Raw genomic sequence first — 43,965 nt, 5'->3', positions numbered from 1 at the left:
TATTCGAGCTTGTGAATGACGATGAGAAAGGCAAGCGAGCCTAGCGCTGCAAGGAAGGAGATGCTGAGGCTGACAACCACGATCACCGTGTTGGAGATCAGATTGCCGATGACCGGCAGAAGGCCGGCGACGAAAGTCAGCGCTATCATCGTCCTGATGAATGGCAGATCGATGCCCAAGGACGGCAGAACAGCGACGAGATAGATCGAAGTCAGAAACGTATTCAACGCAGAAATCCGGATTTGCGAGAACACGATGTTGCGAAAGGCCTTGCTCAGTAAGTTGACACGATCCGCCAGCGCGTCCGCCAATGGGCCGGGCTCGCCCGATGACGCCGCCGAGCTTACCGCGATCAAGCCGCCGATCACCATGCCGACGATAATGTGGACCACCAGGACGCCCAAATCCCGACCGACGAGTTGAAGCTGGCCGGCATGTTCGCGGAGCCATCGGGCAGCGAAGACTTCCAGTTCCTCGATGTTCGACGGAAAATAGTCCATCGCCCAGGTTGGGAGATGGACGCGCGCGGTATCGATGATCTCGGCCATCTTCTTGAGGAGCGTCACGACGTTCTCCGAACCGCCAGTCAGTTGCGACACGCCGCTAAAGATAGCAGCGGCGATCAGGAGCATGAAAATCAATGCCACCAAGGTCAGCGCAAGGCTTTTCGTCAGGCTGCTGGAGACCCCGATTCGATGGAGCATCGGTGCGGCGAAATGAACGAGGTTGAACACGAGAAGGCCCGAAAGCAGTGCCGGAAGCAGGCCGAGCTCAAGAACGGCGACGAGCGCGACAAGCGCGAGCAGGCACGACGCGAGATAGAACCCTGGGAAAGTCAGCACTTTTCACCTGCAGAGGCAGCCAAGTCCTCTTCGGCTTCAATTAAGTTGATACCCGGTAAATCGCAAGCGAACAAGCGCGCCCAATACGTGTGTGAAGCTGTCCGAGTGCGATCTGAAACGCGATATTTGAATATGAAATCACGGGCCCCAGCTTCTGGCGCAAGGCGGTCGGCATTACCCTGGATGAAAAAGGTCGGCTTTCTAGCCCCATCATCCCGAAAGCGCACGTTCCGCTGTCGGCGGACTGAAGCCACGCAGCATTTTCCACTTTGAGACGAAATAATTCTCAACTATGGTCAGCCAGGCTTAAGGCAGGGGGATTGCCGATGGTTTTATCACGCAGGGATGTCGTGATCGGTGGCCTGGCGCTGGCCGCGGTCGGTGCAACCGGCACTATTGTTCAAGCCGCGGCGGCAAAATCCTTTTTCGCCGGTACCGCCAGCGACAACAGTTTTGTCTATCGCAAGACCAACTTCGCCAAGATCGACAAGAGATGGCATCGCCAGATCGTCAAGTATTTCAGCAGCGAGCCGGTCGGCACCGTCGTGGTCGATACCCGCCACCATTTCCTCTACCTCATCATGGAAAACAAGACCGCCATCCGCTACGGCGTCGGCGTCGGCAAGGAGGGCTTCAAATGGTACGGCCGGGCGACGATCGACCGCCGCGCGCTGTGGCCGCAATGGGTCCCGCCCCCCGAAATGCGTAAGCGCAGGCCGGAGCTACCGCCCATGATCGCAGGCGGCGCGTCCAACAATCCGCTCGGGCCACGCGCGCTCTATCTGTACCGCGACGGCGCCGACATCGGCTACCGCCTGCATGGCACGCTGGAGCCATGGAGCATCGGCACCGACGCTTCCAGCGGCTGCATCCGCATGTTCCCGGAAGACATCATCGACCTCTACCAGCGGTGCCCAATCGGCACCGCGGTGGAGGTCCTGCCGCACATCGCCGACCAGGCGCCCGCTTCCACCACCGTCGAATGATGGCGCATCATGAACCGCATGATTGAAAACACGCGCCGGCTGCTCGCCGCCGGCCTGCTGGTGGTGGCCGCATCCTGCTCGACCAGCAACACGCTGACCCCGTCCACGCCCGACGTCACCAACGCCGAGATTGCCGGCTTCCAGAACGTGCAGCCGGGCAGCGAGGAGGATTTTATCCTCAATGTCGGCCGCCGCACCTATTTCACGAAAGGTTCGGCCGCACTCGATTCTGTCGCCAAGGCCACCCTCGACACCCAGATTGCCTGGTTGTCAAAGTATCCGCGCTGGCTGCTCAAGCTGCAGGGTTTCGCCGATGATCCCGGCGCAAGCGAAACAGCGCTGTCGCAGCAGCGCGCCGATGCAGTGATGAACTACCTCGCCGCCGGCGGCATAGACCGCAACCGCATGTGGGCCAAGGGCTACGGCAAGGACAGGCTCGTCCGCGACTGCCCCGACAACGCCTGCAGGTCGCAGAACCGCCGCGTTGTGTCCAATCTGCGCGATGAGAGGGACGAGTCGTAGGGGCCGCTGTTTTGCTTGTCACCAAATCAGAGTCTCACAACGCGACGGAATTTATCCGTCTTAGCACTCCTGCCTGTATCATCCGCCGCCGCCCGCTTTGGCTTCCGGCATAACTTGCAGCAACGGCTGCGGCGATACTGCGATCTCTCCCGTGAAGGGCCGGTCGTGGGCGAGAATCAAGAGAACGGATGCCGCCACCCCGGTCGCAAAACTTCCAAGAGCGATCGCCGATGCCATTCGGTTATCACTATGAACGACCGCGATCGCGAGAAGAGCACAGAAGGCCTGCAGGATCAGGCAGGCCCACTTCGTGGGGTTGACTTGTGCGGAGCTGACGAGAATCCGTTGGCGACGCGCCTCGAAGGCGTCTTCGAGCCACCTCGTAATCTCGCGCTGCGCGATCTCCTGGCCCGGATTGCTTGGCGCCAAAGCCAGCGTCGTCCGCAGCGCCTCGTTAAGCGCCGGCGGGATTATGGTGAGGGTCGCCGCGCCCTCGGCCATCAGCGACCACTCCTGGCTCGTCGTTTCCTCGATATAGCTGCGCACCAGCGTCCGTAGGCGCGCCTCGGGCTCCCCGGGAAAGCTGCTCGCCAGAACCACGACCGACCGCAACGCACTGGCCTCGCGATTGACTGCCGCATTGGCGCGATCGTCGCTCCACACCTGAGCCGCGGTGAACGCCACAAATAGGCCAAAGATGATACCAAGCGGCGGCAACATGCCAGGCGAAAGCGCCTTGAATGACCGCGCCGTGGAGCCGGCGGAAAGAACGGCGATGCCTTGGTGCAAGATGAACGCGACGATATAGGTGGCCCCGAACACGACGAGAGCCATCCAAGCGAGTGGAAGAGTATGCAACCAGCCACCCATGGTAGCGCCTGCCCTATCCTGAGAATTCGTCGTCAGGCGTTTGTAGGGCCGTCGTTCCACTCGTGGCAATGCCACTGTGTTCCATCGTGTCAACAAACTCCATGCTGCGGCACAGTGCTGTCTGGTCCAGGCGCGGATCCTCGATCAACGCCTGCACATCCCGTTCACAGCGAAACCGGTGAAGAAGACCGGAAGCGGCGGCGCCGTTGGCCTTGGCATTGTGCTTGACTATGCTGGCCGCGCCATCCGCCGGACGCGAACGGACCAGAGCAGTTCCGCGAAAAGTGTGAAACGGTTTTCCCAGGAAAAGCGCGTGGGGCTTTCCCAGCGCAATTGCCTCAAAATCAAAGAGATGGAGCGGTTTCAACGTGTCCGTAGAACGATTGACAGCTCTAGGCCTTTTGTCCGGGTTGGCATGGCTGGACACGGGCGGCTAAGGCTGGAAATGTGATTGCGTCTTCGCTGCCGGGGGCTGGCCGGAGGACGAGGAGGATGGCGCTGAATTTCGAATATATTGCCGGCCATCCGGCGCTGCATCGTCATGTCCAGGCGCAGTCGAAGGCGCTGCTGCACATCTATGAAACGAGCCCGCGCCTGGCCGCCGTATTCGCCACGCAACAGCGCTGGCTGCTGGCTCACACCGGCCTTGCCCTGCATTTCGCCCGAAACCCGCGCGATCCCCGCACGGAACTTACCCTCGCCCGCTTCATCGATGCCGTGCTCCGCTATTCCGTCGCCAGCCGCAACACGGCCGAGGCCTTCATCAAGGAGATGCTGCACTATCACATCATCGAATACCTGCCGCACACCGGTGATGGACGCGCCCACCCGTTTCAAGTGACGCCAGCGACGCTGAAGGAATTCGACGGCTGGGTGTTTGCGCATCTGCGCACACTCGACGGCCTCGACGGGGGAAATCGCCTCGCTTCGTTTCTCGAGCAGCCCGGCATGATTGCCAGGCTGCAGCCACTGGTGGCGGAAGGCCTGCTCTCATCCAGCCCGGTGCGCGAGCCCAAGCAGACCTTCTCGCTGTTCATCTGGCTCAACAATGGTGGCATCGTCATGGATTGGCTGATGTCCGGCATCGATCCTGACAATGCCGGTCTCGACCAGATCCCGACCAGCGTGGTTTCGGTCGGCGAATTCGCTAGTTGGTTGAAACTCTCGCGCACCCATCTGGCGCGCAAATTGCGCGACGCCGAAAAGCTCGGCAGCGTCGGCTGGATGGGCCGGCGCGGGCATTCGGTGATGTGGGTCTCGAACAGCTTCTACCAGGAATACATGACCGTCCAGGCCGCCAAGCTTGCGGTCATCGATGCCGCTTTCGAGGCCTGTCGCCCGATGCAAAAGGCTGGCTGAACCCGCACGCTCACAACTCTCCGGACAGGTAGTCATACCAATTGCCAAGACCTGGCAGCCGAACAGCTTCTACCAGGAAAATATGGGCGCGCAGGCCGTCAAGCTCCAGGCTGAACAATAGCGATCCATCCCGACTGAATCGGGATGGATCAACTGGTCAGGGAAAGCCGGCGCAGCGCCTCAATCGATGTCGAAGGACACGCCCTGAGCCAGCGGCAGCGCCTTGGAATAGTTCACCGTGTTGGTGGCGCGGCGCATATAGGCTTTCCAGGCGTCCGAACCGCTCTCGCGGCCGCCGCCGGTTTCCTTCTCGCCGCCGAAGGCGCCGCCGATTTCGGCCCCCGATGTGCCGATATTGACGTTGGCAATGCCGCAATCCGAACCGTCGACCCCGAGGAAGCGCTCGGATTCCTGCAGGTCACGGGTGAAGATCGACGACGACAGCCCGGCACCGACCGCATTGTGCTCGTCGAGCACGGCGTCGAAATCGGAATATTTCATCACATAGAGGATCGGCGCGAAGGTCTCTTCCGTCACCGGCGAAACCTGCTTCGGCATTTCGACCAGCGCCGGATGCACGTAGTAGGCGTCGGGGTGGCCGTTCTCGACCCGTGTGCCGCCGGTCACCTTGCCGCCATGGGCGGTGGCTTCGTTGAGCGCCTTCTGCATGGCGTCGAACGCCGCCTTGTCGATCAGCGGTCCGACCAGCGAGGACGTCTCCAGCGGGTTGCCGACCGAGACGCTCTGATAGGCCTTCTTCAGCCGCGGCAGCAGCGCATCATAGACGCTGTCATGCACGAACAGACGCCGCAGCGTCGTGCAGCGCTGGCCGGCGGTGCCCATGGCGCCGAAGGCAATGGCGCGCAGCGCCATGTCGAGATCGGCGGTTGGGCAGACGATGCCGGCATTGTTGCCGCCGAGTTCCAGCACGGCGCGGGCAAAGCGCTTGGCCAGCCGCGGGCCGACATCCCGGCCCATGCGCGTCGAGCCGGTGGCCGAAACCAGAGGAACCTTGGGATGATCGACCAGGATCTCGCCGACGGCGCGATCACCGATCAGAACCGACGCCAGGCCCTGCGGCGCGTCAGCGCCGAAGCGCTTGACCGCGCGCGCAAAAATCGCCTCGCAGGCGAGCGCCGTCAGCGGCGTCTTTTCCGACGGCTTCCACACCACGGCATCGCCGCAGACCAGCGCAAGTGCCGCATTCCACGACCACACCGCGACCGGGAAGTTGAAGGCCGAAATGACGCCGACGACGCCGAGCGGATGCCACGTCTCCATCATGCGATGTCCGGGACGTTCGGTGGCGATGGTCAGGCCGTAAAGCTGGCGGGAAAGCCCGACCGCGAAATCGCAGATGTCGATCATTTCCTGGACTTCGCCGAGACCTTCCGAGGGGATCTTGCCGACCTCGATCGACACCAGCCGGCCAAGCTCGGCCTTGTGCGCGCGCAATTCCTCGCCGAGCAACCGCACCAGTTCCCCGCGCCGGGGACCCGGCACCATCCGCCAGGCCTGGAACGCCGTGTGCGCGGCATCGATGGTCTTGGCGGCCTCGGCCGGCGAAATCGTCTTCAGCGCCGCGATCTGCTCGCCCGTCACCGGGCTGCGCACGATGAGGTCGCCGCCGCTAAGCGCGTCCTTGGCCACGCCCAGTTTCGCCAGAAGTTCAGCCGTTTCCGTCGCTATCGTCATTTTTATCCCTTTCAGATCCGCTCGCCATAATATGGCGCCGGTCGAGCCTTCTCGCCACGTCGCCCGCGTGCCGTGGGCACGTCAGGCACTGTCATGGCGTGGCATTACTCGTTTCAGGGGAAAATCGCCACCCCGGCATGGTCCAAGCCGGGATTGCACGATTGAGCCAGCAGTCTTCAGTGCGCTGTCTTCGCCGGCGCCTTCACGGCGCCGTCTCTCATTAACCGGTCGATGTGCATGCGGATGTGGGCGGCTTCGGCCGCCGTATTGGCCAAGGCAATCGCACGGTCAAAGGCAACACGCGCCTCCTCGCCACGGTCAAGCTGCATCAGCAACCCGCCCTTGAGGCCAAAGAAGTGGAAATAACGGGACAGCCTTTCGCCGAGCGGCTCGATCATGGCAAGGGCAGCTTCCGGGCCGCGCACCTTGGCGACCGCAACCGCGCGGTTCAGCGTCACCACCGGTGACGGCTGCATCCTTTCCAGCAGGCTGTAGAGCAGGTCGATCTCGGTCCAGTCGGTATCCTCGGGCGTTGCCGCCCGCGCATGCAGTGCCGCAATCGCCGCCTGCACCTGATAGGGGCCGGGCTTCTGGTGGCGCAGCGCCTTGTCGACCAGCGCCAGGCCTTCGTCGATCATCTTCCGGCTCCACAGCGAGCGGTCCTGGTCGTCGAGCAGCACGATCTCGCCATTTTCGTCGAAACGCGCCGGTGCACGCGCATGCTGCAGCAACAGCAGTGCCGTCAGCCCCATGATCTCAGGCTCGGTCTGGAACAGCCTGAGCAACAGCCGCGCCAGGCGGATCGCCTCCTCGCAGAGTGGCGCGCGCGCCGGCGCCTCGCCGCTGTTTGTCGAATAGCCCTCGTTGAAGATCAGATAGACCATGGCCGCAACGGCTGCGAGCCGCTCCGACCGCTCGACAGCGCCCGGCGTTTCGAACGGCACGCCGGCGTCGGCAATGCGCGCCTTGGCGCGGGTGATGCGCTGCTCCATGGCGCTTTCGCCGACCAGGAAGGCACGCGCGATCTGCTTGACGGTGAGCCCGGAGACGATGCGCAGCGCCACCGCAATCTGCTGCGTCGCCGGCAGGTCCGGATGGCAGCAGATGAACAGAAGCCGCAATATATCGTCGCGGTAATGCGCGCCGTCCAGCCGCTCGGCGATATCGCTCTCGGCATCCTCAAGGTCCGAGATCTGGTCCTCTTCCGGCATCGGCGCCTGCTTGGCGCGCTTGCGCACCGCATCGATGCCGCTGTTGCGGCCGACAAAGATCAGCCAGGCAGCCGGATCGCGCGGCGGCCCGTTGTGCGGCCAGTTCTTGAGTGCCCTGAGACACGCGTCCTGGAAAGCCTCCTCCGCCGTATCGAGATCGCGGAAATAGCGCAGCAGCGCACCCATAGCCTGCGGGCGGGCGGCTGAGATCGCGGAGCTGATCCAGGAAAGGTCGGTCATTTCAAAACTCTGGTTGGGTCGAAGACGGAAACCGGTCGGATCTCATAGGATCCACCACTCGGATTGACTTCGGAAAGCTCGCGCGCGAAGTCGACGGCCTCATCGAGATCGGCGCATTCCAACGTGTAGAAACCGAGGAACTGTTCCTTGGTCTCGGCAAACGGCCCGTCGATGACCACCGATTCGCCCTTGACCTGGCGCAGCGTTGTTGCGGCGGTGGTGGGCAGAAGCCGTGCCACCGGGCCAAGCCGGCCGGCGTCAGCATATTTCTGCTGCACATTGAGCAGTTTCGCCATCACCTCGTCATCCTGTGCCTTGCTCCAGGAGGAGACGACATCTTCGGAAGCATAGCAGAGGATAGCGTAGAGCATGGGACGTCCTTTTCTGTATCAAAGGACGAAACAGTAGGGCCTCTGCCGACATGGCGTCGACAAAAAAGTTAGGGCAATTTTTCAGCCTTCGTCTGCCTTCAGCCATCTCAGCACCAGCGCCTCCTCGTCATCGAGACCATCTATGGATCGCTTGCGTTTGTTGGCTTCAGTCATTTCGCTGAGCAGCCGCCCCTGCGCCCAGGATTCGAAGACCTGCGGATGGATGTAGCATTTGCGGCAGACGGTGCGCGTGTTGCCCAACCGCTCGGCGACCTTGTCGATGACGGTGTTCATCACCCGCTTCACCCCAGCCTGGCTTTCGGGAAGCTCCGTCTGCGCAAACAGCGACGCGGCGTGGATGGTGCCGCCCCAGGTGCGGAAATGCTTGGAGCTGAAGTCTTCTCCGACAGCATCGCGTATGTAGCGGTTGACGTCGTCGGAGCGCACCGGATGCCGGGCGTCGTCCTCATCCAGATACTGGAACAGCTTTTGTCCCGGAATATCCTGCGCGCCGCGCACGACGCGAGCGATGCGGCGGTCGACAAGCTTCAATTTCCATTCCTTGCCGGACTTGCCCTTGAAGGCAAAGCGCAGGCTCGATCCCTTGATGTCGACATGGCGGTCGCGCAGCGTGGTCAGTCCGAAGCTCTTGTTGTCGCGGGCGTAGGCGGCATTGCCGACGCGGATCATCGTGTTGTCGAGTAGCCAGACGATTGCCGCCACCACGCGCTCGGCCGGCAGGCCGTGGCGGCGCAGATCGGCATCGATGCGGCGGCGCAGCTCCGGCAGGCTTTCGGCAAAAGCGACAAGGCTCGAGTATTTGGCGCCGTCACGTTCCGCGGCCCACAGCGGATGGTAGCGATACTGCTTGCGCCCGCGCTGGTCGCGGCCGGTCGCCTGGATATGGCCGGCGGGATCGGGCGAGATCCACACATCCGTCCACGCCGGCGGGATGGCCAGCGCCTTGATACGGGCGATGGCCGAAGCGCTGACCGCCTGCCCCTTCGGGCCTTTGTACGAAAATCCCTCGCCCGCCTTCAGGCGGCGGATACCCGGCTCGCTGTCGCTGACATAGGTAAGCGCGGCCTGATCGGCAGAGGCCTGCGCACCATTCCTCGGCGTGTCATCGTCGCCCTGTCCGGCAACAGGTCGGCCCGGTGGCGCCTCGGATTTGTCCAGCATGCCCGCTCCACGAGATTTTTCTCGTAGATAAGCGCCGGACAAGCCACTGGTTCCGCCGTCAGACCTTTTCCAGCGCAACCGGAATGACGTCGACGGCCTGGTCGCCGACCTGTCCGCCGGTGGTTTTCAGCACGCCGACGATCGGCGCCACGTCGGAATAGTCGCGGCCGTAGCCGACGGTGATATGGTCGTTGCTCGCCCGCATGCCATTTGTCGGGTCGAACTCCTGCCAGCCTGCATCGCGCCCGCACCACACCTTGACCCAGGCATGCATGGCATCGGCGCCTTCGAGCCGCGGCTTGCCCTTCGGCGGAATGGTGCGCAGGAAGCCGCTGACATAGCCGGCGGGAATGCCCAACCCGCGCAAACCGGCGATCATTATATGCGAAAAATCCTGGCAGACGCCACGCCTCAAACGGAAGGCGTCGCTGGCCCTGGTATGAACCGTGGTCGCCTCACCATCATAGGTGAAGTCGCGGTGGATGCGGTTGCACAGATCGATGGCCGTGCCGACCGTCGAGCCGTCGGCGCTGCCTTTTGCATAGGCGGTGATCGCCGCATCGATGCCGGCATGGTCGCTGGCCGTGAGAAAGTGATGCGGTGCGTCGGGCGCCAGTGACCGCACCGCGCCGAGTTCTTCCCTAAGACGCTGCAAGTCGGGCGACACGTCGAGCCCAGGCTCCGGCCGCGACACCGACACGCGCGCGCTCATCCTGATGTCGAGCCCGTCATGGACATCGCGAAAGGCGATCGCGGTGACATTGTTACCGAAGAAGTCGGCAAAATCCGTCCGCTCGGACGGGGTCGGCACAAACGACAGCGAGGCGGCGACCACACGCTGCACGCCAGCAATGGTCTGCGGCAAAACACGCACCTGATGCCGGCTGCCACCGGCCGCGGCGTCATAATCGTAGCTGAGATGAAGCCTGATATCGTACAGCATGTTAGCCGAAATACGCTTTGGCGAGGCTGTTGTAGAGGTTGCCGACCTCGGTGGCGAGATCGTCCAGCACCTCCGCCGACATCTCCGATGGCTCCATAACGGCAATTGCCGTGTTGAGCTGCAGGATTTCCTTGGCTGCCACCGACATATGCCCCTCCGGGCCAACCGACGGCAAAAGGCCGATCTCCGCCTTCAGCCGCTCGAGCTGAAACAGGATCGAGCGCGGGTTGAGCGGATCGAGCGCCAAAAGGTCAACCACCGTTCGGCGCCCGGCCCGCACTGGATACTGCCGCCGGTGGGTCATGACGCTGTCGCCGATCTCCAGCATCATGTCGAGCGAGCCGTCCGGCGCGCCGGAGCGGGTGAGACGAGCAAGCGTTCGGGCGATCTGGATGCCGCGCTCGATGCGCCGGCCGATTTCGAGGAAACGCCAGCCAGTGAAACGGTACATGTTCTCGTGCAGCAGGCCGGAAAAGCCGGCGAGCTTGCGCAGCATCACCGTCATCGCCCGTGTCGCATCATCGCCCGGCGCCACCGTCGTTGCGAATTGGTGGATTGTCTTCGACAGGTCCTTGAGCGCGAGCCAGCCGTCGGGCGAAAAGCGGTCTCTGATCTGCCCGGCGCTGTAGACGGCGCTGTCGAGCGTGCCGATCAATCCGGGCGGAATGGCCGCTTCGAGATCAATGCCGAACGGTTCGAGATAGTCCCTGACATCGGCGAGCAGCGGCATGTCCGGATCGGACGTCTCGGCCAGCCGCACATGATAGGCGCGCAGAATGCGCACCGTATCTTCCGAGCGCTCGATATAACGGCCGAGCCAGGTCAGGTTTTCCGCCGAGCGGCTGGGCAGGCTGCCCGGCATGGTGCGGGCAAAACTATCATGCTCCTGCGGCAGCAGCGTTTCGCGTTCCACCGGCCGGTCGCTGACCACCCAGACGTCGGCCGCCTGGCCGCCACGCTGCATGGCGATGGCGGTCGGGTCGAGCGACAGGCCAACGCGGGCGAAGCCGCCGGGCATCACCGTCCAGCCTTCGGGTGTGCGCGCCAGATAGACGCGCAGGCTTGCCGGCCGCGGCTCCAGCCAGCCGCCGACATAGACCGGCGTCGTCGACAGCGTCACCGCTTCCTGGCCGACGAAGCCGCCGCCGTCGCTCTCGATGCGCGCAATCAGTGCGGTGCGTTCTTCCGGCGTCAGCGCCGAACCGAGCCTGGTCTGGTCGTCGTCTTCGAAGGCAAGCCGTGTCGACAGTGCCGGACCGACCACCATGCGGTCGAGATTAGCAAGCACATGCCGGCGTTCGCTGTCCTGCCCGCACCACCAGGTGGCGACGCTGGGCAACAAAAGCTCTTCGCCGCGCAATGCGCGCGAAATCTTGGGCAGGAAGGCGAGCAGCGCCCGCGTTTCCATCAGGCCCGAACCCAGCGCATTGACCGTCGAAACAGCGCCGCGGCGGATCGCCTCGACCAATCCCGGCGTGCCGATCTGCGAGTCTGGCCTGAGTTCCAGCGGATCGGCGAAGGCGGCATCGAGCCGCCGCCACAGCACGCTGATCGGCATCAGACCGGAAACCGTGCGCACCATCAGCTTGCCGCCGGAGACGGTCAGGTCCTCGCCCTCAAGCAGCATGATGCCGAGATAGCGGGCGATATAGGCATGCTCGTAATAGGTCTCGTTGAGCGGCCCCGGCGTCAGGATGGCGACGCGGCCGTCATTCTCCTTGGCCATGCCGATCAGCGCATCGCGAAAGCGGCGAAAGAAGCCGGCGAGACGGTGGACGTGCATTTCGCCATAGATGTCGGACAGCGCGCGTGTCGTGGCGACGCGGTTTTCCAGCGCAAAACCGGCGCCCGACGGCGCCTGCGTGCGGTCGCCCAGAACCCACCAGCTTCCATCCGGTCCGCGGCCGAGCTCGAAGGCGCAAAAATGCAGGAAATGGCCGCTGGCCGGCCTTGTGCCGGCGACCGGCCGCAAATATTCCGGGCTCGCCGCAATCAATCCCGCCGGCAGGATGCCCTTCTCGATCAGCCGGTTCGGCCCGTAAATATCGGCGACTATCTCCTCGAACAAATCGGCGCGCTGCACGAGGCCGGCGCTGATCTCGGCCCATTCCTTGTCCTCGATCAGCAGCGGGATGTGCGCCAGCGGCCATTCGCGCTCATTGGCGCCGGCCTTGTCGTAGACGCGGTAATAGACGCCGGCATCGCGTAGATACTGGTCGGCGCGGGCGAAGCGCTGGCCGAGCTTTTCGGGGCCTAGTTCCTCCAGCGCCTCGATGAAAGGGGCCCAGGCCGGACGCGGATTGCCTGAGGCATCGACCATCTCGTCGACGACGCCGTCAATCGGCTGGTAGTGCTCCAGCAGACTGTGCCTCAGCGGCTTGCCGCGTATCTTTTTCTGATTCCCCTTTGCCATTGCTGATCAGAGTCTGGGTGGCCGCCTGAGGTCAAGGATCATCGGGAAGTCTTCAGAGGGTTCTTCGTTGCGCAGCACATAGGCCGACGGCGTGTGGCCGCGCGGCTCGAAGCGGGCGAGCCGCCGCGCCTCGGCCTCATTGCCGTTGACCGGGAAGGTGTCGTAGCTGCGACCGCCGGGATGCGCGACATGGTAGACGCAGCCGCCAACCGCCCGTCCCGACCAGCGATCATAGATGTCGAAGACCAGCGGCGTGTTGACCGGCAGCGCCGGATGCAGGCCGGACGCCGGCTGCCACGCCTTGAAGCGCACGCCGGCCACCGCGACCTCGCGGTTGTCAGTCACCTTCATCGGCACGACGCGGCCGTTGCAGACGATCGCATGACGTTCCGGATTGAGACCTTCGGTCCTGACCTGCAGCCGTTCGACCGAGGAATCGACGAAGCGCACGGTGCCGCCTATGGCGCCCTGCTCGCCCATGACATGCCACGGTTCCAGCGCTTGCCTGAGCTCCAGCTTGATGCCGGCATGCTGGACCTCGCCGCAGAACGGAAAGCGGAATTCGAGTTGGGCGTCGAACCATTCGGGACGGAACTCGAAACCGTTGAGCTTGAGGTCGTCAAGCACGTCGAGGAAATCCGCCCAGACATAATGCGGCAGCATGAAACGGTCATGCAGCGAGGTACCCCAGCGCACGAAGCGGCCGTCGAGCGGGTTTTTCCAGGCGCGGGCGATGATGGCGCGCACTAGAAGCTGCTGCGCCAGGCTCATGCGCGCATTGGGCGGCATCTCGAAGCCGCGGAACTCGACCAGGCCGAGACGGCCGGTCGGGCCATCCGGCGAGAACAGCTTGTCGATGCAGATTTCGGAGCGGTGCGTGTTGCCGGTGACGTCGGTCAACAGGTTGCGGAACAGCCGGTCGACCAGCCATGGCAGCGGTGCATTGCCCTGGTCCGGATGCGGCACCTGCGCCATGGCGATTTCGAGTTCGTAGAGCGAGTCGTGGCGCGCTTCGTCGAAGCGCGGCGCCTGGCTGGTGGGGCCGATGAACAGGCCGGAAAACAGATAGGACAGCGACGGACGTCGCTGCCATTGCAGCACAAGGCTCTTCAAGAGATCGGGCCGGCGCAGGAACGGGCTGTCATTGGGCGTCGCGCCGCCGACGACGACATGATTGCCGCCACCAGTGCCGGTGTGGCGGCCGTCGATCATGAACTTGTCGGCGCCAAGCCGCGTCTGCCGCGCCTCTTCGTAGATCGCCGTCGTCGTTGCCACGCAGTCCTGCCAGTTGGCGGCCGGGTGGATGTTGACCTCGATGACACCGGGATCGGGCGCCACGCGGATGACGTTGAGGCGCGGATCGTGCGGCGGCCCGTAGCCTTCGATATGCACGGGAAGGCCGATCGCCTTGGCCGCATTTTCTGCGGCTGCGACCAGTTCGAGATAGTCTTCCAGCGCCTCGACCGGCGGCATGAACACGCACAGCCGCCCGTCGCGCGGCTCGACCGACAGTGCCGTCCGCACCGCGCCGCCGATCTCGGTGATCTCCTGCTCGACCCGATCCTGCTGACCGGTCGTCGCGGTGAAAGAAATCGCCTGCTGGCGCCGCGCCATTTCGTCGGCGCCTTCCAGTTCGGCCGGAACAGCGGATGGCAAGATCGCTTCCCGCGCCGGCAGCGGTCCACGCGGCAGTGACGGATCGACCGGCACGATGTAGGGGAACTGCGCCGGCGGCACATAAGGCAGCGTGCCCAGCGGCAAGCGGTAGCCGACCGGCGAATCGCCAGGCACCAGGAACAGCCGGCCGCGCCTGGTCTTCCATTTCTCCGAGCGCCAGCGCTGGCCGGATGCCTGGCTGTTCCAGCGCTGCACCGGCAGCACATAGCCCGACGGTTTGGTCAGCCCGCGCTCGAAGACTTTCGTCATGCGGCTGCGCTCTTCCGGATCTTCCAGCTTGGAGTTGGACGGGTCGACATTGTCGGGCAGCTTGCCTTCCTTGAGCAGCCATTCGGCCGGGTCCTCATAGGCTTCGCTGACCATCGCCTTGTCGATGCCAAGTTCACCGGCGATTGCCGTCAGCAGGCTTTCGGCCTGCTGCGGTCCGACCTTCGCATCGCTCTTTTCGCGCGCGATCAGCGACGGGTCGCTCCACACCGGCTGGCCGTCGGTGCGCCAGTAAAGCGAGAAGGTCCAGCGTGGCAGGCTCTCGCCAGGGTACCATTTGCCCTGGCCATAATGCAGGAAGCCGCCCGGCGCGAAACGTTCGCGCAGTTTGCGGATCAGCGCATCGGCTTTTTCGCGCTTGGTCGGACCGACGGCGGCGGTGTTCCACTCGGCCGACTCGAAATCGTCGATGGAGACGAAGGTCGGCTCGCCGCCCATGGTCAGCCGCACGTCGCCCGCCTGGAGCGCCGCATCGACCTTATTGCCCAGCGCATCCAGCGCCTGCCAGCTTTCATCGGAGAATGGCTTGGTGATGCGCGGATGTTCGGCGATGCGGTCGACCCGCATGTCGAAGCCGAACTCGACATTGGCAAAGCTCGCCATGCCGGAGATCGGCGCGGCATTGCGGAAATGCGGCGTTGCCGCCAGCGGCACGTGGCTTTCGCCGGTGAGCAGGCCCGAGGTCGGGTCGAAGCCGATCCAGCCGGCGCCCGGAATATAGACCTCGCACCAGGCGTGCAGATCGGTGAAGTCGACCGCGGTTCCGGCCGGGCCATCGAGCGCCACGAGATCGGGCTTGAGCTGGATCAGATAGCCGGAAACGAAGCGCGCGGCGATGCCGAGGTTGCGCAGGATTTGCACCAGCAGCCAGCTCGAATCCCGGCACGAGCCTTTTTTCGCGGCCAGCGTCTCCTCCGGCGAGAAGACACCGGTTTCCATTCGCACGATATAAGCGATCTCGCGCTGCAGCCGCGCATTGAGGTCGACAACGAAATTGACGGTGTTGGTTGGGCTGCGGTCAATGGTTTTCAGAAAGGCGGACAGCAGCGGCCCCGCCGGTTCCGGCGTGCGGTAGATGGCGAGATCGTCCCTGATCTCTTCTGGATAGTCGAACGGGAAGGTCTCGGCCGCCGGCTCGACGAAGAAATCGAACGGATTGTAGACCGTCATGTCGGCAACCAGATCGACCTCGATCTTCAGCTCCGTCACCGGTTCGGGAAAGACGAACCGGGCAAGGAAATTGCCGTAAGGGTCCTGCTGCAGATTGACGAAGTGATTTGCCGGCCCGACCTTCAGCGAATGGCTGAGCACCTTGGTGCGGGAATGCGGCGCCGGCTGCAGCCTGATGACCTGGGGCCCAAGAACCACAGGCCGGTCGTATTTATAGTGGGTCAGGTGGTAGACGGCTGCCAGAATTGCCATGGGGCCCCGGAGATCGGCGTTTCAAACAAGTTCGCCGAACCCTGACACATCTGCTGGGCATTCTCCAAGCACAGATGTTGCGGTGCACCTAATTTAAGCAGCCGAAGCCCGGCTCAGAAGAACGCCTGGATGCCCGTCTGCGCCCGGCCGAGGATCAACGCGTGCACGTCGTGCGTGCCTTCATAGGTGTTGACCGTCTCCAGATTCTGCGCGTGGCGCATGACGTGGTAGCCGATCTGGATGCCGTTGCCGCCATGCATGTCGCGGGCCTGGCGGGCAATGTCGAGCGCCTTGCCGCAATTGTTGCGCTTGACGATCGAGATCATCTCCGGCGCCATCTTGCCCTCGTCCATCAGCCGCCCGACGCGCAGCGAGCCTTGCAGGCCCAAGGCGATCTCCGTCTGCATGTCGGCGAGTTTCTTCTGGAACAATTGCGTGCCGGCCAGCGGCTTGCCGAACTGCTTGCGGTCGAGGCCATACTGGCGCGCACGGCGCCAGCAATCCTCGGCGGCGCCCATGGCGCCCCAGGAAATGCCGTAGCGGGCGCGGTTGAGGCAGCCGAACGGGCCGCCGAGGCCCCTGGCGTTGGGCAGCAGCGCATCTTCGCCCACTTCCACGCCTTCCATCACCACCTCACCGGTGATCGACGCCCGCAGCGACAGCTTGCCGCCGATCTTCGGCGCCGAAAGCCCCTTCATACCCTTTTCCAGCACGAAGCCACGGATTTCGTCCTTGCCGTTCTCGCCCTTGAGCTTCGCCCAGACGACGAACACGTCGGCGATCGGCGCGTTGGAGATCCACATTTTCGAACCGGAAAGTTTGTAGCCGTTCGCCGTCTTCTCGGCCCGCGTCTTCATGCCGCCGGGATCGGAACCGGCATCCGGCTCGGTCAGGCCGAAGCAACCGATCCATTCGCCCGAGGCGAGCTTCGGCAGGTACTTCTTGCGCTGCGCCTCCGAGCCATAGGCGTGGATCGGATACATCACCAGCGACGACTGCACGCTCATCATCGAGCGATAACCGGAATCGACACGCTCGACCTCGCGCGCCACCAGCCCGTAGGTCACGTAATTGGCGCCGAGCCCGCCATATTCCTCGGGGATGGTGATGCCGAGCAGGCCAGCCTCGCCCATCTCGCGAAAAATGCCGGCATCGGTCTTTTCCTCGAGATAGGCCTCCTCGATGCGCGGCGCGAGCTTGTCGGCCGCAAAGGCCGCAGCGCCGTCGCGCACCATGCGCTCATCCTCGGAAAGCTGGTTCTCGATCAGGAAAGGGTCTTCCCAGACGAACGCGTTCTTGTCGGCGGCCATGGCTCTCGCTCTCTCCCAGCAAAATATTGATTGCCGGGCTTATCCGCCTCCACTCCGAAAAAATCAAACGAAATTGCATCACGTATCAATGAGCTGTAGTAATGGATCATGAATGTCCAGCGCCGCCTTTTGCCAAGCACCAGCGCCCTTGCCGCCTTCGAGGCGGTGGCCCGCCTCGGCTCCTTCACCGCTGCTGCCCAGGAGCTTGACCTGACCCAGGGCGCCGTCAGCCGGCAGATAGCACTTCTGGAGGAACAGTTCGGCCGCAAGCTGTTCGAGCGTGACAGCCGCAATGTCCGACTATCGGCGACTGGAGAAATCTACGCCGAGGCGGTGCGTTCGGCGCTCGGCCAGTTGCGCCACGCAGCGCTCGGATTGATGAGCAATCGGCATAGTGGCATGCTGAACCTAGCCATCTTGCCGACCTTCGGCACACGGTGGCTGATGCCGCTGATCCCGGATTTCGTCACGAAGAACCCCGACATCACCATCAATTTCGTCACCCGCATCGGCCGTTTCGATTTCGCCCGCGAGCGCCTAGATGCCGCCATCCACCACGGTCAGCCGGACTGGCCGGACGCGGACTCCACATTGCTGATGCGCGAAACCGTCATGCCCGTGGTCTCGCCCGACTTCCTGGCCAGCCGCCATATCGCCACGGCGGCCGACATCAGCCGCCTGCCGCTGCTGCACATGGCCACGCGTCCCGGCGCGTGGAGCGAATGGTTCGAAGAGCAAGGTCTCAGCGCGCCGACGGGGCCTGGCATGCAGTTCGAGCAGTTCGGCACCGTCGCCCAGGCCTGCATGGCCGGCCTTGGAGTCGCGCTGTTACCCCAGGTCCTGATTGCGGGCGAGTTGCAGCGCGGCCAGCTCGTGCCCACACCTGGAAGCCCAATGCAAAGCCGCAGCGCCTACTATCTCGTCGTGCCGCACGACAAGCGTGGCCACCCACCGGTCGCCAGCTTTCGCGACTGGCTGCTGGGCCAGGTTGAGAAGGAGCCGGTTGTTCTGGCGTGGTAGCTACTTCCGCTTCAAGGCATCGGCCAGCGCTGCGCCGAACGCACCCTGGGCCGGCCGCTCCGGCGGGCGCTGCGGCGCCGGCTTGCCGCCGCCATTGTCGCGCAGCCCTTTCGAGGCACCACCCTCGCCGCCATCCTTGCGCATGGACAGCGCGATGCGCTTGCGCTTGATGTCGACATCGACGACCCGCACCTTCACCACGTCGCCGGCCTTCACCACCTCATGCGCGTCCTTGATGAAGCGATCTGCGAGTTGCGAGACATGCACCAGCCCGTCCTGGTGAACGCCGATATCGACGAAGGCGCCGAAGGCGGCGACGTTGGTGACGGTGCCTTCGAGCAGCATGCCGGGCTTCAGATCCTTGATGTCGTCGACGCCGTCGGCAAAGGTCGCCGTCTTGAAGCCGGGGCGCGGGTCGCGGCCGGGCTTTTCCAGTTCGGCAATGATATCGCGCACCGTCGGCAGACCAAAACGCTCATCGACGAAGACGCGTGGATCGAGCGCCTTCAGCGCTGCACTGTCGCCCATCAGGGAACGCACATCGCGGCCGCAGGCGGCGACGATCTTCTTGGCCACGCCGTAGGCTTCCGGATGCACGGACGAAGCGTCGAGCGGCTCGCTGCCATTGGCAATGCGCAGGAAGCCGGCGGATTGTTCGAACGCGCGCGGCCCGAGCCGCGCCACCTTGAGCAGGTCCTTGCGGCTGGCAAACGGTCCGGTCGCATCGCGATGCGCGACGATGGCGTCGGCAAGCGACGCGCCAAGGCCTGAAACGCGCGCCAGAAGCGGCGCCGAGGCGGTGTTGAGATCGACGCCGACGGCATTGACCGCGTCCTCCACCACCGCTTCCAGCGACCGGCCGAGCCGGTACTGGTCGACATCGTGCTGGTATTGCCCGACGCCGATCGACTTCGGTTCGATCTTGACCAATTCGGCCAGCGGATCCTGCAAACGCCGCGCGATCGACACGGCCCCTCTCAATGACACGTCGAGCCCAGGAAATTCCGCAGCAGCAGTGGCCGAAGCCGAATAGACCGAAGCGCCGGCCTCGCTGACGATGACCTTGAGCGGCTTTGGGCCTGCACCGGCCGGCATATCGGACAGCATGTCGGCGACCAGCTTTTCGGTCTCTCGGCTGCCGGTGCCGTTGCCGATCGAGATCAACTCGACCTTGTGCTGGCGGATGAGCGCGGCGAGTTCGACTTGTGTGCCCCGCACGTCGTTCCTTGGCGGGAATGGATAGACCGTCGTCGTCGCCACCAGCTTGCCGGTGCCGTCGACCACCGCGACCTTGACGCCGGTGCGGATGCCGGGATCGAGCCCCATGGTCGGCCGCGATCCGGCGGGTGCTGCCAGCAGCAGGTCTTTCAGATTGCGGGCAAAGACGTGGATCGCCTCCTCCTCCGCCCGCTCGCGCAGATCGCGCATCAGGTCGAGGGTCAGGTGCAGCGACAGTTTAATGCGCCAGGTCCAGCCAGCGACCTCCATCAGCCAGCGGTCGCCCGGCAGACTGGAGCCGATGGCATAGGCATTGGCGATCATCCGCTCGACCGGCTTCACCGGCGAGGCATCGTCGGCGTCGACCTCGATGTCGAGCGACAGCACCTCTTCGTTGCGGCCGCGCAGCATTGCTAGCGCGCGATGGCTCGGCACATTCGCCCAGCGCTCGACATGGTCGAAATAGTCGGAGAATTTGGCGCCCGCCTCCTGCTTGCCTTCGACGACACGGGCACGCATGAAGGCGCGCTCCTTCATGTAGCTGCGCAATTTGCCGACCAGATCGGCGTTCTCTGCAAACTGTTCCGACAGGATGTCGCGCGCGCCCTCCAGCGCTGCCTTGGTGTCAGCCACTTCCTCGGTGACATAGGCTAGCGCAGCCTCGGCGGGCACCAGCGAGCGGTTGCCAAGGATCGTTTCAGCCAACGGCCCCAACCCACGCTCCCGGGCGATCTCGGCCTTGGTGCGGCGCTTGGGCTTGTAGGGCAGATAGATGTCTTCCAGCTCCGCCTTGGTGGTGGCGGCGACGATCTTGCCTTCAAGCTCCTCGGTCAGCTTGCCCTGATCGCGGATGGAACCGAGGATCGTGTCGCGGCGTGCATCGAGCTCGCGCAGATAGGCCAGCCGCTCGGCAAGGTCGCGCAATTGCGTGTCGTCGAGGCCGCCGGTGACTTCCTTGCGGTAGCGCGCCACGAACGGCACCGTCGCCCCCTCGTCAAGCAGCCCGATGGCTGCCGCCGCCTGTTCCGGCCGCGCGCCGATCTCGGTCGCGATGATTGCTGCGATGCGCTTGCTGTCCGATGCCATGTGGTTCCTGCTATCGTCGAAAAGAGCGGCGACCATAGGCGCTGACATCCGCCACGCCAACCACGCCGCTCTCAACCACCAAAGAGGTCCACAGGAAAGCGTCGTGCTTTCGTCGGATCAGACCATACGGCTCAGTGCCTCGAAGAAGGCAACGATCTCGCGTTCGAGCGCATGGTCCTCCGGCACCGGCTGCGACCCCATCTTTGCAATCACCACTTCCGTCTTCGGATTGACGTAGAGCCATTGGCCATGGATACCGATGCCACAGAAGGCGCCGTTTTCGTGTCCCGTCTGATACCATTTGTTGCGATAGCGGCCCTTCGGGAACAGATGCACCATGGTGCCGCGCTGCCAGGCTTCCGCACTGCCGCCGGTAACGACCGTATCGCGCACCCAGGCCTCCGGCACGATGCGGCGGCCATTGGCCGTTCCGCCCTGCCGCATCATCTCACCGATGCGCGCGAGATCGCGCGGCGTCACCGAAATGCCGCCGGCGGTGCGTGCCGTGCCTTCCATGTCGACGCCAATCGAGGCCTCGCCGACGGCGCCGAGCGGCAGCCACAATTTCTCGCGCATCAGGTCCGGGAAGCGCTGTCCCGAAGCGCGCTCCAGCAGGATGCCGAGCAGATCGGAATTGGGCGAGCGGTAGCGGAAGGTCTCGCCATGCGGCTCAGCAAGCCGCTGCAGCGTCAGGATGAATTCGCGCAGGCTTTCCGTGCCGCCGCCCGGGTTCCACAGCGTCGCGCGGCGGTAGCGAGCAAAGGCGCTGTCGGGATCGAGATAGGCCTCTTCGAAATCGAGGCTGACGCTCATGTCGAGCACATGCCGGCAGCTCGCATCGGCATAGGCCGAGCCGGTGGCCTCTGGGATGTACTGCGTCACAGGCGCTTCCGGCTCGAACACGCCCTCGGCTTGCAGTATGCCGGCGATGATGGCGGTGACCGACTTGCTGATCGAGAAGATGATGTGGCGAGCGCCGAACTCCATCTGCGGCGCGAACCAATCGCCGATGATCTTGCCGCCCTTCATCACCGTGAGCGCATCGCTGCTCGAGCGCGCCAGGAATTCAGCCACCGTCTCCGCCGCGCCGGCGACGGAGACCTTTTCGCCAAACAGGCCGCTCATGTCCCGCACCGGCGCCTCGACGCTTCCAGGCGTCGCCGCCACGGGAGCGGTCGGCACCAGTTCGCCGAGATTCTGGAACGACCAGCGGTTGAAAGGATTTTCCCGCCAGTTGGAAAGCAGCACCTCGTTGCGGGCAAAGCCGTAGCGGATCTCGAACGCGGTCTTGCCGGTCATGAACGTTTCCTCAAAGGGATGGCGTGCTTGGGATCAGCCAAGCGCCTTGGCGATGGCGTGCACGGCCTTCAGCGTCGCCACCGAATAGGCGACATTGCTGAAATCCGGATAGGTCGAGAGCTTGACCACGACCATGCTGGTGTCCCAGTCGATATGGATCATTTGCCCGAACACGCCCCGGCACATCAGCGCGCGCGAGCGCGGATTCTCGATCCAGAACTGGTTGCGGTAGCTGCCTTCCGGCAGGCTCGGATTGAAGTCCGGCCCATGTCTGCCATTGCGCGTCGCCTCGATCCAGTCGGCCGGCACGATGCCGCGGCCATTGTCGAGGATCAGCTGGCCGAAGCGGGCGTAGTCGCGCAGCGTCGCGTTGAAACCGCCATCGGCCACCGCATAGCCGGCGCTGTCGACGGTGAAGCAGGCGCTCTCGTCGGCGCCAAGCTTTTGCCAGAGTTCCTCCGAGACCAGCTGCGCCAACCGCTTGCCGGTCACCCGTTCCATGATGAAGGCGAGCACATCGGTTTCGATCGAGCGGTACTCGAACGCGGCGCCGTGCGGCCGCACCTTGTCCTTCAGCCGCAGGATCAGTTCGAACAGATGCGACGGCCATTGGAAGTTCGGATCGCTGCCCGGCGGCACCGGCTTCCAGCCGGTGGCGACATCGACCTGGCCGATGTCGGAATAACGGTCGGTATATTCCTCGGAAAAGCGCACGCCTGTGGTCATATCGAGCACATGCTGCACACTGGCGCCGGCCCAGCCGGTCTCGCCGAGTTCCGGCAGATAGGCGGTCACCGGTTTGGCAGGATCGATCAGGCCGCGCCCGACCAGTATGCCGAATACCGTACCGGTTACCGACTTCGCCATCGACTGCGACAGGTGCAGCGTGCGCTCGTCCATGCCGTTGAAGTAGCGCTCATAGGCAATCTTGCCGTTCTTCAGCACCAGGAAGCCGTCCGCATAGGTCTCGTCGAGCAGGCCGGCAAGCGTTGTCGGGCGACCCTCGCTGTCCTCCACCGGCAGCGCGTCGAGGTCGGTCTCGGCGCGTTCGAGACGATGGCGATGGCCATTGCCGCGCCAGACCTCGATGGTCGGCAGGAATTCGCGAATGTGCTGGAAGGCCCAACGGTTCCAGGGCGGCCGATCCCAATCGAGCTTCGGCAGCACCATTTGCGGCGGCGAGCCCTGCATGATCGCTGGGCGCGGATCGCTGTTGCGATAGGAGTCCATGAAAGTCATTCCGGAAAAGAAAGACCCGGCGGGAAGAACCGCCGGGTCTCTCAAGAAGCGGTTACTTCTGCAGTTCGGTCCAGATCTTGGTGTAGATGTCCTGGGTCTCAGGCGCGCACATCTTCTGGAATTCGCCCTTTGCCTTCGCAGCCTCCGGAATGACGACTTCCGGCGCATCCTTCATATCGGCCGGCATGTACTTGTCCGAGCCGGTGATGGCGTTGGCATAACGATGGAAGGCCGAGAGGCCGGCCGCGTTTTCCGGATCCATGATGAAGTTCTGGAACAGCTTGGCGTTCTCGACGTTCTTGGCTTCCTTCAGAACGACAACGTTGTCGCTCCACAGGCCGTAGCCTTCCTTCGGATAATTGTAGTGGATGGCCGGATTGGCCAGCCGCTGGCGCAGCGCCGAGCCGTTCCAGTCGCTGGTTGCCTTGAAGTCGCCGGCGCCCATCTTCTCGATGGTGTTGTATTCCATCGCGATCCAGTTCGGCTTGGCCGCGACAAGCGTATCGCGCACCTTCTTCAGCACCGCCTTGTCATCGGTGCATTGCTGGCCGCCGACATATTTGATCGCCGCGAAGATAACGTCATTCATCTCGGGAACGACATTGGTCTTGCCCTTCAACTCGTCCGGCGTGTTGAAGATGATGCCCCAGCTGTCGGCCGGTCCCTTGTAGGCATCGGTGTTGACGACGACGCCGACAGTGCCCAGCGCCCACGGCACCGAATATTTGCGGCCGGGATCGAAGTCGGGATTGGCCCATTCGGGCGCCACATTCTTGAAGTTCTCCATTTTGCCCGGATCGGTCTCCTGCACGAGTCCTTCCTTGATCCAGATCGGCACGTAGGTCTGCGACGGCACGGCAATGTCGAAGCCGGTGCCGCCCTGGCGCACTTTGGCGAGAGCCGTGTCGTTGGAATCGTAGTCGGTGATGGTGACCTTGACGTTGTATTTGGCTTCGAACTTCTTGATCACGTCGGGGCTGGTGTAGTTGCCCCAATTGTAGATGTTCAGCTCGCCATCGGCGCGGGCCAGGCCCGTCGTTGCGAGCAGCGCCAACCCCATGGCGGCTGTCATTGTCTTCCAGTTCATGGTTTTAACTCCCATTATTGTCGGTTCAGTCTCGTTTCCTGCTGACGAAGAAAAACAACGTGACGATCGCGACCGAAAGCAGCAGGAAGGCGGTCGATATCGCGTTGATCTCAGGCGTGATGCCGCGGCGGATCTGGCCGAGCATGTAGGTCGGCAGCGTGTCCTGGCCGCCCGATTTGACGAACTCGGTGATGACGACGTCATCGAGCGAGATGACGAACGCCAGCATCAATCCGGCCAGGATGCCGGGCCACAAAAGCGGCAGCGTGATGCGGCGGAAGGTCTTCCATGGCGTCGCGTAGAGATCGGCTGCGGCGCGCTCCAGCGTCAGGTCCATGTTCTCCAGCCGCGCCCGGATCGGCAGGTAGGCGAACGGAATGCAGAACGCCGTATGCGCGGCGATCAGATAGCCGAGGCCGGAATAGCCGGTGAAGATTTTTATGCGCGAGAAGAAGATCAGCAGCGCCACGCCGGTGACGATCTCGGGCACCATCAGCGGCTGGTTGATCGCCGCATATTTGAAGGTGAGGCCCGGATAGGGCGCCGTGCGCGTGGTGGCGAGCGCGGCCATGGTGGCAAAGATCGTCGACAGCACCGCCGCGACGGCGCCGATCTGGAACGAGCGCAGCGTCGCGTCGATGACTTGCACGTTCTGCCACGCCGACTGGAACCAGCGCATCGACAAGCCGCCCCATTCGGACGTCGAGTTCGCGGCATTGAAGGCGTAGGCGACCAGCACGATGATCGGCAGATAGAGCACGACGAAACAGGTCGCGGCGATCGCCGTGAAGCCCGGCTGGTGCTTGATCGAAAAGTTGCTAACCATGCCGCACCCCCGACTTGCCGGCGTTGCGCACATAGGCAAGCAGCGCCACCATGACGATGATCATCACCGTGATCGACAGCGCCGAGCCGAGCGGCCAGTTGCGGCCCTGCCCGAACTGCAATTCGATCAGGTTGGACAGCATCATGTTCTTGCCGCCGCCAAGCACGCTGGGCGTCACATAGGCGCCGAGGGCCGGGATGAAGACCAGGATGGAGCCGGCGATGACGCCGGGTTTGACCAGCGGAAAGATGATCTTGCGCAGCACCTTGAAGCGTGTCGCGTAGAGATCGTAGCCCGCCTCGACCAGCCGGAAATCGAGCTTCTCCATGCTGGCATAGATCGGCAGCACCATCAGCGGCAGGTAGACATAGGCCATGCCGATCAGGATCGCGGTGTCGGTGTAGAGTATCTGCACCGGCGCCGAGACGATGCCGAGCTTGATGAGGATGGTGTTGATGATGCCTTCGTTGCGGATGATCTGCAGCACGGCAAAGGTGCGGATCAGAAGGTTGGTCCAGAACGGAATGGTGATCAGGAACAGCCAGAGATCCCTGGTCTTCTCGCTGCGCGTCGCCATGAAATAGGCGGTGGGAAACCCGAGCGCCAAAGTGGCAATGGTCGTCACCACCGCGAGCTTGATCGAGCGCCAGAAAATGGTGACATGCGCCGCCGCAAGCGAAAGCGTATCGTCGAAGATGTCGCGTTCCATGAACACCGACAGCCAGGCATCGGGCGAAAACTGCCACTTCACGTCGCCATAGGGGCCGGGCGTCAGGAACGAGTAGATCAGCACGATCAGCAACGGGCCGGTCGCGGCGAGGAAAATCACGAGCAATGCCGGCGCTGACAGCAGCCAGCGGTCGCGCACGTCACGCCGCTCCGCTGCCTTGGCGACTTCTTCCGCGGTCGCCATGATCAGTCCTTCAGCACTTGCGCGGCGTCGCTGCCGATCATAATGCCGATCTGGCCGCCTTGCACGATGCCGTCGCCGGCGCCGCGGCTGTTCTGGCGCCGCACGATGAACGGTTCGCCACCGGCAAGGCGCAGATGGAAGTGCGTGTCGGTGCCGAGATAGACGATGTTCTCGACGGTACCTGACAGCGAAGCGCTCGGGCTCGCCGCGCCCAGCTGCGCATGTTCGGGACGCACGACGATGGTGACCTTGCCGCTGGGGCTGAAACCGTCCGGCAGCGAGGCCGGGATTTCCGTTCCCGACGACAGCTTCACCGTCGCCCGGCCGCTGGACACGCCCACCACATCCGCCTTGAGGAAGTTCGATTCGCCGATGAAGTCGGCGACGAAGCGCTCGGCCGGCCGGTCGTAGATATCGCGCGGCGAGCCGACCTGCAGGATCTTGCCCGACGACATCACCGCGATGCGGTCCGACATGGTCAGCGCTTCTTCCTGGTCATGGGTGACGAAGATGAAGGTGATGCCGGTCTCGTGCTGCAGCCGCTTCAACTCGATCTGCATCTCCTTGCGCAGCTTGTAGTCGAGCGCCGACAGCGGCTCGTCGAGCAACAGCACCTTGGGCTGTGGCGCCAGCGCCCGGGCGAGCGCCACGCGTTGTTGCTGGCCGCCGGAAATCTGGCTGGTGCGGCGACCCGCCAGCGCCTCCATCTTGACCAGCTTGAGCATCTCGGCGACGCGCGCCTTGATCTCGGCCTTCGGCTTGCCCAGCATTTCCAGGCCAAAGCCGATATTGTCGGCGACGGTCATGTGCGGGAACAGCGCGTAGGACTGGAAGACGGTGTTGACCGGCCGCTTGAACGGCGGCAGCGGCGCAATGTCCTGGCCGTAAAGCAGGATTTCGCCGGCGGTCGGAAAGTCGAAGCCGGCAATCAGCCGCAGCAGCGTGGTCTTGCCGCAACCTGATGGGCCCAGCAGCGTGAAGAACTCGTTCTCGCGGATAGATACCGAGACCGCGTCGAGGGCAGCGACCTGCCCCTCCCCTGATCCGAAAATTTTACTGACGTTTACGACTTCAATTGCATTCCGATCCGGTTTTTCCGGCACGATACGCCTCACTGTTGACCCCGCTCTTGTTGGCGGAGTTTTTCCCCTGTTCGATGTGACCACACGGCCGGTAGGTTGGCAAGTCCGGCATTGAATCACAGTTCAGTCAGTCGATTCGTCTTGCAAGCCGCAAGCTTTGCAAGCCGCATGCCATTGTCAGGCCTGGTAGGTGACCTCGCCGCCGCAGACCGTCGTCACCGGCCGCACCTTGTGCAATTCGGTCGGCGCCGTCTTCTCGATATCAGCCGACAAAACCACTAGATCCGCCAAATAGCCCGGTTTCAGCACGCCTTTGCGATGCTCGGCGAATTCGGCATAGGCGCCTTCGACCGTGTAGGCGGCGAGCGCCTCCTGCAGCGAAAAACTCGGGTCCGGATCGCCTTTTGCCCATGGTTTGCGCAGCAATGCCGCCTGAATGCTCAGGATCGGGTCGATCGCCGCCACCGGCCAGTCCGAGGCGAACACGACATGGGCGCCGGCTTCCTTCAAGGTGCGCCAGGCATAGCTCAGCGGCCAGCGGTCCCGTCCGATGCGCGACACGGTCGGCTCCAGCGGAAAATCCATGGCCCCGGGCGGATGCGGCGGCTGCATCGACGCGATGACGCCGAGTTCGGCGAAACGCGGCACATCGGCGGCGGTGGTGACCTCGATGTGCTCGACCCTGTGTCGGCTGTCGCGCCTGCCATTGGCCTTCTGCGCCGCCTCATAGCCGTTGAGGACAGCGCGCACGGCGCCATCACCGATCGAGTGCACGGCGATCTGCAGCCCGCGTTTGTCGATGGCGGTGGCGAGATCGATGAATTGCTGCGGCGTGAACAACGGCTCGCCGACCCAGTCGGGACGGTCGGCATAGGGCTCGACCATAACCGCCGTCCAGGAATCGAGCACGCCATCGTAAAACACCTTGACCATGCCCGATGACAGCCACTCGCTGTCGTAGCGCTCGGCCATGACAGAAGCCTTCTCCAGCATGTCGAGCGTCATGAAATTCTTGTAGTGGAACGGGATCTTGACGCGGCAGGGCAAGCCTTCCTCGGCCTCGATCTCGGAAAGCAGTTCGAGCTGGTAGAGATTGCCATCCATGTTCTGGATCGAGGTGATGCCGCGGCGCGCGCACCAGGCAAGCCCGCGCCGCATGATGTCGCGGTCGGCGGCCCGCTCGGCGGCCGACGGCATCGGGTCGGGCTCACCACCGGTCGACAGCCCCAGCCGCACCCGGCTTTCGCCGGCAAGGTCGAGCACCGGACCGAAGGCCTCGCCCTCGCGCAATTCGCCGGCGGCCAGGCCATCCTCGCCCATGACGATCTCGTTGCCCGGACCGAGCGTGCGCCCCTCCAGAATGCCGGCCATCTCCAATGCTTTGGTATTGGCCCACATCGTGTGGTGGTCGGGCGCCGCCATGCAGAAAGGGCGATCCGGCAGGATGGCGTCGAGATGGTGGCGCGTCACCCGCTCTTCGCCGAGCACGGTGTAGTCGACGCCCTGCCCGACCAGCATCTTCGCCTCGGGCCGTGTCGACGCATAATCGCGGATCGCCTTCTGCAGTGCCTCGAAGCCGTGGATGCCGCCAAGCTGAAGATGTGCGAGTTCGGCCCCGCCCGAGAACAGATGCATGTGGGCTTCGATGAAGCCCGGGATCACCGAGCCGCCCTTGGCGTCGATGGTCTTTGTGGCTGGTCCCTTGAGCTCTTCGATGGCGGCGCGGCTGCCAATGGCGACGATGGCGCCGTCCTTGATCGCAATGGCCTCGGCGGCGGGATTGTCCTCGTCCATGGTCTGCACGCGACCATTGATGACGATCAGATCAGCACCCGCACCCGTGACAGACATCGCGACTCCGCGCTTTTGACGACTGACTGAGACCGACAACCCTCTTGTCCGAAAAGCTGCCACTCCGCTGGAGCGGCGCTATCGGACGAAACCTGATGCCAGTGCGCTGTTTGAAATTCCCCTTGTGATCTCTGAAAACAGCGTGGATAAAAGAATGCGACTAATTATTCGCGTTTGTCAACGTGCCGAATTTCGAATGTATTTTGGACAGCATCCGGCGCTTGGGACGGGGGAACGAGGGCATCGGGACGTGAAGCGCAATCTCAGCCGCGAAACCAGGATGGCGCTCGAACCGCGCAAGCAGCCGCGACAAGAGCGGTCGAGCAAGGTGGTCGACCGGATTCTCGACGCGGCTTTGATCTTGACGCGGGAGCAAGGGACCAAGACCCCCACGACGCTCGCCATTGCGCGGCGCGCGGGCCTGTCGGTCGGGTCGCTCTACCAGTACTTTCCCAACAAGGAGGCCATTCTTCTCGACCTCGCCCGGCGCTGGCTGTCATCCTTTCCCGAGGTAATCGCCAGGCGCATCAAGGTCGCGCCGCCCACCAACCGCGACGAGTTTCGCCAGGAAGTGCGCAAGCTCTTCATCGATACCTCCAGGATATATCTCGAAAACGCCAACCTGATGCCGGTGATCGAGGCCATCTCCGGCAATGCCGACCTCAGGCCGATCCAGGACGAATATGACGAGCAGATCATCGCGCTCTACGCCGCGTGGCTGCAGCATGTGAACCCGGCCCTTGAAGACAAGATCGCCAGCCGGCTCGGCGTGCTGATGATGGATGTCGGGCACGCCTGCCGGCTTGTGGGGCTGAAACGAGACCGCAAGACATACGACCTCATCGAGGACGATGTGGAAAGAATGTGGCTCGCTCTGGTGACCCCCTACCTCGACCTTGACTGATTTCACACTTCGAGAGGAATTTCATGAAGACTGTCTATTCGCCGCTCCACGCCGGCCATGCCGGCCAGATGGAACTGGTCACATCAGCCATCGTTCCAGGTTTCGAAAAACCGTCGCGGGCCGAATTCATCAAGGCGCGGGTCGAGAGCGAGAAGCTTGGGCCGATCATCGCACCGGTCGAGCATGATCTTGCCGCCGCCAAACGCATCCACCGGTCGGACTATATCGACTTCCTGCCCACCGTCTGGCCGGAGTGGAAGGCTGCGGGCTTCGAGGGCACGGCGATGCCCTTCACCTGGCCGACGCGCGGCTTGCGCGGCGACGTGCCACCCAAGCGCGTCGACGCCTTGCTCGGCTATTATTCGTTCGACGCCGGCGCCACCTTCGTCGAAGGCACATGGACCGCGATCAAATCGTCCTATGACGTGGCGCTGACAGCAGCCGCTTTGGTCAAGGGCGGCGAGCGGTCGGCCTTCGCGCTCTGCCGTCCGCCCGGCCATCACGCCGGCGCTGCCTTCATGGGCGGCTACTGCTTCATCAACAATGCCGCCGTCGCTGCCCAGTGGTTCCGCGACCAGGGCGCAAAACGCGTCTCGATCCTCGACGTCGACTATCACCATGGCAATGGCACCCAGGAAATCTTCTACGAGCGCGCCGACGTGCAGGTGCTCAATCTGCACGGCGATCCGATGGTCGAGTATCCCTTCTTCCTCGGCCATGCCGATGAGCGCGGCACGGGCGCCGGCGAAGGTTTCAACATCAACTATCCCATGCCGTTCGGCACCAACTGGGACGCCTGGAACGCCTCGCTCGAAGACGCCTGCGCCAAGCTCGCCGCTTACGCGCCCGATATCGTCATCGTCTCGCTCGGCGTCGACACATTCGAGAAGGACCCGATCAGCCAGTTCAAGCTGAAGAGCCCGGACTATCCGAAGATCGGCCACCGCGTCGCCAAGCTCGGCCTGCCGACCCTGTTCGTCATGGAAGGCGGTTACGCCGTCGAGGAGATCGGCATCAACGCCGTCGGCGTGCTGACCGGCTTCGAGGATCGGTAGGAAACATATGGGGCGGTTTGCAGGCACCCCCTCGTTCGACAAGCGGCACGCCTCGCGGCTTGTTGGCGGTGTCGGCATTCGAAGTTCGTTAGGCCATACCATACGGCTCGTGCTTAGCCCGAATCAGGATCCGGCGCGAGATAGAAGCCGCCAGTCTACAAACGACCTCATTTCGGACCCTCGCCGCTAACCCGCAAAGTCCCGGAAGCTGGTTGGTAAAGCGTCCCCACAAACGGCCCCTTCTCACCGAATTGAAAAGCTGTGGTAAACGCGGCTATGGGCATCAAGAACTATCTGATCGAAGGCGGTTCCGGCACCGGAAAAACGTCTGTCGCTACCGAGCTAGAACGGCGTGGTTACCACGTCATCCATGGGGACCGGGTCTTGGCCTATGTCGGCGACCCCGAGACAGGCCAGGCACTGGCCGGACCACCAGAAGGCGTCGCGGACCGCATCGCTTGGAGTCACGCGCACTGGATTTGGCCTGTCGACAAGGTTCGATCCTTCGTCGCCGACACCACCCACCCAGTTACCTTCTTCTGCGGTGGCTCCCGCAATTTCCATAAATTCGTGGGCCTGTTCGACAAGGTTTTCGTGCTCGACATAGATGTCCAGACGTTGAACCGACGATTGGATGGGCGGCCAAATGAGCCGGGCTTCGAGCCAGACGAGCGCGCGTTGGTGCTCCGCTACCATAGTACCCGCGAATACCTACCCGCCGGGATCATTGTCGACACGGCCAGCACCGTTTCGAGCGTCGTCGACGATATCCTTGCTCAACTGACTTGAAGCCTTGAAATGTTGCTAATGGGATGGAACGCACTCGAATATTGGGGAGTGGCCTCCGGCGCAAAAGCGGCCAGTCCAGAAACCACCAATCTCGGTCATTTCCGATCTGTCGGTCCACGACCTAGGCCGGTGCGCCGGTGCTTGGCGCGACCACTGGAACGGCCGGCTTTCGCGAACGGCCGATATAGTAGACGGCCGCCGCCGCGATCACGCCTGCCGCCAGAATCGCGACCGCCAGCAGCGGCCGGTACCAGAACCAGGCAATCGCGATCGTCGTCGTCCCGACCAGGATCGCCAGGACGAAGGCGATGATGCCGGTGCCCATCCGCGCCATGCTGCCGAGGAAGGGAATGACGTCGAGGATCACGCCGATCGGACTGAGGAACAGCGCAAAGCCGATGGTCAGCAACAGCAGGCCGGCGCCGCGCAGCAGCCAGGTGATCAGCGTGTTGGCGCTGACAGCGTCGGCGAACATCTTTTCGGCCGGCACATCGCCGGTATCGACCATCAGCAACGCATCGCCCGCTTGCGTCTGGTATGGCTCGAATCGGCTGCCGGCCTGGCGCGCGACGATGCTGACCACGCCGAGCGGCGCCAGCTCGTAGCCGATGCGATAGTCGCCCAAAGCGGGCGTCGTGTTGCCATTGCCGAGATAGATCTTGCCATCGACGACGCTGAGCGGTTTCGTCCCGGTATAGGCAGCCTTTATCGCCGCCGACTGATCGGTCGACAGCGAATAGTCCTTGTCGCCCTCGATGCGATCGAGCACGGGCGTATCGAGATCAAACGCGATCAGCTTGCCTTCAGGAATCTGGAAAGTGCGGCTGTGGATCGCCATCGGCGGATTCTGATGGCCGTCCGGTTTCTTGAAATCCGACGAGTCGATCTGGCTGTCGTCCCAAACCTTGGAATAACTGTACGTCGTCACCGTCTCTTCGCCGCCGCCGAGCTTCTTCGTCGTTTCCGACCTGGACTCTTCCTTCCACTGATACATCTCGACGCTGCGCGACAGCCGCAGCCCTTGCGCGGCAATGCCGAAATCCGGATCCGACAAGCCGCTATCGGCCGTTACCGGTCCGCTGACATGCACCAGCTTGCCATCATTGCCGGCATCGACGCTGTCGGCGCCGACCGAAACCACCGCGCCCGACCCTTCAGCCAGCGAGCGCGCCGTCTGCACGGCGCGGCCCTCGTTCCAGAACAGCCCGATCACCATCAGCACGATCAGGATGAGGCCGAAGATGACCCCGCCGACCGCACGCTTGATCCGCCCGAACCACGAGACGGATGTGACTTCCCGAAATGAATCGCTCATCGTTTCCCCCAAACAAAGTTACCTCAAGATTTCAACGCGGCCGGCGGCCGCGCGTCGAACTGATTAGTCTGCGTGGATCTGTGCGCCGCAATCCCTGTCACCGGCGCAGGCGTGCACCGCTCGCGTCGTGCCGCCATTGCCCACCCGCCATGGCGATGCGGACAGAGGCGCTTGCCTCTTGTTGCCGAGAAGATCAAGTGCCCGCATTGCGGTCCGCTCCTCCGTTGTCGAGCACATAGGTGACGATCGGTCAGCCTTGGCGGGACCGACCACCCCGGCAAAAACCGCAAGCACCACCGTGAACGCCAGGAAAACCTGCTTCATCATTACCCCCGATGCTGATGGCAGCGAAGCAAGCGCCGCCAAATCGCCTTTAACGACCGAAGGGATGCCCACTCCTGCCGGTCGCCCAGAACCTATCGGAATCGATCGGCCCTCGATACGGCAGTGTCGCAACACCTCTGGCTTTTTCGTGTCGGCGTTTCAGGTCGCACGAGGCAGCAAAAGACCTCGCAGTCCGCCTGCGAGTCGCCTGAGTCCAAAAAAAACGTTTTTGTCAAATCGCGTTTGATGTCGGATTCATCTGCGGGTAGATTAGACCCGAATCAGCCGGTCCTTGGGGGGCGCCGCGACCACCCAAAGTCTCAAGTTCCGGCCTCTGACCGGCACCAGACGCGGACGGCTTCGCGTTCCCTGAATGGATTCGGCGATCTGCGCAACCCTGCGCCGTGTGCGTGCTTCGTAAACGTGATGCGTGTTCAAGTTCGGCCGCTGGTGACCCCAGCATCCGGGCTCAAGAAAAGATTCCGGCCATGACATACAACCAAAGCATCCAATGAGCAGTTCCGCCGCGCTTCTGCAATCCGACACATCAGGTTCGCGCCTCGCGTCCCGCGGCGATCTCACCTCCTTTTTCATGCAGCTTGCCGCCGAGATCGGCGCCGACAGCTACATGCTCGTCGCCATCGTCCACGACCAGGACCGCAACGACGCCCGCATCGTGTCTTCCAACTGGATCTTCGACGCCATCGAACTGATCGGCAAGCGGCTGATCGCCGGCCTCGCCCAGGGGCCGCTGACCGTAGCACCGGGCATCCGCCCGAAGCCGTTGGTGGCCGCCGAAGCGCCCGACGCCGGCGGGCTGCTCACCGGCGAGGAAGCACGCCTGCTAGACGTGCTTGGCCATGCGGAAGTCTATTCGCTGCGGCTCAATGTCGGCCGCCAGCGGCTGTTCGCCTTGTTCTCGGCGGCCGAGGCCGGCAAAATCGACCAGCCGGCGCTGATGAAGGCGCAGCTGAAGTGCTGCTATGCGCTGTCCACCATTCCGCAATTGGTCGCCGCCGCCGCCATGCAGGACCCGCTGTCCGACCGCGAGCGCGAATGCCTGTTCTGGGTGTCGGAAGGCAAAACCACCGATGAGGTCGCGGTGATCCTCGGGGTCTCCTCGAACACCGTCAACAGCTACATCACTCACGCCATCCAGAAATTCGCGGCCTCGAACCGCGCGATGGCCATCGCCACGGCGATCAGGAGCGGCATCATTTGAAACACGCTGACATCAAGGCGGCGGCCGAAGCCCTTTTCAACGAACAGCGCAATCCATTCGGCATCGGTTCCGAAACGCATCATGCCGTCACCATCCCCGACGCGGTGCGCCGCTGCCGCTGGATCGCCGTCGACATCAACGCGTCGGCCTTCGGCCTCTATTTCGTCAGCCCTTCGCCGGAGCGGGCGCGTCTGGTGCCGAGCTTCGATTCCGACTATCCGGCCACCGCTGTCGCGACCAAGTTCATCGCCGGCGCCAATGGCGAAGAGATGGTGCGCCACAGCGGCACCTCCACGGCGCCGCGCTGGTGGGCCGATGACGGCATCGCCGGCTCGGACGCCGTGTTCCAGAACCTCGCCTGGGCAGAGCGCACAGCCCCCCTGGCGCCGGGCACCAACGGCATTGCCTTTCCCGTCCATGCCGATCGCGGCCATTGCGGGCTGGTGGTGTTCCTCGGCTCGACGATCGCTCTGCCGGAGGACATGCTCTACGAAATCCACGCCCGCTGTTTCTCGCTGTTCGCCGCCGTCGCCCGCATTCGTCCGAGCGATGCCAGCCGGATGCGCTCGATCTCCAAGCGCGAGCTGGAGTGCCTGAAGCTGACCGCCAACGGCAACACCAGCGAGGAGATCGCCAGGCTGTTGAAGCTGTCGGTCCACACCGCCAACCAGTATCTCACCCAGTCCACCCAGAAGCTCAATGCGGTCAACCGCAACCAGGCGGTGGCTAAGGCGCTGCGGCTGGGCCTGATCGAGTGATGCATGTCGCCCAAAAGCGGTTTTTGGGAGAGCAACGTTGAGCAATGACAAACAGGTCACGGGGAACATCGGGGTCTACTACGTAGCGTGGCAGCTGTCGCGGATCGGCTGGAATGTCATGCTTACGGTTCGGAACGCAAAAGGCGCCGATATGTTCGCAGTGTCGGAAGACGAGAACATCCAGCATCCGATTCAGGTTAAGGCTCATGCCGTAAAACCACAGGACACGTTCCTTGGCCTTCAGCCTGAGAAGCACGTCACCCGATGGTGGATGTTTGTCGCGTTTGCGCGTAGCGCCGAACCGGTGTGTTATGTCATGTCGCTGGACGAGGTTCGTGCCCGCATGGGCCGCGATCCGGGCACCCGATCAGGCAAAACCGAACTTGAGCGGTTGTTCTGGCTTGATCGTCGCTACTACACCCCGGATCAGACCGCGAGATGATCGAGGCCCGCAACGCTTGGCACCGTCTCGGACCGGCTAGGACGACTATAGCGCAGATTTAGTTCTCCACGGTTCTCGAACTGTCGGTCGCGAACTGTACCTGCCATACCCTGCGGGTACCATTCATCAGACTTTACCGCTAAAATGCCAGCGGCTCGGTTCTCCGGATGCGCGCCTCTTCGATCACCGTTTCCAGCAAGGCGGTGTTGTGCTCGGGGTCTTCGCCGGGCTTCTCGAACGACACATAGTTGACGGCGACCGAAGACCTCTCTTCGCTCAGCGTCAGCTGGAAATAGACGGTCACGCCCGGCGGCCTGAGCTCGAGATCGAGCACGATGCGCGGGCTGCCGCTCCAGTCGACATGCGCCTCACCGCCATGGCCGAGGCGCAGCGTACCGGGCAGGAAATAAAGCTCCACCGCCGAATCCACGAGATCCGACAGGCAAGCGAAATGCTCGAGCCGGATGAAGGCGATGTAGTCGGCGACATCGATCAGGCGCAACTCGTCCACCACCTGCTCGATAGCCTTGGCGACGATGAGTTCGCGGGATTTCGCGTGCGGTTGGCGGTTCATGAAATTTGTCTCCGCTCAGCCTTTTTCGAGTAGACGATCCGCACCAGTTCGGCGACGGCCTGGTAGAATTGCGACGGGATCACGCTATCAACCGAAACTTGCTTGTACATGGAGCGGGCGAGCGCCACGTCCTCGAAGATCGGGATGTTGTGCTCCTTGGCGATCTCGCGAATCTTGAGCGCCACCAAGTCCTGGCCCTTGGCCAGCACCACGGGCGCCGAATCTTCTTCGCGGACATATCTGAGCGCGATGGAAAAGTGCGTCGGATTGGCGATGATCAGCGTCGCGCGCGGTACCGCCGTCATCATCCGCTTGCGCGCCCGGTCGCGCGCCAGCGAGCGCAGCCGCGACTTGATGATCGGGTCGCCCTCGGACTGCTTGAACTCGTCCTTGACCTCCTGCTTGGTCATGCGCAGATCCTGCTTCCAGTGGAAGCGCGACCAGACCACGTCGACAGCCGCGATCAGTCCCATGACGAAGACGATCGCCACCAATGTGTCGACGGTGATGCTTTTAATGACGAGGCCGAAAGCGACGGGGTTGGTGATCATGCCGGCCAGGAGCTGGCGGTAGTCCTGCGATAGCGTGAAGTAGAGCACGATACTGGCGAAGCCGAGCTTGCCCAGCGATTTCAAAAATTCGACCCAGCCCTGAATACCGAACGTCCTGGTCCAGCCCTTGGCTATCGAGATGCGTGATAGCTGCGGCCGGATCCGCTCGCCGACGAATTGCGGCATGTTCTGCAGCACCGAGGCGCCGATGCCGGCCACCACCAGCAGCACCAGCAGGCTGACAACGGCACAGCCGATCTCCATCATCACGGTCTTGTAGAGCGCGATGACGTCGGTCTCGGTTTCCATCGGCCACGCCTCTGGTTTCTCCAGGAACATGGACAGGAACATGCCGAGATCGACGACGGCGTCCTTGGCGTAGAAGACGGTGAACACCAATATGGCGATGAAGGATGCCAGGAGTGCGGCTTCCCGCGAATGGGGCAGCTTGCCCTGTTGGATGGTGTCGCGGATCTTCTTTTCCGTCGCGTCTTCGGTTTTGGAGTCTTTTTCCGCCGCTTCAGCCATTTGGTGTCAGCCGCCTTGAGCAATTCCAGGAAAAGTGTGAGCGGTTTTCCCGGGAAAAGCGTAGCGCGCTTTCCCTAGGGAATTGCGTGAAAAAAGAGACAGAGCGTTAAGCCGCTTCGCTCTGCTGCGACGAGGGCAGTTCGAAAGCCCCCTCGCGCGAAAGCCGGATTGTCGCCACTGCAATGTTCTTGCGCGCCGCCATGATGTCGGCAAGCTGGATGCCTTCCGAGCCCTGTCCGAGTTCCGACTCGATCATGCGCCGCGACCGGGCGCCGATTGCCGACAGCACCGACTCCGTCAATGCGGGCGGCGCGCCGCGCAGCGCCAGCGTGATCAGTTCGGTCGACAGCCCGTCGAACAGAAGCACCCTCGCCTTCTGCGTCAGCAGCGGCAGATCGTCGAAGGCAAACAGCCTGGAGCGGACGCCGCCGAGGTCCGGCGTGCCGGCCTCTTCCAGATCCTGCATGACCTCTTCCAGCTGCGGCTTGTCCATTTCGTTGAGCACACTGGCAACGCGCGCCTGTCCCGCCGAGATGTCCTTGGTCGCGGTCTGCGCCAGCACGCTGGCGCGCAGCTGGTTCTCGATGATCCTGGTGGCCGCGTCGGGAATGGTCGCCGTCGTCACCATGCGCTTGATGATCTCGCTGCGCATCGGCTTTTCCATGGTCAGCAGGATGTTGGCGGCAGCCTGCGGCGCAAGCTTCGACAGCACCATCGCCGCCGTCTGCGGATGCTCAGTGGCAAGGAATGTGCCGAGCCGCGTCGGTTCGAGCTTTTCCAGCTCCGGCCAGATCGGCGGCGGTCCTTCCGGCGCGACCTCGAAGCGCTTGTCGCCCATGATGGCGCTCATCTCTTCGGGCGACAGCGATTCATTGAGGATGGTGTCCATCCGGTCGGCGGAATCGAGCAGGCCGGCGCCCTCGGTGAATTCGGCCTCGAATTCGGCGACGATGCGTTCGAGATCGCTCTGCGGAATGGTGCGCAACAGACGCGCCCCTTCGATCAGCGCCTTCAGCTCTTCCTGCTTGAAGAACTTCAAAAGCCGGCTGGCCGACGGCTTGCCCATCGCCACCAGGATGGCGGCGGCCTTTTGCGGGCGCGTGAGCGTCACCGGCGTCGTCATGGCGTATGCTCCGATCGCTGCTGAGACCGCATGTCGTCTATTCCCTTTGAAGCAATTCCAGGAAAAGTGTGTGCGGTTTTCCGCCCGGAATTGCGTAAAAACAAATACTCTATGCGCTCTTGCTGGCAGCGATGATTTCGGTCAGCCTGATGCCGAAGCGCGACGGATCGCTTTCCAGCACGGTGATCTCGCCACGCGCGATCTTGCGGCCGTTGACCACCACATCGACGGGTTCGCCGATGCGCCGGTTCAGCGCCACCGTCGAGCCCTTCTGCAGCGCCATCAGGTCCGATACCGGCATTTCCGTGCTGCCGAGGATGATCTGCACATCGACCGGAATGCTCATGATGATGTTCGAATTGCTGCCGGACATCGCGGCCCGCAAGGCGGCGTCGGGGCGCTTTTCCTCCTCCTGGAGGACGCCGCGCAATTCCTCGATGGCGCGGTCGAGCTGTTCGTCCGGCTGGTCGATATTGGCTTCCACCTTGGTCTTGGCCATACGTCGTCTCCAAATGCTTGGGTTTGCCCGGCGTCAGCCCGGCATGAGCCCATCGATAAAATCCTGACCGGCATCGTAAGGATGCCTGATCCGGACGGTGTAATTCTGCCCGAGTTTGCCGAACTCGCACACAAACAGCGTCTTGTCGCGCGCGCTTAGCTTTGCGTGCGACTGCGCCGTTTCCTCGAATTCGATGACCTGGCCCGGCTCGAAGCCGGCGAGATCGCCGAGCGTCAGGCGTGCCAACGGCATGGTCGCTTCGAGTCTCACCGTCGAGCGCATCACCTCTTCCGAAAAGCGTGCCCGCCAGTCGGAGGTCGTGCCTTCGCTGTCATGGACATCGGCGATGCCGCGGGTCGCCAGCAGGATGCGCTGCGGGATCATCACCGTGACCGTACCGCTGTCGGTCGGCGTCGAGATGCCGAAGACGATGCGCACCGCCGCGCCATCGCGCAGCACACGGCGCTTGGCTTCGCTGCCCGAAAGCGCCCGCGGCACCGGCAGTCGCAGTTCGAGCGAACGCCGCCCGGACCCGTTCAGCGCCTGCGCAACCTCCTGGAACACCGTGGTCGCCACATCGGTTTCGATCTGCGACAGAGCGCGCTCGATCGGCGAAACCGGCTGATCCGGATCACCGCCAAACAGCGCGCAGACCATCACCGCGATGGCCGGCGCATCGGCCACCAGGGTCATCGCATCCGAGGATGTCGGCGATGCTATGATGGTCATGGCAAAGGCATCGCCGGCATGCGTGCGGGCATCGGGAACACGGCTGATCTCGACTGCGCGCAGGTCGACGGTTACCGGAGCGCCGAGCTCGCCAGCCAGGCTCTTCTGCAACAGCGGCACCGCGCGCTCACCCATCGAGCGCCCGGTGCCGATGACATGAGCGGCCTCACCGCTGTCACCGACCAGGCGCTCGATGATCAGCGAGCGGGCTTGCGAGGGGCTGCCAGGACTTGTCATGACGGCGCGCGGTCCTGTCTGTCGTCATGCATGGCTCAGGCCGCTTTCTTCTCGGCGGAGGCTGTGTTCATCGTGCTCTGCTCGACGGCGTCGATCGTCGGCCGCTCATAGGACGAGATGGTCTTGCGGCCGAACTCGATCGCCACCTGCGGCAAGGCACCGTTCATGTAGGCGAGCAGCGTCTGCTTGACGATGATGTAGAGGCGGTTCTTCTTCTCGCGCACGGTCTTGATCTTGGTAGCGACCGGCCCGACCACGGCGTAGGACAGGAAGATGCCGAGAAAGGTTCCGACAAGGGCGGCGCCGATCAGGCCGCCAAGGATTTCCGGCGACTGGTCGAGCGCGCCCATCGCCTTGACGACGCCGAGCACGGCGGCGACGATGCCGAGCGCCGGCAGACCGTCGCCCACCGCCACCAGCGCGTGATAGGCCTTCATCTTGTCGGACTTGATGGTCTGGATTTCCTCGTCCATCAGCGCCTCGATCTCATGCGAGCGCGCATTGCCGATTATGATGATGCGGCAATAGTCGCAGATGAAATGCGTCAGGTCGTGATTCTTGAGCACGGTCGGGAACGCCTGGAAGATCGCTGACTCCTCCGGATTGTCGATATGCGCCTCGACCTCACTGCGGGATTTCGAGCGCAGTTCGCGCATCAGGCTGTGCAGGACGCCCAGCGTCTCCAGATAGTCGCGCTCCTTCGGCACCGCCTGCTTGAAGGCTTCGAGAATGCCCTTGCCGGTGTCCTTGACCGTCTTCATCGGGTTGGCGACGAGGAAGGTGCCGAGCGCGGCGCCGCAGATGACCACCGCTTCCCAGGGCTGCATCAGCACATGCAGATGGCCGCCCATGGCCATGAAGCCGCCGAGAACACAGCCGAGCGTCACCACAAGTCCGATCAGAATGCCCACGCCAGATCCTTCCGCATCACGTCAGACCTGACCGATAGCCCCCGTGCCTTGTGTGAGGCTTGAATCACGCATGGCGAACCGATTCAGCCTCGCGCAAGCAAGTCCGCATACTCTGGCTCTGAAGCTGCGACCGGAGGCATGTCGTGTTGAGCACTTTTACCAGCTACCAGCTCATCGCCAGGGATATTCCCAAGGCGATCGACCGCATCGAGGCGGACCCGATCACCAAGCGTGACACCGACTACTATCTGGCCAACATCGGCAGCGTGAAATCGATCGACGATTTCGTCAAGAACACCCGTCTGTTCACCTATGCCATGAAGGCCTTTGGCCTTGGCGACATGGCCTACGCCAAGGCCTTCATGGTCAAAGCCCTGAAGGAAGGTGTCTCCGATCCCGATAGCTTCGCCAACAAACTGACCGACAAGCGCTACGCCGAGTTCGTCTCGGCCTTCAATTTCGCGGCGCTGGGCGAGAATGCCACGAGCTACAATCCGGCGCAGCAGGGTGTGACCAACAATTATAGCGTTCAGGTCTCGGCCGGCGTCGCTCAGAACGGCTTCAGCTACTACAAGGGCGAGACCTCGTACTATCTCTCCAACATCTCCAACGTTAAATCGATCGACGATTTGATGGGCGACGATCGCCTGCTTACCTATGCAATGGCTGCATTCGGCCTCGATGCCGACGCGGAGGCGCCTGCGACCGTCCGGGCGATGCTGGAAGGCGGCGTCACCGACCCGAACAGCCCCGCGAACACGTCGACCAACAAGGGCTACGCAGCTTTCGTCGCCGCCTTCGACTTCGCCCAGTATGGCGACCAGGCGACAGCACGCGACGCCGCCCAGCAGGCGGTTCCCAAAGCCGTCATGGCCGGAACCGGGCTGGTGCTGGTCAAGCCGACCGCGCAATACATCAAGGGCGAGGCCGACTACTACGCGGCCAACATCTCCAACGTGAAGTCGATCGAGGACCTCTTGAAGGACAAGCGCCTGCTGACCTTCGCCATGGCTGCCTATGGGCTGGACGCTTCGACCCAGACGGCCAGGCAGATCCGCACGATGGTCAACGGCGGCGTCACCGATCCGTTGAGTCCCGCCAACCTGTTGACCGACAAGAGCTACGCCAACTTCGTCAGCGCCTTTGATTTTGCCCAGTATGGCGATCAGACGACCACGCGCGACGCGGTGCTGAAGACCACGCCGAAGCTCTACACGACCGAGTCCAGTCTTGGCCTCATCAAGCCGAATGCGGACGCCGTCCAGGCCGAGACCAACTACTACCTCGCCAACATCACCAAGGTGAAATCGGTCGACGATCTGATGGCCGACAGCCGCCTCTACAATTATGCGCTGTCGGCCAGCGGGCTCGATCCGGCAACCACCAACAAGGATCTCATCCGCGACGTCCTGGAGGGCGGCGTGCGCGATCCCGCCAGCATCGCCAACAAGCTTTCCAACAAGGCCTATGCCAGGCTCGCCACCTCGCTCAATTTCGAGGCTTACGGGGAAGCCGCAACCACCCGCAGCGCGTCGCAGCAGCCGGTCGTCGATAAATACATGCGCCAGACGCTGGAAGAAGATGCCGGCAAGACCAATGAGGGCGTGCGGCTGGCGCTCTATTTCGAGCGCAAGGCGCCTACGATCACCAACTGGTACGACGTGCTGGCCGACACCGCACTGGCCAGCGTGGTACGCACCGCGATCGGCCTGCCCGATTCCTTCGCCACCGCCGATATCGACAAGCAGGCGCAGGCCTTCGAGGCAAAACTCGACCTCACCGACTTCACCGACCCGGCCAAGCTCGACAAATTCCTGACCCGCTTCACCAGCCTGTGGGAAATCAACCATCCGACTTCGACGGCCCAGACATCGATCGGAGTGCTGTTTGCCCAACCGACCACCGTCGGCATCTCGACCGATCTGATGATGGCCATGCAGAAACTGAAATTCTGAGAGCACCATGCAGGACAGTCTTTACGTCGCCCTTTCCTCGCAGATCGCGCTCGAGCGCCGTCTCGACACCATCGCCGACAATGTCGCCAACGCCTCGACCATCGGCTTTCGCGCCACCGGCGTGAAGTTCGAGGATGTCGTCTCCGGCAGCGGCCCCAAATCGGTGTCCTTCGCCTCCTCCGGCAAGACGTATTTGTCCGGCGCGCATGGCGCGATGACGCAGACCGGCAATCCGTTCGACTTCGCCGTCCAGGGCGATGCCTGGTTCGGCATCGACACCCCGGCCGGCACCGTGATGACGCGCGACGGACGTTTTTCGATGAACGAGAACGGCGAGTTGATGTCGCTCGAAGGCCATCCGGTGCTCGACGCCGGCGGTGCGCCGATCCAGCTCGACCCGCGCGACGGCCCACCCAAGGCGGGCGCCGACGGCTCGCTGCGCCAGGGCGACAAGCTCGTCGGCGCCATCGGCCTGTTCAATTTCGATCCCGGCCCGAATTTCGTGCGCTACGGCAATTCGGGCATCGTTCCCTCGCGCGCACCGGAGCCGGTCACCGACCGCTCCGATCTCGGTGTCGCGCAGGGCTTTGTCGAGGAATCCAACGTCAATCCGGTACTGGAGATGACGCGCTTGATCATGGTCCAGCGCGCCTTCGAGAACACGGCAGCATTGATGCGCCAGACCGATGCCTCGACCGACGACGCCATCAAGACGCTCGGCTCCAAGTCGTAGCGCATGTCGGGCTCACAATCATCTATACGTGCGCTTGAAAGGCAGCCCGAGGCAGCGCCTGAAAACCGACTGGCTGCGCTGGAGCGTATCTGGCGCCGGTTCGATGACACCGAGACACTGCTGCGGCGCGGCGGCCGCGTCGCCGAGGTTTCGCCGACGCACTACAAGGTGCGCGGCCTGTCCGAAGTCGCCAGGCTGGGCGACCTCGTCGAGCAGCGCGGCAACGCTGGCACGCGCCGCGGCGAGATCGTCAGGATCGGCCGCGACGAGGTCGCCCAGCCTGGCGACTTCGGACAGGCCGCGCACCTTGTAGTGCGTCGGCGAAACCTCGGCGACGCGGCCGCCGCGCCGCAGCAGTGTCTCGGTGTCATCGAACCGGCGCCAG

Annotated in this window: 39 protein-coding genes and 1 pseudogene; 12 read left to right on the top strand and 28 right to left on the bottom strand. The window is 63.2% G+C overall.

Annotated elements, in window-relative coordinates:
• Positions 1-842: AI-2E family transporter (locus AC04SG_RS29610; protein ID WP_488553928.1), on the bottom strand; the 842-nt coding region annotated here is incomplete at its 3' end.
• Positions 843-1,168: 326 nt separating this feature from the next.
• Here AC04SG_RS29610 and AC04SG_RS29605 point away from each other — a divergent pair.
• Positions 1,169-1,828: a L,D-transpeptidase gene (locus AC04SG_RS29605; RefSeq protein WP_352556278.1), complete on the top strand. Its 660-nt coding sequence runs from the start codon at positions 1,169-1,171 to the stop codon at positions 1,826-1,828.
• 9 nt (positions 1,829-1,837) lie between these two features.
• Entirely contained in the window at positions 1,838-2,350 is a 513-nt protein-coding gene (locus tag AC04SG_RS29600) for an OmpA family protein (RefSeq protein WP_352556276.1), read from the top strand.
• 78 nt (positions 2,351-2,428) lie between these two features.
• Here the strand turns inward: AC04SG_RS29600 and AC04SG_RS29595 are convergent, their stop codons facing one another.
• Entirely contained in the window at positions 2,429-3,172 is a 744-nt protein-coding gene (locus AC04SG_RS29595; RefSeq protein ID WP_488553927.1) for a bestrophin-like domain, read from the bottom strand.
• Between the two features lie 61 nt (positions 3,173-3,233).
• Complete coding sequence (locus tag AC04SG_RS29590) at positions 3,234-3,587, bottom strand: hypothetical protein (protein WP_488553926.1); 354 nt, start codon at positions 3,585-3,587, stop codon at positions 3,234-3,236.
• A gap of 125 nt (positions 3,588-3,712) precedes the next feature.
• Here AC04SG_RS29590 and AC04SG_RS29585 point away from each other — a divergent pair, with 125 nt between their 5' ends.
• Positions 3,713-4,579: a hypothetical protein gene (locus tag AC04SG_RS29585; RefSeq protein WP_352556270.1), complete on the top strand. Its 867-nt coding sequence runs from the start codon at positions 3,713-3,715 to the stop codon at positions 4,577-4,579.
• Positions 4,580-4,759: 180 nt separating this feature from the next.
• Here the strand turns inward: AC04SG_RS29585 and amaB are convergent, their stop codons facing one another.
• The 8 genes from amaB to AC04SG_RS29545 all read right to left on the bottom strand — a co-directional run bounded on the left by amaB (position 4,760) and on the right by AC04SG_RS29545 (position 17,310).
• A complete protein-coding gene (gene amaB / locus AC04SG_RS29580; protein WP_488553925.1) occupies positions 4,760-6,274 on the bottom strand; it encodes an L-piperidine-6-carboxylate dehydrogenase in 1,515 nt (504 codons plus the stop codon).
• A gap of 176 nt (positions 6,275-6,450) precedes the next feature.
• On the bottom strand, positions 6,451-7,725 hold the full coding sequence (locus tag AC04SG_RS29575) for an RNA polymerase sigma factor (protein WP_488553924.1): 1,275 nt from the start codon (positions 7,723-7,725) through the stop codon (positions 6,451-6,453).
• Positions 7,722-8,096: a YciI family protein gene (locus AC04SG_RS29570; RefSeq protein ID WP_112559367.1), complete on the bottom strand. Its 375-nt coding sequence runs from the start codon at positions 8,094-8,096 to the stop codon at positions 7,722-7,724. The genes AC04SG_RS29575 and AC04SG_RS29570 overlap by 4 nt, the downstream gene beginning before the upstream one ends.
• A gap of 81 nt (positions 8,097-8,177) precedes the next feature.
• Positions 8,178-9,278, bottom strand: coding sequence for a DNA topoisomerase IB (locus AC04SG_RS29565; RefSeq protein WP_488553923.1), 1,101 nt, complete (start codon positions 9,276-9,278; stop codon positions 8,178-8,180).
• Positions 9,279-9,336: 58 nt separating this feature from the next.
• Entirely contained in the window at positions 9,337-10,221 is an 885-nt protein-coding gene (locus AC04SG_RS29560; RefSeq protein ID WP_488553922.1) for a transglutaminase family protein, read from the bottom strand.
• 1 nt (position 10,222) lies between these two features.
• A complete protein-coding gene (locus AC04SG_RS29555; RefSeq protein WP_488553921.1) occupies positions 10,223-12,634 on the bottom strand; it encodes a circularly permuted type 2 ATP-grasp protein in 2,412 nt (803 codons plus the stop codon).
• 6 nt (positions 12,635-12,640) lie between these two features.
• Entirely contained in the window at positions 12,641-16,000 is a 3,360-nt protein-coding gene (locus tag AC04SG_RS29550) for a transglutaminase family protein (RefSeq protein ID WP_488553920.1), read from the bottom strand.
• Positions 16,001-16,113: 113 nt separating this feature from the next.
• Positions 16,114-17,310, bottom strand: coding sequence for an acyl-CoA dehydrogenase (locus AC04SG_RS29545; protein ID WP_488553919.1), 1,197 nt, complete (start codon positions 17,308-17,310; stop codon positions 16,114-16,116).
• 108 nt (positions 17,311-17,418) lie between these two features.
• On the opposite strand from AC04SG_RS29545, the gene AC04SG_RS29540 reads away from it, so the two are divergent.
• Positions 17,419-18,330, top strand: coding sequence for a LysR family transcriptional regulator (locus AC04SG_RS29540; RefSeq protein WP_488553918.1), 912 nt, complete (start codon positions 17,419-17,421; stop codon positions 18,328-18,330).
• On the opposite strand, the gene AC04SG_RS29535 is transcribed toward AC04SG_RS29540, so the two are convergent.
• The 8 genes from AC04SG_RS29535 to AC04SG_RS29500 form a co-directional block, all read right to left on the bottom strand.
• Positions 18,331-20,634, bottom strand: a complete 2,304-nt coding sequence (locus AC04SG_RS29535) for a Tex family protein (protein ID WP_488553917.1) — start codon at positions 20,632-20,634, stop codon at positions 18,331-18,333.
• A gap of 117 nt (positions 20,635-20,751) precedes the next feature.
• On the bottom strand, positions 20,752-21,933 hold the full coding sequence (locus AC04SG_RS29530; RefSeq protein WP_488553916.1) for a serine hydrolase domain-containing protein: 1,182 nt from the start codon (positions 21,931-21,933) through the stop codon (positions 20,752-20,754).
• 33 nt (positions 21,934-21,966) lie between these two features.
• Positions 21,967-23,163: a serine hydrolase domain-containing protein gene (locus AC04SG_RS29525; RefSeq protein ID WP_488553915.1), complete on the bottom strand. Its 1,197-nt coding sequence runs from the start codon at positions 23,161-23,163 to the stop codon at positions 21,967-21,969.
• A 61-nt stretch (positions 23,164-23,224) separates the two neighbouring features.
• On the bottom strand, positions 23,225-24,259 hold the full coding sequence (locus tag AC04SG_RS29520; RefSeq protein ID WP_488553914.1) for an ABC transporter substrate-binding protein: 1,035 nt from the start codon (positions 24,257-24,259) through the stop codon (positions 23,225-23,227).
• Positions 24,260-24,284: 25 nt separating this feature from the next.
• On the bottom strand, positions 24,285-25,085 hold the full coding sequence (locus AC04SG_RS29515) for an ABC transporter permease (protein WP_488553913.1): 801 nt from the start codon (positions 25,083-25,085) through the stop codon (positions 24,285-24,287).
• A complete protein-coding gene (locus AC04SG_RS29510; RefSeq protein ID WP_112559356.1) occupies positions 25,078-25,998 on the bottom strand; it encodes an ABC transporter permease in 921 nt (306 codons plus the stop codon). The genes AC04SG_RS29515 and AC04SG_RS29510 overlap by 8 nt, the downstream gene beginning before the upstream one ends.
• Positions 25,999-26,000: 2 nt before the next feature.
• Positions 26,001-27,101, bottom strand: a complete 1,101-nt coding sequence (locus tag AC04SG_RS29505) for an ABC transporter ATP-binding protein (protein ID WP_488553929.1) — start codon at positions 27,099-27,101, stop codon at positions 26,001-26,003.
• A 156-nt stretch (positions 27,102-27,257) separates the two neighbouring features.
• Complete coding sequence (locus AC04SG_RS29500; RefSeq protein ID WP_488553912.1) at positions 27,258-28,931, bottom strand: amidohydrolase; 1,674 nt, start codon at positions 28,929-28,931, stop codon at positions 27,258-27,260.
• Positions 28,932-29,181: 250 nt separating this feature from the next.
• Between AC04SG_RS29500 and AC04SG_RS29495 the strand changes: the two genes are divergently transcribed.
• From AC04SG_RS29495 to AC04SG_RS29485, 3 genes are all read left to right on the top strand, one after another.
• A complete protein-coding gene (locus tag AC04SG_RS29495) occupies positions 29,182-29,835 on the top strand; it encodes a TetR/AcrR family transcriptional regulator (RefSeq protein WP_192254608.1) in 654 nt (217 codons plus the stop codon).
• A 23-nt stretch (positions 29,836-29,858) separates the two neighbouring features.
• A complete protein-coding gene (locus AC04SG_RS29490; protein WP_488553911.1) occupies positions 29,859-30,890 on the top strand; it encodes a histone deacetylase family protein in 1,032 nt (343 codons plus the stop codon).
• Between the two features lie 276 nt (positions 30,891-31,166).
• Complete coding sequence (locus tag AC04SG_RS29485) at positions 31,167-31,679, top strand: DEAD/DEAH box helicase family protein (RefSeq protein ID WP_488553910.1); 513 nt, start codon at positions 31,167-31,169, stop codon at positions 31,677-31,679.
• Between the two features lie 121 nt (positions 31,680-31,800).
• Here AC04SG_RS29485 and AC04SG_RS29480 read toward each other — a convergent pair whose 3' ends face one another.
• Together AC04SG_RS29480 and AC04SG_RS29475 are read right to left on the bottom strand one after the other, a co-directional pair.
• A complete protein-coding gene (locus AC04SG_RS29480; RefSeq protein ID WP_488553909.1) occupies positions 31,801-32,994 on the bottom strand; it encodes a TMEM43 family protein in 1,194 nt (397 codons plus the stop codon).
• Between the two features lie 63 nt (positions 32,995-33,057).
• Complete coding sequence (locus AC04SG_RS29475; RefSeq protein ID WP_488553908.1) at positions 33,058-33,318, bottom strand: hypothetical protein; 261 nt, start codon at positions 33,316-33,318, stop codon at positions 33,058-33,060.
• A 511-nt stretch (positions 33,319-33,829) separates the two neighbouring features.
• Between AC04SG_RS29475 and AC04SG_RS29470 the strand changes: the two genes are divergently transcribed.
• Genes AC04SG_RS29470 through AC04SG_RS29460 form a run of 3 tightly spaced genes read left to right on the top strand, consistent with a single transcriptional unit; the run spans position 33,830 to position 35,740 of the window.
• Complete coding sequence (locus AC04SG_RS29470) at positions 33,830-34,540, top strand: helix-turn-helix transcriptional regulator (protein ID WP_488553907.1); 711 nt, start codon at positions 33,830-33,832, stop codon at positions 34,538-34,540.
• Positions 34,537-35,298: a helix-turn-helix transcriptional regulator gene (locus tag AC04SG_RS29465; RefSeq protein ID WP_488553906.1), complete on the top strand. Its 762-nt coding sequence runs from the start codon at positions 34,537-34,539 to the stop codon at positions 35,296-35,298. Before AC04SG_RS29470 ends, AC04SG_RS29465 begins: the two co-directional genes overlap by 4 nt.
• A 37-nt stretch (positions 35,299-35,335) precedes the next feature.
• Complete coding sequence (locus tag AC04SG_RS29460; protein WP_488553905.1) at positions 35,336-35,740, top strand: hypothetical protein; 405 nt, start codon at positions 35,336-35,338, stop codon at positions 35,738-35,740.
• Positions 35,741-35,879: 139 nt separating this feature from the next.
• On the opposite strand, the gene AC04SG_RS29455 is transcribed toward AC04SG_RS29460, so the two are convergent.
• The 6 genes from AC04SG_RS29455 to motA all read right to left on the bottom strand — a co-directional run bounded on the left by AC04SG_RS29455 (position 35,880) and on the right by motA (position 40,892).
• Positions 35,880-36,314: a hypothetical protein gene (locus tag AC04SG_RS29455; RefSeq protein ID WP_488553904.1), complete on the bottom strand. Its 435-nt coding sequence runs from the start codon at positions 36,312-36,314 to the stop codon at positions 35,880-35,882.
• The gene (flhB, locus tag AC04SG_RS29450) at positions 36,311-37,393 is read right to left on the bottom strand and encodes a flagellar biosynthesis protein FlhB (RefSeq protein WP_488553903.1); all 1,083 of its coding nucleotides are present in this window, start codon (positions 37,391-37,393) and stop codon (positions 36,311-36,313) included. Before flhB ends, AC04SG_RS29455 begins: the two co-directional genes overlap by 4 nt.
• Before the next feature lie 106 nt (positions 37,394-37,499).
• Positions 37,500-38,516: a flagellar motor switch protein FliG gene (locus AC04SG_RS29445; protein ID WP_488553902.1), complete on the bottom strand. Its 1,017-nt coding sequence runs from the start codon at positions 38,514-38,516 to the stop codon at positions 37,500-37,502.
• 109 nt (positions 38,517-38,625) lie between these two features.
• Positions 38,626-39,015, bottom strand: a complete 390-nt coding sequence (gene fliN, locus AC04SG_RS29440; RefSeq protein ID WP_192254410.1) for a flagellar motor switch protein FliN — start codon at positions 39,013-39,015, stop codon at positions 38,626-38,628.
• Positions 39,016-39,048: 33 nt separating this feature from the next.
• The gene (locus AC04SG_RS29435; RefSeq protein ID WP_488553901.1) at positions 39,049-39,981 is read right to left on the bottom strand and encodes a FliM/FliN family flagellar motor switch protein; all 933 of its coding nucleotides are present in this window, start codon (positions 39,979-39,981) and stop codon (positions 39,049-39,051) included.
• Between the two features lie 35 nt (positions 39,982-40,016).
• Positions 40,017-40,892: a flagellar motor stator protein MotA gene (motA, locus tag AC04SG_RS29430; protein WP_112559342.1), complete on the bottom strand. Its 876-nt coding sequence runs from the start codon at positions 40,890-40,892 to the stop codon at positions 40,017-40,019.
• A 143-nt stretch (positions 40,893-41,035) separates the two neighbouring features.
• Between motA and AC04SG_RS29425 the strand changes: the two genes are divergently transcribed.
• Together AC04SG_RS29425 and flgF are read left to right on the top strand one after the other, a co-directional pair.
• Positions 41,036-42,847, top strand: coding sequence for a DUF1217 domain-containing protein (locus AC04SG_RS29425; RefSeq protein WP_488553900.1), 1,812 nt, complete (start codon positions 41,036-41,038; stop codon positions 42,845-42,847).
• A gap of 7 nt (positions 42,848-42,854) precedes the next feature.
• Positions 42,855-43,580: a flagellar basal-body rod protein FlgF gene (gene flgF, locus AC04SG_RS29420; protein ID WP_112559340.1), complete on the top strand. Its 726-nt coding sequence runs from the start codon at positions 42,855-42,857 to the stop codon at positions 43,578-43,580.
• An 18-nt stretch (positions 43,581-43,598) separates the two neighbouring features.
• On the opposite strand, the pseudogene AC04SG_RS29415 reads toward flgF, so the two are convergent.
• Positions 43,599-43,965: pseudogene (locus AC04SG_RS29415) on the bottom strand (hypothetical protein); the annotation flags it as partial.

The sequence above is a fragment of the Mesorhizobium sp. CNPSo 4684 genome, from assembly GCF_057784315.1.
The sequence above is the reverse complement of the archived record's forward strand: the minus strand, read 5'-3'. Positions and strand labels throughout refer to the sequence as shown.

Bases quoted from the DNA above. Each gene is read 5' to 3' on its own strand.
- AC04SG_RS29510 (WP_112559356.1), bottom strand. From the start codon at position 25,998: ATGGCGACCGCGGAAGAAGTCGCCAAGGCAGCGGAGCGGCGTGACGTG.
- AC04SG_RS29530 (WP_488553916.1), bottom strand. From the start codon at position 21,933: ATGACCGGCAAGACCGCGTTCGAGATCCGCTACGGCTTTGCCCGCAAC.
- AC04SG_RS29535 (WP_488553917.1), bottom strand. From the start codon at position 20,634: ATGGCATCGGACAGCAAGCGCATCGCAGCAATCATCGCGACCGAGATC.
- AC04SG_RS29500 (WP_488553912.1), bottom strand. From the start codon at position 28,931: ATGTCTGTCACGGGTGCGGGTGCTGATCTGATCGTCATCAATGGTCGC.
- AC04SG_RS29570 (WP_112559367.1), bottom strand. From the start codon at position 8,096: ATGCTCTACGCTATCCTCTGCTATGCTTCCGAAGATGTCGTCTCCTCC.
- AC04SG_RS29435 (WP_488553901.1), bottom strand. From the start codon at position 39,981: ATGACAAGTCCTGGCAGCCCCTCGCAAGCCCGCTCGCTGATCATCGAG.
- AC04SG_RS29490 (WP_488553911.1), top strand. From the start codon at position 29,859: ATGAAGACTGTCTATTCGCCGCTCCACGCCGGCCATGCCGGCCAGATG.
- AC04SG_RS29585 (WP_352556270.1), top strand. From the start codon at position 3,713: ATGGCGCTGAATTTCGAATATATTGCCGGCCATCCGGCGCTGCATCGT.
- fliN (WP_192254410.1), bottom strand. From the start codon at position 39,015: ATGGCCAAGACCAAGGTGGAAGCCAATATCGACCAGCCGGACGAACAG.
- flgF (WP_112559340.1), top strand. From the start codon at position 42,855: ATGCAGGACAGTCTTTACGTCGCCCTTTCCTCGCAGATCGCGCTCGAG.
- flhB (WP_488553903.1), bottom strand. From the start codon at position 37,393: ATGGCTGAAGCGGCGGAAAAAGACTCCAAAACCGAAGACGCGACGGAA.
- AC04SG_RS29575 (WP_488553924.1), bottom strand. From the start codon at position 7,725: ATGACCGACCTTTCCTGGATCAGCTCCGCGATCTCAGCCGCCCGCCCG.
- AC04SG_RS29600 (WP_352556276.1), top strand. From the start codon at position 1,838: ATGAACCGCATGATTGAAAACACGCGCCGGCTGCTCGCCGCCGGCCTG.
- AC04SG_RS29480 (WP_488553909.1), bottom strand. From the start codon at position 32,994: ATGAGCGATTCATTTCGGGAAGTCACATCCGTCTCGTGGTTCGGGCGG.
- AC04SG_RS29555 (WP_488553921.1), bottom strand. From the start codon at position 12,634: ATGGCAAAGGGGAATCAGAAAAAGATACGCGGCAAGCCGCTGAGGCAC.
- AC04SG_RS29475 (WP_488553908.1), bottom strand. From the start codon at position 33,318: ATGAAGCAGGTTTTCCTGGCGTTCACGGTGGTGCTTGCGGTTTTTGCC.
- AC04SG_RS29455 (WP_488553904.1), bottom strand. From the start codon at position 36,314: ATGAACCGCCAACCGCACGCGAAATCCCGCGAACTCATCGTCGCCAAG.
- AC04SG_RS29605 (WP_352556278.1), top strand. From the start codon at position 1,169: ATGGTTTTATCACGCAGGGATGTCGTGATCGGTGGCCTGGCGCTGGCC.
- AC04SG_RS29540 (WP_488553918.1), top strand. From the start codon at position 17,419: ATGAATGTCCAGCGCCGCCTTTTGCCAAGCACCAGCGCCCTTGCCGCC.
- AC04SG_RS29520 (WP_488553914.1), bottom strand. From the start codon at position 24,259: ATGAACTGGAAGACAATGACAGCCGCCATGGGGTTGGCGCTGCTCGCA.
- AC04SG_RS29445 (WP_488553902.1), bottom strand. From the start codon at position 38,516: ATGACGACGCCGGTGACGCTCACGCGCCCGCAAAAGGCCGCCGCCATC.
- AC04SG_RS29485 (WP_488553910.1), top strand. From the start codon at position 31,167: ATGGGCATCAAGAACTATCTGATCGAAGGCGGTTCCGGCACCGGAAAA.
- AC04SG_RS29550 (WP_488553920.1), bottom strand. From the start codon at position 16,000: ATGGCAATTCTGGCAGCCGTCTACCACCTGACCCACTATAAATACGAC.
- AC04SG_RS29545 (WP_488553919.1), bottom strand. From the start codon at position 17,310: ATGGCCGCCGACAAGAACGCGTTCGTCTGGGAAGACCCTTTCCTGATC.
- AC04SG_RS29525 (WP_488553915.1), bottom strand. From the start codon at position 23,163: ATGGACTCCTATCGCAACAGCGATCCGCGCCCAGCGATCATGCAGGGC.
- AC04SG_RS29470 (WP_488553907.1), top strand. From the start codon at position 33,830: ATGAGCAGTTCCGCCGCGCTTCTGCAATCCGACACATCAGGTTCGCGC.
- AC04SG_RS29565 (WP_488553923.1), bottom strand. From the start codon at position 9,278: ATGCTGGACAAATCCGAGGCGCCACCGGGCCGACCTGTTGCCGGACAG.
- AC04SG_RS29515 (WP_488553913.1), bottom strand. From the start codon at position 25,085: ATGGTTAGCAACTTTTCGATCAAGCACCAGCCGGGCTTCACGGCGATC.
- amaB (WP_488553925.1), bottom strand. From the start codon at position 6,274: ATGACGATAGCGACGGAAACGGCTGAACTTCTGGCGAAACTGGGCGTG.
- AC04SG_RS29560 (WP_488553922.1), bottom strand. From the start codon at position 10,221: ATGCTGTACGATATCAGGCTTCATCTCAGCTACGATTATGACGCCGCG.